This is a genomic window from Metabacillus idriensis, from assembly GCF_009674765.1.
GTDB classification, from domain to species: domain Bacteria; phylum Bacillota; class Bacilli; order Bacillales; family Bacillaceae; genus Bacillus_P; species Bacillus_P idriensis.
The window spans coordinates 748,675-806,345 of the sequence record NZ_WKKF01000001.1 but is presented as its reverse complement, the minus strand read 5'-3'; the positions used below and the strand labels follow the sequence as shown (position 1 = coordinate 806,345).

56 protein-coding genes and 1 pseudogene (2 of these 57 only partly in view) are annotated in these 57,671 nt (G+C 42.0%); 5 read left to right on the top strand and 52 right to left on the bottom strand.

Annotation, left to right across the window (positions count from 1 at the left end; genetic code table 11):
• The 4 genes from GJU41_RS03995 to GJU41_RS03980 form a co-directional block, all read right to left on the bottom strand.
• Nucleotides 1-234, bottom strand: the beginning of a protein-coding gene (locus GJU41_RS03995; protein WP_070877002.1) for a M42 family metallopeptidase. It extends 789 nt beyond the left edge of the window; 234 of the gene's 1,023 nt are visible here — the first part of the coding sequence; the start codon lies at nucleotides 232-234; its stop codon lies off the left edge, out of view.
• 115 nt (nucleotides 235-349) lie between these two features.
• Entirely contained in the window at nucleotides 350-2,113 is a 1,764-nt protein-coding gene (locus GJU41_RS03990; protein WP_070877001.1) for a glycoside hydrolase family 13 protein, read from the bottom strand.
• Nucleotides 2,114-2,174: 61 nt separating this feature from the next.
• Nucleotides 2,175-3,092 (bottom strand): LacI family DNA-binding transcriptional regulator, encoded by a 918-nt coding sequence (locus GJU41_RS03985; protein ID WP_170292714.1) that lies wholly within the window; start codon nucleotides 3,090-3,092, stop codon nucleotides 2,175-2,177.
• A gap of 160 nt (nucleotides 3,093-3,252) precedes the next feature.
• Nucleotides 3,253-4,125: a dimethylarginine dimethylaminohydrolase family protein gene (locus GJU41_RS03980; protein WP_070876925.1), complete on the bottom strand. Its 873-nt coding sequence runs from the start codon at nucleotides 4,123-4,125 to the stop codon at nucleotides 3,253-3,255.
• 171 nt (nucleotides 4,126-4,296) lie between these two features.
• Between GJU41_RS03980 and GJU41_RS03975 the strand changes: the two genes are divergently transcribed.
• Nucleotides 4,297-5,541 (top strand): two-component system sensor histidine kinase NtrB, encoded by a 1,245-nt coding sequence (locus tag GJU41_RS03975; protein ID WP_224771359.1) that lies wholly within the window; start codon nucleotides 4,297-4,299, stop codon nucleotides 5,539-5,541.
• A gap of 162 nt (nucleotides 5,542-5,703) precedes the next feature.
• Here GJU41_RS03975 and GJU41_RS03970 read toward each other — a convergent pair whose 3' ends face one another.
• From GJU41_RS03970 to GJU41_RS03860, 23 genes and pseudogenes are all read right to left on the bottom strand, one after another.
• Nucleotides 5,704-6,123, bottom strand: coding sequence for a hypothetical protein (locus GJU41_RS03970; protein ID WP_070876923.1), 420 nt, complete (start codon nucleotides 6,121-6,123; stop codon nucleotides 5,704-5,706).
• Nucleotides 6,124-6,724: 601 nt separating this feature from the next.
• Entirely contained in the window at nucleotides 6,725-7,519 is a 795-nt protein-coding gene (locus tag GJU41_RS03965) for a serine hydrolase (protein WP_070876780.1), read from the bottom strand.
• Nucleotides 7,516-8,526 carry an ABC transporter ATP-binding protein gene (locus GJU41_RS03960; RefSeq protein ID WP_070876909.1) on the bottom strand — a complete coding sequence of 337 codons (1,011 nt, stop codon included), beginning with the start codon at nucleotides 8,524-8,526 and terminating at the stop codon, nucleotides 7,516-7,518. Before GJU41_RS03960 ends, GJU41_RS03965 begins: the two co-directional genes overlap by 4 nt.
• A complete protein-coding gene (locus GJU41_RS03955; protein ID WP_070876781.1) occupies nucleotides 8,523-9,443 on the bottom strand; it encodes a C40 family peptidase in 921 nt (306 codons plus the stop codon). The genes GJU41_RS03960 and GJU41_RS03955 overlap by 4 nt, the downstream gene beginning before the upstream one ends.
• Nucleotides 9,440-10,543, bottom strand: a complete 1,104-nt coding sequence (locus GJU41_RS03950) for a dipeptide epimerase (protein ID WP_070876782.1) — start codon at nucleotides 10,541-10,543, stop codon at nucleotides 9,440-9,442. Before GJU41_RS03950 ends, GJU41_RS03955 begins: the two co-directional genes overlap by 4 nt.
• A gap of 15 nt (nucleotides 10,544-10,558) precedes the next feature.
• A complete protein-coding gene (locus tag GJU41_RS03945) occupies nucleotides 10,559-11,482 on the bottom strand; it encodes a S66 peptidase family protein (RefSeq protein ID WP_070876783.1) in 924 nt (307 codons plus the stop codon).
• 63 nt (nucleotides 11,483-11,545) lie between these two features.
• The gene (locus tag GJU41_RS03940; RefSeq protein ID WP_070876784.1) at nucleotides 11,546-13,162 is read right to left on the bottom strand and encodes a peptide ABC transporter substrate-binding protein; all 1,617 of its coding nucleotides are present in this window, start codon (nucleotides 13,160-13,162) and stop codon (nucleotides 11,546-11,548) included.
• Between the two features lie 31 nt (nucleotides 13,163-13,193).
• Complete coding sequence (locus GJU41_RS03935) at nucleotides 13,194-14,189, bottom strand: ABC transporter ATP-binding protein (protein WP_070876785.1); 996 nt, start codon at nucleotides 14,187-14,189, stop codon at nucleotides 13,194-13,196.
• 4 nt (nucleotides 14,190-14,193) lie between these two features.
• On the bottom strand, nucleotides 14,194-15,141 hold the full coding sequence (locus tag GJU41_RS03930) for an ABC transporter permease (RefSeq protein ID WP_070876786.1): 948 nt from the start codon (nucleotides 15,139-15,141) through the stop codon (nucleotides 14,194-14,196).
• A complete protein-coding gene (locus GJU41_RS03925; protein WP_070876787.1) occupies nucleotides 15,141-16,073 on the bottom strand; it encodes an ABC transporter permease in 933 nt (310 codons plus the stop codon). The genes GJU41_RS03930 and GJU41_RS03925 overlap by 1 nt, the downstream gene beginning before the upstream one ends.
• A gap of 13 nt (nucleotides 16,074-16,086) precedes the next feature.
• Complete coding sequence (locus GJU41_RS03920) at nucleotides 16,087-16,911, bottom strand: M55 family metallopeptidase (protein WP_070876788.1); 825 nt, start codon at nucleotides 16,909-16,911, stop codon at nucleotides 16,087-16,089.
• A 445-nt stretch (nucleotides 16,912-17,356) separates the two neighbouring features.
• Nucleotides 17,357-17,758: a PaaI family thioesterase gene (locus GJU41_RS03915; protein ID WP_139149111.1), complete on the bottom strand. Its 402-nt coding sequence runs from the start codon at nucleotides 17,756-17,758 to the stop codon at nucleotides 17,357-17,359.
• Nucleotides 17,759-17,774: 16 nt separating this feature from the next.
• Nucleotides 17,775-18,557: an enoyl-CoA hydratase/isomerase family protein gene (locus tag GJU41_RS03910; RefSeq protein ID WP_070876789.1), complete on the bottom strand. Its 783-nt coding sequence runs from the start codon at nucleotides 18,555-18,557 to the stop codon at nucleotides 17,775-17,777.
• A gap of 6 nt (nucleotides 18,558-18,563) precedes the next feature.
• Nucleotides 18,564-18,947 carry a PaaI family thioesterase gene (locus GJU41_RS03905; protein ID WP_154318049.1) on the bottom strand — a complete coding sequence of 128 codons (384 nt, stop codon included), beginning with the start codon at nucleotides 18,945-18,947 and terminating at the stop codon, nucleotides 18,564-18,566.
• Nucleotides 18,948-18,967: 20 nt separating this feature from the next.
• Nucleotides 18,968-20,149 (bottom strand): thiolase family protein, encoded by a 1,182-nt coding sequence (locus GJU41_RS03900; protein WP_154318048.1) that lies wholly within the window; start codon nucleotides 20,147-20,149, stop codon nucleotides 18,968-18,970.
• An 18-nt stretch (nucleotides 20,150-20,167) separates the two neighbouring features.
• Nucleotides 20,168-21,316, bottom strand: a complete 1,149-nt coding sequence (locus GJU41_RS03895) for an acyl-CoA dehydrogenase family protein (RefSeq protein WP_070876792.1) — start codon at nucleotides 21,314-21,316, stop codon at nucleotides 20,168-20,170.
• Between the two features lie 12 nt (nucleotides 21,317-21,328).
• Nucleotides 21,329-22,147, bottom strand: coding sequence for a 3-hydroxyacyl-CoA dehydrogenase family protein (locus GJU41_RS03890; RefSeq protein ID WP_170292713.1), 819 nt, complete (start codon nucleotides 22,145-22,147; stop codon nucleotides 21,329-21,331).
• A 10-nt stretch (nucleotides 22,148-22,157) separates the two neighbouring features.
• Complete coding sequence (locus GJU41_RS03885) at nucleotides 22,158-23,039, bottom strand: 3-hydroxyacyl-CoA dehydrogenase family protein (protein ID WP_070876794.1); 882 nt, start codon at nucleotides 23,037-23,039, stop codon at nucleotides 22,158-22,160.
• The gene (locus GJU41_RS03880) at nucleotides 23,029-24,645 is read right to left on the bottom strand and encodes a long-chain-fatty-acid--CoA ligase (RefSeq protein WP_070876795.1); all 1,617 of its coding nucleotides are present in this window, start codon (nucleotides 24,643-24,645) and stop codon (nucleotides 23,029-23,031) included. The genes GJU41_RS03885 and GJU41_RS03880 overlap by 11 nt, the downstream gene beginning before the upstream one ends.
• Before the next feature lie 12 nt (nucleotides 24,646-24,657).
• Nucleotides 24,658-25,923 carry an MFS transporter gene (locus GJU41_RS03875; protein WP_154318047.1) on the bottom strand — a complete coding sequence of 422 codons (1,266 nt, stop codon included), beginning with the start codon at nucleotides 25,921-25,923 and terminating at the stop codon, nucleotides 24,658-24,660.
• A 24-nt stretch (nucleotides 25,924-25,947) separates the two neighbouring features.
• Nucleotides 25,948-27,096 (bottom strand): acyl-CoA dehydrogenase family protein, encoded by a 1,149-nt coding sequence (locus GJU41_RS03870; protein ID WP_070876797.1) that lies wholly within the window; start codon nucleotides 27,094-27,096, stop codon nucleotides 25,948-25,950.
• Nucleotides 27,097-27,551: 455 nt separating this feature from the next.
• Nucleotides 27,552-28,898, bottom strand: coding sequence for a DUF4179 domain-containing protein (locus GJU41_RS03865; protein WP_070876798.1), 1,347 nt, complete (start codon nucleotides 28,896-28,898; stop codon nucleotides 27,552-27,554).
• Nucleotides 28,814-29,409, bottom strand: a pseudogene (locus tag GJU41_RS03860) (sigma-70 family RNA polymerase sigma factor). Before GJU41_RS03860 ends, GJU41_RS03865 begins: the two are co-directional and overlap by 85 nt.
• Before the next feature lie 131 nt (nucleotides 29,410-29,540).
• Between GJU41_RS03860 and GJU41_RS03855 the strand changes: the two are divergent.
• Both GJU41_RS03855 and GJU41_RS03850 read left to right on the top strand, forming a co-directional pair.
• Nucleotides 29,541-30,662: an Ada metal-binding domain-containing protein gene (locus tag GJU41_RS03855; RefSeq protein WP_154318046.1), complete on the top strand. Its 1,122-nt coding sequence runs from the start codon at nucleotides 29,541-29,543 to the stop codon at nucleotides 30,660-30,662.
• The gene (locus GJU41_RS03850) at nucleotides 30,659-30,994 is read left to right on the top strand and encodes a hypothetical protein (protein WP_154318045.1); all 336 of its coding nucleotides are present in this window, start codon (nucleotides 30,659-30,661) and stop codon (nucleotides 30,992-30,994) included. The genes GJU41_RS03855 and GJU41_RS03850 overlap by 4 nt, the downstream gene beginning before the upstream one ends.
• A 247-nt stretch (nucleotides 30,995-31,241) precedes the next feature.
• Here GJU41_RS03850 and GJU41_RS24870 read toward each other — a convergent pair whose 3' ends face one another.
• From GJU41_RS24870 to GJU41_RS03810, 9 genes are all read right to left on the bottom strand, one after another.
• Entirely contained in the window at nucleotides 31,242-31,727 is a 486-nt protein-coding gene (locus GJU41_RS24870) for a GNAT family N-acetyltransferase (protein WP_224771357.1), read from the bottom strand.
• Between the two features lie 17 nt (nucleotides 31,728-31,744).
• Nucleotides 31,745-32,008 (bottom strand): hypothetical protein, encoded by a 264-nt coding sequence (locus GJU41_RS24865; protein WP_224771356.1) that lies wholly within the window; start codon nucleotides 32,006-32,008, stop codon nucleotides 31,745-31,747.
• 112 nt (nucleotides 32,009-32,120) lie between these two features.
• Nucleotides 32,121-32,399, bottom strand: coding sequence for a hypothetical protein (locus tag GJU41_RS03840; protein WP_154318044.1), 279 nt, complete (start codon nucleotides 32,397-32,399; stop codon nucleotides 32,121-32,123).
• Between the two features lie 375 nt (nucleotides 32,400-32,774).
• Nucleotides 32,775-33,260, bottom strand: a complete 486-nt coding sequence (locus GJU41_RS03835) for a GyrI-like domain-containing protein (RefSeq protein WP_154318043.1) — start codon at nucleotides 33,258-33,260, stop codon at nucleotides 32,775-32,777.
• 212 nt (nucleotides 33,261-33,472) lie between these two features.
• Nucleotides 33,473-34,015, bottom strand: a complete 543-nt coding sequence (locus tag GJU41_RS03830; RefSeq protein WP_154318042.1) for a DUF420 domain-containing protein — start codon at nucleotides 34,013-34,015, stop codon at nucleotides 33,473-33,475.
• 112 nt (nucleotides 34,016-34,127) lie between these two features.
• Nucleotides 34,128-35,813, bottom strand: coding sequence for a sigma-54 interaction domain-containing protein (locus GJU41_RS03825; protein ID WP_154318041.1), 1,686 nt, complete (start codon nucleotides 35,811-35,813; stop codon nucleotides 34,128-34,130).
• A 5-nt stretch (nucleotides 35,814-35,818) separates the two neighbouring features.
• Nucleotides 35,819-36,139, bottom strand: a complete 321-nt coding sequence (locus GJU41_RS03820; RefSeq protein ID WP_070876807.1) for a DUF3870 domain-containing protein — start codon at nucleotides 36,137-36,139, stop codon at nucleotides 35,819-35,821.
• 322 nt (nucleotides 36,140-36,461) lie between these two features.
• The gene (locus GJU41_RS03815; RefSeq protein WP_154318313.1) at nucleotides 36,462-37,676 is read right to left on the bottom strand and encodes an acyl-CoA dehydrogenase family protein; all 1,215 of its coding nucleotides are present in this window, start codon (nucleotides 37,674-37,676) and stop codon (nucleotides 36,462-36,464) included.
• Nucleotides 37,677-37,932: 256 nt separating this feature from the next.
• Nucleotides 37,933-38,919 carry an NADPH:quinone oxidoreductase family protein gene (locus GJU41_RS03810; protein ID WP_154318040.1) on the bottom strand — a complete coding sequence of 329 codons (987 nt, stop codon included), beginning with the start codon at nucleotides 38,917-38,919 and terminating at the stop codon, nucleotides 37,933-37,935.
• Between the two features lie 103 nt (nucleotides 38,920-39,022).
• On the opposite strand from GJU41_RS03810, the gene GJU41_RS03805 reads away from it, so the two are divergent.
• The gene (locus tag GJU41_RS03805) at nucleotides 39,023-40,105 is read left to right on the top strand and encodes a DUF3900 domain-containing protein (protein WP_070876809.1); all 1,083 of its coding nucleotides are present in this window, start codon (nucleotides 39,023-39,025) and stop codon (nucleotides 40,103-40,105) included.
• 347 nt (nucleotides 40,106-40,452) lie between these two features.
• On the opposite strand, the gene GJU41_RS03800 is transcribed toward GJU41_RS03805, so the two are convergent.
• The 15 genes from GJU41_RS03800 to GJU41_RS03730 all read right to left on the bottom strand — a co-directional run bounded on the left by GJU41_RS03800 (nucleotide 40,453) and on the right by GJU41_RS03730 (nucleotide 55,456).
• Nucleotides 40,453-41,286: a 3-hydroxyacyl-CoA dehydrogenase family protein gene (locus GJU41_RS03800; protein WP_070876810.1), complete on the bottom strand. Its 834-nt coding sequence runs from the start codon at nucleotides 41,284-41,286 to the stop codon at nucleotides 40,453-40,455.
• The gene (locus tag GJU41_RS03795) at nucleotides 41,283-42,107 is read right to left on the bottom strand and encodes an enoyl-CoA hydratase-related protein (RefSeq protein WP_070876811.1); all 825 of its coding nucleotides are present in this window, start codon (nucleotides 42,105-42,107) and stop codon (nucleotides 41,283-41,285) included. Before GJU41_RS03795 ends, GJU41_RS03800 begins: the two co-directional genes overlap by 4 nt.
• A complete protein-coding gene (locus GJU41_RS03790; protein ID WP_070876812.1) occupies nucleotides 42,091-42,993 on the bottom strand; it encodes an NAD(P)H-dependent flavin oxidoreductase in 903 nt (300 codons plus the stop codon). The genes GJU41_RS03795 and GJU41_RS03790 overlap by 17 nt, the downstream gene beginning before the upstream one ends.
• A complete protein-coding gene (locus tag GJU41_RS03785) occupies nucleotides 42,986-44,161 on the bottom strand; it encodes a thiolase family protein (protein WP_070876813.1) in 1,176 nt (391 codons plus the stop codon). The genes GJU41_RS03790 and GJU41_RS03785 overlap by 8 nt, the downstream gene beginning before the upstream one ends.
• Nucleotides 44,162-44,484: 323 nt before the next feature.
• Nucleotides 44,485-45,534, bottom strand: a complete 1,050-nt coding sequence (locus GJU41_RS03780; protein WP_070876814.1) for a phosphotransferase family protein — start codon at nucleotides 45,532-45,534, stop codon at nucleotides 44,485-44,487.
• A 21-nt stretch (nucleotides 45,535-45,555) separates the two neighbouring features.
• A complete protein-coding gene (locus GJU41_RS03775; protein ID WP_282958521.1) occupies nucleotides 45,556-46,326 on the bottom strand; it encodes an enoyl-CoA hydratase/isomerase family protein in 771 nt (256 codons plus the stop codon).
• Between the two features lies 1 nt (nucleotide 46,327).
• Nucleotides 46,328-47,059, bottom strand: a complete 732-nt coding sequence (locus GJU41_RS03770; protein WP_070876816.1) for a 2-phosphosulfolactate phosphatase — start codon at nucleotides 47,057-47,059, stop codon at nucleotides 46,328-46,330.
• 4 nt (nucleotides 47,060-47,063) lie between these two features.
• Entirely contained in the window at nucleotides 47,064-47,597 is a 534-nt protein-coding gene (locus tag GJU41_RS03765) for a TRAP transporter small permease (RefSeq protein WP_070876817.1), read from the bottom strand.
• A 17-nt stretch (nucleotides 47,598-47,614) separates the two neighbouring features.
• On the bottom strand, nucleotides 47,615-48,943 hold the full coding sequence (locus tag GJU41_RS03760; protein WP_070876818.1) for a TRAP transporter large permease: 1,329 nt from the start codon (nucleotides 48,941-48,943) through the stop codon (nucleotides 47,615-47,617).
• Nucleotides 48,944-49,046: 103 nt separating this feature from the next.
• On the bottom strand, nucleotides 49,047-50,165 hold the full coding sequence (gene dctP / locus GJU41_RS03755) for a TRAP transporter substrate-binding protein DctP (RefSeq protein WP_154318039.1): 1,119 nt from the start codon (nucleotides 50,163-50,165) through the stop codon (nucleotides 49,047-49,049).
• Nucleotides 50,166-50,268: 103 nt separating this feature from the next.
• Nucleotides 50,269-51,045, bottom strand: a complete 777-nt coding sequence (locus GJU41_RS03750) for an enoyl-CoA hydratase/isomerase family protein (RefSeq protein WP_070876820.1) — start codon at nucleotides 51,043-51,045, stop codon at nucleotides 50,269-50,271.
• Between the two features lie 13 nt (nucleotides 51,046-51,058).
• Complete coding sequence (locus GJU41_RS03745; protein ID WP_070876821.1) at nucleotides 51,059-52,039, bottom strand: NADPH:quinone oxidoreductase family protein; 981 nt, start codon at nucleotides 52,037-52,039, stop codon at nucleotides 51,059-51,061.
• Entirely contained in the window at nucleotides 52,040-53,272 is a 1,233-nt protein-coding gene (locus tag GJU41_RS03740; protein WP_070876822.1) for an acyl-CoA dehydrogenase family protein, read from the bottom strand.
• The gene (locus GJU41_RS03735; RefSeq protein ID WP_070876823.1) at nucleotides 53,220-54,854 is read right to left on the bottom strand and encodes a class I adenylate-forming enzyme family protein; all 1,635 of its coding nucleotides are present in this window, start codon (nucleotides 54,852-54,854) and stop codon (nucleotides 53,220-53,222) included. Before GJU41_RS03735 ends, GJU41_RS03740 begins: the two co-directional genes overlap by 53 nt.
• Nucleotides 54,855-54,868: 14 nt before the next feature.
• Complete coding sequence (locus GJU41_RS03730) at nucleotides 54,869-55,456, bottom strand: TetR/AcrR family transcriptional regulator (protein ID WP_070876824.1); 588 nt, start codon at nucleotides 55,454-55,456, stop codon at nucleotides 54,869-54,871.
• Between the two features lie 406 nt (nucleotides 55,457-55,862).
• On the opposite strand from GJU41_RS03730, the gene GJU41_RS03725 reads away from it, so the two are divergent.
• Nucleotides 55,863-56,693, top strand: coding sequence for an STAS domain-containing protein (locus GJU41_RS03725; protein ID WP_070876825.1), 831 nt, complete (start codon nucleotides 55,863-55,865; stop codon nucleotides 56,691-56,693).
• 306 nt (nucleotides 56,694-56,999) lie between these two features.
• On the opposite strand, the gene GJU41_RS03720 is transcribed toward GJU41_RS03725, so the two are convergent.
• Nucleotides 57,000-57,671 carry the 3' portion of an alpha/beta fold hydrolase gene (locus GJU41_RS03720; protein WP_070876826.1) on the bottom strand. The gene runs 366 nt beyond the window's last position, so 672 of the gene's 1,038 nt are visible here — the last part of the coding sequence; the start codon falls outside the window, past its right edge; the stop codon is at nucleotides 57,000-57,002.

Below are 57,671 nucleotides of genomic sequence, written 5' to 3'. Positions count from 1 at the left end.
GAGCCGCCCGCTCGCTTTGATTTCTTTTACAATTGCCCCCAGAGTATCAACGTGCGCTGTCAGCATGCGGTGATGGGAATTGTCTCTTCCTGGAATTGTTGCAAGCAGTCCGCCTTTGCGGTTGCGCCTCGTCTCTATTTGACAATCTGCTAAATAGTTTTCTACATATGTAATCACTTCATTTGTATTTCCTGATGGACTCGGTATGGATACGAGTTCTTTGATCAGCTGCATCGTTTCATTCAAAAGAATTCTCCCCTTTTGGTTGCTTTTTCTATATTATAGCAGTTTCAGGCATTCTTAAAATAGGAAAACCGATTCTCCGTATTGGGGAATCGGCTGGTTGATCTTATTTATATGAGATGATGCTGAGCCCATGAGCTTCCAGTGCAGCCGTTGATGCAGAAATCTCCCGACCTGTTAACAGACATGCTGACTTCTTCATTCCCTTTGGAAGAGAAACCTCAATTGGATGATCTGCCCCGTTTAAGATGAACAGGATCTTTTCATCGTTATACATTTTTTTATACATGACAAATTCATCTTTAATGCCTGCCTCCACAAATTGGATTTTCCCCTTGTTGCCGAATGCCGAATTATTTTTACGAAGATCAATCATCTGAGAAATAAAGTTCAATAAATCGCTGTCCTGTTTCTCTTCATCCCAGATCATGCACTTGCGGCAGCCAGGATCCATCACACCTGTCATGCCGATTTCATCCCCATAATAAATGCATGGTGCGCCCGGGGATGAGAGCAGAAAAGCGAAAAGCTGCTTCACTTTATCTGTATTTTCCCCGCAGACAGTAGCAATACGAGGGGTGTCATGACTTCCCAGCAAGTTAAAGGCAACCTCCGACACTTGCTCAGGATACATAAGAAGCGCTTCCGACGTTCGGTTTATAAATTCTGATGCTGTTACTTTTCCGTGAGCAAAATAGTCGATTGCAACGCTTGTGTATGGGTAATTCATGACCGCATCAAATTGATCGCCCTGCAGCCACGGCATAGCATCATGCCACACTTCTCCCAAAATATAAACCTCAGGATCGATGGCTTTGATTTCTTTACGGAACTCGCGCCAGAAGTCATGCGATACCTCATTTGCTACATCTAGTCTCCATCCGTCAATGCCAAATTCCTTTACCCAGTAGCGTCCAACCTCAAGCAGATATTCCCGCACTTCAGGATTCCCTGTTCTGAGCTTCGGCATATTTTCCGAGAATCCAAACGTTTCATAATGAACCTTGCCGTCTTTTTTCAGAGGAAACTGATCAATGTGGAACCAATCTTTATACTTGGATGCTTCGCCGTTTACGACCACATCCTGAAACGGCGGAAACTCATAGCCGCAATGATTAAATACCGCATCAAGCATGACTTTAATGCCGTTTTCATGACAAACCTTAATTAATCTCTTAAACGTTTCTTTATCCCCAAACTGCGGATCAATTTCCAAATAGTCAATCGTATCGTACTTATGATTCGAAAACGCTTTAAAAATAGGGGTGAAATAGATTCCTGTAATGCCAAGCTTCACAAGGTAATCAATATGTTGAATGACCCCTTCAAAGTCACCTCCAAAGCTGTTCGCTGCTGTTGGCTCTTTACTGCCCCATAGTAAAGCACCATTCGGATTAAGTGCAGCGTCTCCATTTGCAAAGCGTTCCGGGAAAATCTGATACCAGACAGTGTCCTTTACCCATGAAGGTGCAGTGAAGATGTCTTCTTCATTAATATATGGAAATGTAAAATAGTAGCCGTTATGATCCTGCGGTTTTTTATCAAGAAAACCCTGCTCTGTATAAATCAGCGTTTGGTCGCCTGATATCATCTCAAACCCATACTTCAAACGTCTGTGGGGAGGTTTAACAGCAACCGTCCATATATCGTAAAGTTCAGTCTTTCCAAGCAAAGTCATCTCGATATGCTTTTCTGACTTCCATTTCCAGACTCCTTCACTCTCCTGCTCCCAAGTAAACGGATCCCCCCAGATCAAATTCACCTTTTCGGCATCATTTTTCTTTGTCTGCAGACGGATGTGCAGCGTATCTTTATCATATGCGTATGCAAAATTATTTTTTGGACGGTGGTAAACCGCTTCTTTTAACATCATTTTCAATTCCCCCAATTATCGACTTAAACGTTTAAGCAACGGTAGAAAAAAGCAGAAGCTACTCTGCCGGTAAATACGTGTATTTTTCTAAATGCAGACCTCGATTATCTTTAATGAGATCAGATAAAACCTGGAAAGCAATCGTTGCTTTCGAATTTTTAAATAAAACGGTTTTTGCTTCGGCAGGAAGGATCTCCGGACAATTGGATGTACAGATTACGGCATCACCCTCAATGTTCCGGTATTTCGAAACAGTGCCTGCCAAAAATTCGTTGAGAATAATCGCTGATCGATCGCTGTTCATTGCCAAAAAATCAGCAAGGCTTTTTTCATTCTCCATCAGATGAATATTTTCTTCAGCAAGCCCTGATGCCTTTTTAATTTGCTCAGTAAGTCCAGCGTTGTGAAACTTCTCCATAATTAAAACGGCGGATTCTCGTTCCAGCTGGTTTTTTGCAGCTGAAAAAGCTCCCAGATAATCATACATAACCTTGTAAAAAAGTTCATCATCAATTACACTGTCGACGAGCACGAGCGGAACTCCTGTCGGTACCGTTTTTGAAATGCTGTAGAAAAAATCTTCCCGGACATCAATCAAGAAAACGCCATCCAGTTTTCGTTCTGCGATAATCTCCAGATTGGGTTTTTCCACATCAATACTAGAGAGCACAACGTGATAACCCTGTTTTGTCAGCAGCTGCTCAAGCTCAAAAATAAACTCGGCGTGATGCGCTCGTCGCCAAACCCCTTCATGTGCAGAGCGGTTTAAGAGAATTCCGATTAACCCCGTTTTTTGCTTAACAAGTGATCTTGCAGCAAGGTTAGGCACATAATTCAATTTCTTTGCAATCTGCAGCACACGTTCCTTTGTCTCTGCTGGAATTGATTGATTTTCTGCGTTATTTAAGACGTAGCTCACAGTCGCAACCGAAACATTCGCTTCAGCCGCAATATCTTTCATTGTTGCTTTTTTCATTTCTTTCACCATTTCCACTTAATCGTTTAAGTTGAGTATACAGACAATTGCGCTGAATGTCCAGAGTGTTTATTTCATTGTCTTTTATAGTAAATTTACTAACTCTATCTCAGGCAGAAAAAACCGGCTGCTCAAGTAAGCAGGCCGGCTCTACTATCCTTTAGACCGTTCTCAAAATCGGAAGCGTGCAGCATCTAAATGAACCGCCAGATTTGATGATTTCAGTAATATCTACTTCAATAACATCGTATCCTCTGTCTCTGAGCTGCCCATTTACATTTTGATTAACAGGAAGACTGATGATTTTTTTATCGCCGATCGACAGGACATTTGTGCCCATAGTGAATTGCTCAGCTTCCGTTACTTCGATTAAATTGTAGCGTTTTCTAAGCATTTTCAGTTCTTTTTCTTCCAAGGCTTCTGGGAAGACAAGGGCTTCCGTTTCTGAGAGGACATTAAATACGCAGTCGAGATGCAGGTATTTTTCATTGATTGGAACAGGAATAACTTCAAAGGCGGGAACGAGCGACTGCAGTTTTTCGATCGCGTTCATGCACGTTCTGTCACTTACTCCTACGAAAATAGCCGTTCTGTCAATGATGACGTCTCCGCCTTCAATCCGGTGTTCTTTCAGGCATTGCATGGGATAACCCTGTGCGTCAAGCCAGCTGCGGAGCACTTCTTCCTCACCCTGTCTGATGTCCTGGCCCATTTCGGATACAAAAACGGTTTTGCCCAAAGTGAAGCCGATGTCACGGGTGAACACTTGCTCAGGGTACTTCTCGTAAGGAGTGAGCGTGATTACTTCCGCTCCATTTTCTTCTAATGTTTTGACAAACTCCTGATGCTGGCTGACGGCAAGCCGGACGTTAATATTTTCATCGGCATAATGCCGCTGTGTTTCATTTATAACTTCCGTAATTCGCATATAGTTTGGCTGACAGACTAGCACCTTCTTTAATGAATCATATTCACTGAAACAGGCTAATGTCTGATCTGGTTTTCGAATCGTCGTCAAAATAAATTCCCCCATAAAAGATTGCTTTTATGAGATTATTCCCTAAATGGCGTAAATATTAAACTTTTTTGTGACATTATCTTACGCCTATTTATTTTATTCCTCTGTTAGTAATTGTCAAACATGATAAATTGTTATATAGTTTTAAAGGTTGTACTATATATTTCTCATATGAGGCTGGAAACAATGAAAATGGAAAATGAACTAGAAGTATTACGAAAAGAAAATCAGCTTTTAAAAGAACTCATCACACAATGGCCGTCTGCATTTACATATGTAAATCCGGAACTTGAACTTGCGGTCTGTAAAGAAAAGTCAGACACGCCTCCATCTATTCTGAAAATGACCAGCACACAGCTGACGGCTCACACAAATCAGCGCCTCTACCTATCATCATCAGAAAACGAATCATTTCATCATACAGAAGCTTTTTTATCCGACATCTTTGATTTAGTTGCCCATCATGTTGTGTTTATTGATGAAGCGGGCATTGTTACCTTATGCAATCTTCAAGCAGCAAAAGATCACGGAGTCAACCGGGACGAAATCATCGGAAAGCATTTAAGGGAGCTTGTAAACATTCCAGACGAACAGCTACTGACACTTGAAACCGCCCGTACCGGGATTGAATTCGTTGACCGTGAAGTGCTTGATAAAAATTATGGCATCCTGAATACAAGAATCCTTTGGAATACCGATGGTTCCATCAAACGGGTCATCGGGACCTTCTACTTTTTAAATGCCATAAAAGAAGCCGAAAAACAGGCGATTGCCGGAAGAATAGCGGCTGGAATTGCCCATGAAATCAGAAATCCTTTAACGACAGTAAGAGGATTTCTGCAAGTGCTTCAAGCGTCAGCAGATGCTGAAACGAAAAACTTGTTTCAAACAATTTTAATTCCTGAAATCGACCGGGCAAATAAAATCATTTCCGATTTCCTGAGCATCGCAAAACCTGCAGAAATCCGGTCTGAGCATTTCGAAGTAAAAGAGTTTCTGATGAATCATTTAGGAAGAATTTTAGAAAGCGAATCCCTGCTTTACTCCATTGAGTTTCATATTAAAATCGATCCCTCTGCAGAAGGAACTTACATCCTTGGAAATAAGGATGAACTGCTGCAGGTCTTTTTGAATCTGTTTCAAAATTCGTTTCAGGCGAAAAATACAGATCCGCTGAGAATACACATCATCTGCATGCGCCAGGAAAATCGGCTGCAGATCAGCTTTTCTGATAACGGACGGGGCATCATCCCATCCGCTCTAAATCATATTTTTGATCCTTTCTTCTCCACTAAAGACAGCGGAACAGGACTCGGTCTCTCTGTTTCGAAAAAAATTGTGGAGAACCATAAAGGTACAATGACAGCAAACAGTGATGAAAACGGGACCATTTTTTATCTTGATTTCCCTGTTCGAGAAAATCGGATTTAAAACGCTGCACACTAAAAGCTCAGAGTTTTATGCTCTGAGCTTTCTCTTTATAAAAATTTTATGACTAGTTCATGATTGAACCTTCCGCTGCAATCCACTTATTTTTTAAACATTTAGTCTAAAAGCAACAAAGTTTGCGAAAAGAGCCTTTTAATTAGATCATCATCTCTTAATCAGCATTTTATCTAATTCACGCACTTTGTCATATGACTCTAAAAGGTGTTCAGGCACCATTGTTCTCCCATATTCCCATGCATTGTTTTCTATTACAGCCATAAGTTCCTCTTTTTCTTCGTCTCCCCCATAGATCAGAGTTCTTAAATCATGTTTGTTTTTCTTAAAACTTAAATAATAGCCAATTTCATGATAAATAAGAATTTTAACAAAGTTTTCATCCGATTCTTTAATTCTCACTTTCCCTCTATATCCGTTAATTTGAAGATAATTAAATTTAATTGTATTTGTCGATACGTTATAACTCATATGTGCTGGCAGCTGGTTATCAAATTCGTAATTTATATCTAAACGGTGTTCTTCTAATACATCTTTAATGATTTTTTCGATATTCCATATATATAACATCTTATCTCTCCCTATCTTTCAGGAATTTTCATCTGCCCTCTATTATTTCATAAATTAGAGCTGAAATGAATCATGCTTATTAGAGAAATGCCCTGTGCATAAGAACATTAAACGATTCTTTTAATAGATTCTTTCTCATCAGCTAAATACCTTCTTAAATTATCTGGTTAAAAAAGCTCCCTAGTACTTTCTCAATAAAAAAAGAGGCTGGGACGTAACGCTTATCTCCTGAATTAAAGCCGAACATTGAATAGTGCGAAAACCATTAAAAAAAAGGGCTATTTTCGCATAAATTGTTGTTTTTCATGATAAATAATGTCCGTTCCTTGCAGCGAGAGGAACTTGCTTTCCGCGGGGAGCATGGGAGCCTCCTCGGCGTTGCCTGTGGGGTCTCCCAATTTGCTCTATTTCCCGCAGGAGTCAAGTTCCTTCCGCTGCAATCCACTTAAGGTTTCTAACATTTAGTACTGCAGCAACAATATTTATGAAAAGAGCCAAAGAAAAAATCCGAACTAAAACGAAATTCAAGTTGGAATTTCACATAATAGTTCGGATTTTTCTTTGGCTGAAAACCTTTTGTACCAGCCTCTTTTTTTCTGCGTTAACTGAACTGATTATCTATTAATAGCTCATCATAAATGAACTTGCCAATTTCACTGATTGTTCTTCTGCCCGCTTCCTTATTTTGAAGCTGATCAATCAGAACGGCGGCATAAGCCGTCCGATCACCAAACCGAATGATGGCACAATCATGCTCAATACCTGGCAGCTCACCGGTTTTGTTGCCTGCGTATACCTTTTCCTTATCCATATGAAAGGGAAGCTTGTCTGTGAATTGCTGCTTTTGCAGGATGTCTTCTATTTGTTTTCTGCTTACTTCCGGGAGAAAGCCGTACTCGCCGATTGCTTTCAAACATTTCAGCATGTCATCAGCAGTCGTCCAGTTATTCAGGCCGTTTTTGATTGCTTCCAAATCCATCATATCCCGGTTCAGCTCAGTGCTTGTAAGATTCAGATCCTTCATACAGGCGTTGATCGCCGGTCTGCCAGCTTTATGGATCATATAGTTAGTGGCCGCATTATCGGACACGATGATCATTAATGAAAGCAAATCTGATACAGTTAAGACGGCATCATCTGAGAAAGACTGCAGGACACCTGCTCCGCCTGTTTTTTCAATGTCACACATTTTCACTTTTTCATCAAAAGAAAGAATGCCACGCTCTTTTTGTTGAAAAGCTGTCAGCAGAATTGGCAATTTAATCAGACTCGCTGATGAAAAGATCCCGTTGCTGTTCCGTTCGATGATTCTTCCATCAAGATCGAGTGCGAGTCCAATTCTTCCTGGACACCTTTCCATCACTTCCTGCAGTTTCAGCTCTAAGTTTCCCGTCATTTCGTCGCTGCAATTTGAGAAAAATCCTGATCGCCCATGATGCTCTTGTCATATAAATGACAGGCAACGAAATGATTTTCATCTACTTCCTGCCACACTGGCTTTTTAGAAGCACAGGCTTCCATCGCGTAGGCACAGCGTGTTCTGAATACACAGCCGCTCGGGGGATTCATCGGGCTCGGCAGCTCACCCTGAAGAATAATGCGTTCCCGCTTGTCCTCTATATCTGGATCTGGAATCGGAATTGCAGTCAGCAGAGCCTGTGTGTATGGATGGAGCGGTTTTTTGTACAGCTCGCTGCTTGCGGTCTGCTCAACAAGGTGGCCCAGATACATGACCCCGATGCGGTCGCTGATTTGTTTGACCATGGACAGGTCATGCGCGATAAAGAGGTAGGTTAGTCCTTTTTCCTTTTGCAGACGTTTCATTAGATTGACAACTTGAGCCTGGACCGATACATCGAGTGCTGAAATCGGCTCATCGGCTATAATGAATTCCGGATCAAGGGCAAGGGCTCGTGCAATGCCGATCCGCTGTCTTTGGCCGCCGCTGAATTCGTGCGGGTAACGGTTGGCATGATCACGGTTTAAGCCTACATCTTCAAGGAGCTGATGCACTTTTTCCGTACGGCCCTGTTTATTCTTGTACATGCCGTGAACTTCCATCGGTTCAGAAATGATTTCAAGGACAGTTGACCGCGGATTTAATGAGGCATATGGATCCTGAAAAATCATCTGCATCTGCCGGTAGTAGGCAAATTTGTCTTTTCCTTTTAATTCATGGATGTTTTTGCCGTTGAATAGGACATCTCCTTCTGTCTGATCGTATAAGCCGAGAATCGTCCTGCCGGCAGTCGATTTTCCACATCCTGATTCCCCGACGATGCCGAATGTTTCACCCTTTTTCACCGTGAATGAAATGCCGTCTACTGCTTTTAGTGTTGACCCTTTACCAAGATGAAAATGTTTCTTTAAATTTCGTACTTCAAGCAAATTCTCCACTGTTATCCCTCCGTCTTTAGCCAATAGCGTCTAGCTGCACATAATTCCTTTTCATAAATGGTTCCGGCCATGTCCAGAATCTCAATTGATTTCCCGGTGTTCGGAGAATGAAGCAGCTTGCCGTCTCCATAATAAATGCCCACGTGATGAAGGCTTCCCTTTCCTTCTTCGTATGCAAAAAACAATAAATCGCCAGGCTCCATCGAGTCCAGTTCCACTTTTTCACCTGAAGCAGCCTGATCATGAGCATCCCTTGGAATGATGTATCCATTTGCTTTGCACATTGTGTAGCTAAAACCGGAGCAATCAAAGCCAAAGCTGCTCATTCCGCCCCAAAGATAAGGAAGGCCGATGAATCTTTCGCCATCAGCAACGATATCCCCGCCGCTTCCTTTAGGCACACTATCAAACCCATCAAAGATGGAAACATCCGCTGCCTTCAGTTTCCCTTTTCCATCTGGAGTTTCAACTTCAATCCATTCTGTTCCTTCTATTAATACAGGCAAAACAGTTTGAAAACTCAATGCAAATTGAGGAGTTTCATCTTCAGCATAAAGCATCGCTTTTTTGCTTTGAACGACTGCAATCGGCCCTTCCAAAGATTCTGCATTCTCTTCGATTTGACAAAGCGGCATCCATCCCGGATATCCTCTTTCATCCTTTGAAGAGGACTGAGCTGGAATAATCACATGTGCATAGCCGTCCTGTTCGTCCATGATCCATACTTCTTCCCCAAGCAAAGCCTGTGTCTGAATTCGGTTTTCTCTGCAAAGAGCAAGGCTTGTTTCATAAGTCAGTCCTCCAAGCCATGAGTCAATATCAACAGGATTCACAACGGCGTTTTTATCCAGCTCCCGTGCGGAATCCTTTGCCGTCCAAACGGTTGCAACGGATACCGCAACTCTGCCTTTTCGTATCGTCATTTTGCCAAAACCTCCCCATCGTTTAGAAGAACATCTGAAATTCCCAGTCCATTTCCTTCTGAAAATGTCATTTTTCTGCCGCTATACCGGACTCCACCCTCTACAATTTCTTTCGCAAGCATAAGCGGGGCATCAAAATCAAAACGTGTAATGTTCTTTTTGGCTGCTGCAAAGTGCGCGGCGGCGGTAATGCCGATTCGCGTTTCAATCATGCTTCCGACCATGCATTCCACTCCGCAGATTTCAGCAAGCTGATTGATGATGGAAGCTTGATAGATGCCCCCTGCTTTCATTAATTTGATATTAATCAAATCTGCACTTCTCGTTTTCAGCACATCAAACGCCTGCTTTGGAGTAAACACGCTTTCATCTGCCATAATCGGCGTTTCTACGGAATCTGTCACTAGTTTTAACCCCTCAATGTCATAAGCTTTAACCGGCTGCTCCACTAATTCAATGTTCAAGCCCAGGTCTTCCATTTTGCCGATGACATTGGCAGCTTCTTTCGGCTTCCATCCTTGATTGGCATCGAGCCGGATTTTAATATCCGGACCGACCCGGCTTCTGATTTCCCGGATTCGGTCAATATCCAGTGTGCTGTCGCCAAGCCCCACTTTAACCTTTAATACATTAAACCCTTGCTGGATGTAGGAAACCGCATCTTCTCCCATTTCGCGCACGTCATTCACACTGACGGTAAAATCCGTTTCCATCTCATCTTTATATCCGCCTAAATATTGATAAAGCGGAAGTCTGCTATGTTTGGCAAGACAATCATAAAGGGCCATATCCACCGCAGCTTTTGCACTTGAATTGCGGGTTAAAATCGTTTGTATTCCCTGGAAAATAACTTCGTAGTTCAATAGATTTTTTCCGATTAAAAACGGCTTCAGCACTTGATGAATACTGGCTTCTATACTCGATAGACTATCACCGGTTATTACGAGTGTAGGCGGCGCTTCACCCCAGCCATAGATTCCGCTTTCGCACGTCACCTTTATGATAACGGATTCTGCCGTTACAACTGTCCGGAGAGCCGTTTTAAAAGGCTTTGTCAAAGGGACAGCTGTCCGAAATGTTTCGATCTTTTCAATTTTCATAGAAATTCACCCTTTTTATAGAATTCCGCTTTCAATCCCAACCGTTTTCTCATATGTATTCATTTCTGCATGTGTACCAAGCGGAATAGAGATATTAGGACTGCAGTGTCCGATTTTAAATCCTTTTAGTGCCGGTTTGTTTGCGAGTTTGATGTAATGAGCCAGCACTTCATCAAGCGAAATCGACTTTTTCCGTTTTTGAGGAACACAGTTATGAAAATCAGCAACCAGAATACCTGCTGCATCCGTTAATTTCCCTGCCATATAAAGCTGATTCAGCATACGGTCGACTGCATATGGCTCTTCATCAATGTCTTCAATTAAAAGCAGATTCCCTTTTGTATCAATCTCAAAATCTGTACCGACCGAGCTTGTGATTAATGATAGATTCCCGCCAACAAGCTCACCGCTTGCATTACCTTCAATCATCGCTTCAAGGGGCGAAAGTGATTCGTCATAAGTAAGCATTCTGTTCTCAAATAGCTGTTGAAAATACTGTTTTGTTAATGGAAGAACACCAGCTTCTTCTCCAAAATCAGAGCTGAGCATGGGACCGTGAAACGTAATAAGACCGGTCTTCTGTCTGATGGCTGTATGCAAAAATGTGATATCGCTGTAGCCCCAGAAAATTTTCGGGTTCTTTTCAATAAGATCATAGTCTAATAGCGAGGCCATGCGGGCTGTTCCAAATCCGCCGCACGCGCAAATGATTGCTTTCACTTCTTGATCCTGAAACATGGTATGAACATCTTCTGCTCTTTCTTCATCTGTCCCTGCAAGATATCCGTATTCGCGTTCAATATGTTTTCCGAGTTTGAATTTCAAGCCTGTTTCTTCTAAAAAAGAAAGAGAGCGCTTCAGGTTCTCTTTATTTGGGGGACTTGCCGGGGAAATGATGCCGATTGTGTCGCCTTTTTTTAACGCCTGAGGTTTTATCATTCTAGTAGTCTCCTTTATATAGAAAAGGGATGTTCAAACAGCTGAACACCCCTTTTGCATGGCTTACTTTTTATCTGCCCATTTTAATTCTAAATATCCGACAGGGTGACGGACGATGCCTGATAGATCTTCATTTTGCAAGTAAACCTGATTGTAGAAATGGATCGGAATAATCGGTGCTTCTTCAAATAAAATCTTTTCTGCTTTGTACAGCATCTCAAAGCGTTTTGCTTCGTCAGATTCATTTTTAGAGTCTTTGATCAATTGATCATACTCAGCATTTGTCCAGCCTGTGCGGTTCATGCTGTGTCCTGTTTGGAAGTTCTCAAGGAAGTTCACAGGATCAGCATAGTCTGCTAAGAAAGAACTGCGGGACAATTGGAATTTCAACGCCTTCTGATCGGTAGCGAACACGTTCGCTTCCAGGTTAGCAAGCTTCACATTCACGCCTAAATTTTCTTTGAACATTTGCTGAAGCGCTTCTGCAATTTTCTTGTGCGTATCATCTGTGCTGTAAGTCAATGTTACTTCAGGAAGCTTGTCATAGCCTTCTTCTTTCATGCCCTTTTCAAGCAATGCTTTAGCTTCAGCAGCATCTGTTTTCACAAGGTCGCCGCTTGCCTCGCGGAAGTCTTTGCCTGATGGATCTTTAAAGCCGGGTGAAACGAAGCCATATGCAGCTGTTTCCTGATTTTTTGTTACAAAATCAACGATTTGCTTTTGGTCAACAGCCATTGCGAATGCTTTGCGGATGTTGACATTCTGGAACGGTTCAAGCGTTACGTTCATGCGGTAGAAGTAATCTCCAGCCTGCTCCTCAACATTTGCTTTTCCTTCTTCAAAAAGTGATTCTGCCAAGTCAGCCGGTACATCAGATGTATCCAGTTCGCCTGTTTGGTAAAGCTGGTATTCTGTATTTGTATCTTCTACGATTGCCCAATGAACGCCATCAAGCTTCACGTTTTTTGCATCCCAGTACTGATCGTTTTTCTTCATCATAAATTCTTTGTCATGCTCCCATGACTCTAATGAGAAAGGTCCGTTTCCGACAAACGTGTCAGCTTCTGCAAACCAGTCTGGTGTTTCTGTCGCAACTTTTTCATTTACCGGGAAAAATGCCGGGTTTGCAATCACACTCAAGAAGTATGCTTGAGGGCTGATTAACGTAACCTCAAATGTTTTTTTGTCAACAGCTTTCACTTTGACATCATCTGCAGAGCCAGTTCCGCTGTTGTAAGCTTCTCCGCCCTCAATGAAGTATCCTAAAAATGCTGCCCCTGATCCTGTTTCAGGATCTAAAAGACGTTTCCATGCAAATACGAAATCATCAGCTGTTAAATCATCGCCGTTTGACCATTTTGCATTTTCGCGAATGTGGAACGTGTACGTTTTGCCATCTTTTGATACGTCCCATTTCTCAGCCGTTGCTGCTTCAGGCTCATGATCTTTCCCTAGACGAGTAAGACCTTCCATTAAATTGTTCAGCGCATTCCATGAAACAGCGTCAAATCCGATAACCGGATCAAACGAAGTTGGTTCAGCCCCGTTGTTCAGGTGCAAAATTTTCTCTTTCTCTTTTTCGTCTTTTCCTGTGTCTTTTCCTGCACTCTCATTTGCTGTACATGCTGCAAGCACGAATACAAGCAAGGCAGTCAGGAACATCGCCATCCACTTTTTCATCATTCTCCCCCTCTTAATCTTGATCTATATGTTATTTCATTGATGCTGCAGCTAATGCGCGGCTGTCCTGCAGCCAGCAGTCTACTTGGTGCTCTTTGCTTAATGCTGACGTAAAAGGATACGCTCGGTCACATACTTCCATCGCATATTCGCACCTTGCCGCAAACGGGCACCCTTCAGGAGGCGAAAATAAATCCGGCGGCGAACCCGCAATCGGAATCAGCTCTTCTCCCTCAATATCAAGCCGCGGGATGGAACGAAGCAAACCTTTTGTATATGGATGCTGCGGCTGATAGAAAATTTCTCTTCTAGAGCCTGCTTCCACGATTTTTCCGGCATACATAACCGCAACACGGTCAGCAACTTGAGCGACCACACCCAGGTCATGGGTAATCAGAATAATGGATACCCCTGTTTTCTTCTGAATATCACGGAACAGATCGAGGATCTGAGCCTGAATCGTCACATCAAGTGCGGTCGTCGGTTCATCAGCGATCAGTACTTCCGGCTCACAGACAAGCGCCATCGCAATGACGATCCTCTGCCTCATCCCGCCGCTGAATTGATGCGGATACTGCTTTAAGCGCGCTTCAGGGCTTGGAATGCCAACAAGATTCATCATCTCAAGAGCTTTTTGTTTTGCTTTTTCTTTAGGCATGCTCTCATGCTGGATAATGCCTTCTATAATTTGATCTCCGATGGTGAGCGTCGGATTCAGCGCTGTCATCGGATCCTGGAAGATCATTGAAATGTCTGCACCGCGAAGCTTTCTCAGCTCTTTTTCCTTCATTTTTGTTACATCTCTTCCTTTAAATAGGATGGAGCCTGAATCAATTGTTCCCGGCGGTTCAGGAATAAGGCGCATAATGCTTTGTGAAGTTACACTTTTTCCGCAGCCGGATTCTCCTACAATTGCGAGCGTTTCGCCTTTCCGTAAATCAAAGGTTACTCCCCGTACCGCTTTTACGCGTCCTCCGTATGTTTGAAATGAAACGCGGAGGTCATTTACTTCCAGTACTTTTTCCATGATGTTACCTCCTTAGCTTTGGATCAAGCGCATCCTGCAGTCCGTCTCCGAGAACGTTAAAGGCAAACATTGTCAGTGAGATGCACAGGGCAGGAAAAAAGAGGCGCCACCAGTGTCCTGTTAAGATTGTTGAAAGAGCATCACTTGCCATCACACCCCAGCTTGCAAACGGAGCCTGAATGCCAAGTCCGAGAAAGCTCAGGAACGCTTCTGCAAAAATAGCAGATGGAACCGTAAGTGTAATTTGAACAATAATCGGGCCCATTGTGTTCGGAAGCAGGTTTTTCCGAATGATCCTGCTTGTTTTCGTACCGAATGATTTAGATGCATGAACAAATTCATAGTTTTTGATTTGAAGCACCTGTCCCCTTACAATCCTCGCCATCCCAATCCAGCCGGTGACGGTCAGGGCTACGATAATCGTAAATAAACCAGGTCCCATCACAACCATAAGCAAAATAACGACAAGCAAATACGGAAGGCCGTATAGGACTTCAACAACGCGCATCATGTAATGATCGATTTTGCCTCCTTTATAGCCGGCAATGCCTCCGTAGAGAACGCCGATTGCAAAATCAATCAATGCGGCAATCGCTGCAACGAAAAGCGAAATTCTCGCTCCGTACCATGTTCTAGTAAAAACGTCGCGGCCAAGTTCATCTGTTCCGAACCAGTATTTGGCTGATGGAGGCAGATTTTGATCTGTCAGAATTTGTGTTCGGACAGAATGGGGTGAAATAATTGGTCCAAAAATGGCCATGAATGTAATAAAAATCAGGAAGATCATGCCTGTCATTGCAAGCTTATTTTTACGCAGTCTTCTCCAGGCATCGTGCCAGTAGGAAAGACTGGGTCTGACGACGGCTTCTGCAGCTTGCTTGTCCTTTGATTTCGGAACAAACCACTCATCAGGGATATCCTGGGAAGGATCGTGCTGTTTTCTGAGCTCCATTATCTTCCCTCCCTTTTATTTAATTGAATTCTTGGATCTAAAATTCCATAAGCAACATCGACAAGGAAAAGCATCACGATCAGAATCGTGCTGTAGAAGACGGTCGTGCCCATGATGACTGGGTAGTCACGGGTACCAATGCTTTCGATGAAGTATTTTCCCATGCCCGGAATCGCAAATATTTTCTCAATAACAAATGTTCCTGTTAAGATACTTGCTGCAAGCGTGCCAAGGACTGTTACAACCGGGAGAAGGGCGTTTCTCAGCGCATGCTTGAACACGATTTTGACAGGTGAAAGTCCTTTTGCACGGGCTGTTCTTATGTAATCCTGAGTCAGCACTTCAAGCATGCTTGAGCGTGTCAGACGGGCAATAATGGCCATTGGTCCTGTAGCAAGCGCGAGTGTTGGCAGAATCATGTGCATCGGACTCGACCATGTCGCAGCAGGAAGTATTTTTAGATTAACGGCCAGATTTTGAATTAAGAGGGTCGCCATGATAAAGTTTGGAACGGATATCCCGAGAACGGCGATGGTCATCGCTAAATAATCAATGAAACCGTTGTGCCGGAGCGCTGCAATGATGCCAAGCGCAATCCCTGAAAATACGGCTACAGCGAGCGTGACAATCCCAAGCTCAAAGGAGACCGGAAAGCCGCGGCCAAGCAATTCATTGACTGTCTGCGAAGACTTTTTAATAGAAGGGCCAAAATCAAACGTGACAAGTGACTTCATGTACATGGCATATTGCACAGGAAGCGGTTCGTCCAAATGATAGAAAGCTTCAAGATTTCGCTGTACGGCTTCGCTTGTCCCCCGCTCTTCGTTAAAAGGCGAACCTGGAATGGTATGCATCAAGACGAACGTGAGCGTAATAATCAGCCAAAGCGTAAGGATCATGGAAAGCAGACGTTTAAAAAGATATGTATTCATAAGTTCTCACTTCCTAACAGAATGTCGTTCTCATCGCAAGCTCCGTCATGACAAGCATCGCCCGGTAGGCTTCAAGAATGTCGCTTGCCTGGAAACGGACAATCGTGGTGTTTTCTACGTGCTCTGTTCCGGGCATAAGCGCTGCCCATTCAGCTTGTCCATAGTTTGCAAACTCAATGGCCATAAGCGGACGGTCTGGAGGAGTGAGCGGCTTTACGTTTTCTCTGTTTTTAATGGCAAGGGCTGTTTTCTCTTTAAGCAGCTCCCCTGCCTTGACCGGCGTCAGTGATTTTACGACCGACCTTGCAATCGTCTCCTTTACGACAGCTGTGGTGATGTTCGGAATAAGTGCTTCTGCTTCCATTGCTGCCTGATCGTCTCCAGCCACCATAATGACCGGAACCCCGTGATAGCCTGCAACGTATGCATTAAAGCCGAGCTCCCCTACCGCTACATCATTTATGTAGATCTCTCTCACACCAAAAATCATCGTGTGGGACATGACACCTTTTTTAGATGCGCGTGCATGATACCCAGTGAAAATAGCCCCGTAAAAACTGTCATCCACCCCCTGCACCATACTGTACGGCTTAACATCCCCCGTAATGAGCTGAGTTTCAGGATGCAGCCTTTCAATGAGCAAATTGTTCATTTTAGAGTGACTGTCATTTACAATCACTTCTTTCGCACCAGCCTCAAAAGCCGATTCAATAACATAATTGGCTTCATCCGTCATGATCTGGCGGCCGCGTTCATAATTGTGCCTAGATGAATTCACATGTGTCTCATCAGCGAGTCCAGTGATTCCTTCCATGTCAACTGAGACATATATCTTCACCCATATTCCCCCTGTATATATTGCTAATTTTCTTAAAATTATAAATTAAAAATCATTACTTTACAATAACACTTACATAAAAATGCATGATTACGAATAGATTTACTTCATTTCCCATGGATAAAAAGTCCTAAAAGATACACATTTTAGTAGAATGATTATGAAGGAAAACCTACTCATTTTTTAAATTGATAGAGTAAAAGAATGAGTTTTACACGTGGGCTGGAATACAATAATTTTAACAATAAAGACGAAAAACCCTTTATTCATAAAGGGTTTAAAAGTCAATTCATCCATTATTACTATTCATCATCTTACTACCCTGACAAATATCCCGATCTGCATACTTTGTATTTTACACAAGTTATTTCGGAAGCCGAAAAACAGTCATTTAGACTCCCTGCCATTTTTCCTGTGCATAATCTTCGTCTATCTAAATAATGGCTTAATCTCTGATTACTTTAAAAGTACCTGTTCCCTTCGCCAATATTTTTCCAGCGGAATCTCTTATTTCACCTTCCATAAAAGCGACCTTGTATCCGAGCTGCAGAACATTAGCTTCTGCGAAAATGTCTCCTTCTGAAATGGCCGCCAAATATTGGACGTTTAAATTCATTGTGGCACATCTTGTTTTTGTAATGGATCTGAGCAGCATACCCTGAATAAAATCTAGCATGGTTGCATGAACACCGCCGTGGAGCGTTCCATTTGCATTCAGCACATGCTCTTTGATCGAAAGTTTAATTTTGACGGAATGTTCTTCGAAATGAAGGATTTCGATTCCCATATGGTTATAAAAAGGGCTGCTTTCAAAGCTTTCCCTAATGTCTTGAACAAGGATGGCCACATGCGTTCGTCCTTTCTTATTTGGATGTAAATTCAGGCTTTCTTTTTTCTAAAAAGGCAGACGTTCCTTCATTTTTATCATCTGTTGAAAACAGGACAGCCTGTGCAAGCTTTTCAATGACAAGCCCTGTTTTTTGATCGGCATCAAACCCTGCATGCACAGCAAGCTTCGCAAGTTTGACCGCAAGCGGACCTTTTGAAAGAATTTGTCTCGCTGCTTCTTCTGTTTTCCCCTGTAATTCTCCTGCTTCTGCAATCTCTGAAACGAGCCCGATTCGGTACGCTTCCTTCGCATCAATGATTTTCCCTCTTAAAATCATGTCCATTGCCACACCTTTTCCAACTAGCCTGGCAAGCCTCTGTGTTCCGCCTGCACTTGGAATAATAGATAAATTCAGCTCCGGCAGTCCGAATTTAGCATGTTCTGAAGCAATCCGGATGTCACAAGCCATCGCAAGCTCACAGCCTCCGCCAAGCGCGAAGCCATTTACCATGGCAATGGTTGGTTTATCGTAGGCTTCTATGTAATCATAAACTTGCTGCATGCCTCCGCGATTAAAGACATCCAGTGCTGTTCTGGACTTCAGCTGGCCGATATCAGCTCCGGCAGCAAATGATTTTTCGCCGCTTCCGGTAAAAACGACACATCCGGTCTCATCATCTGATGCCAGGATTTCTAAAGCTTCCATCATTTCAGTTAGCGTTTCTTTGTTTAAAGCATTTCGTAGCTCCGGTCGATTGATCACAAGGTAAGCAAGTCCGTCTGATTTTCTGATTTCAATATTTGCAAAAGCGTTCATTTTTCTTCATCTCCTATTTTTAAGCAGTTTAAAGTCTGCCTGGCTTTTTGCAATCAGGGTTTGATTTTCATCGTAAACCCAGCCTTCAGCAGATGCCATGCTATCTGAACAGTGCGTCACTCTGGCCCTGCATAGTAATGAGCTCTTGACGGCTGCATCAAAAATGGTTGTGTTCAAAACAATCGTCGCAGTGGGAGCACCTCCCGCTTTAGATGCAGCTGTCCCCATGGCAATATCAAGCATCGTGTAAAAAATACCGCTTCCAATCGTATGAGAATCGGCCAGATGTTTATTCTCAATCAGGACAGAAATGATAATCTCCTCTCCTTGATCCTGCTCCCTCCGAAGGGACAAATGGTCAAAAAAGGAAGAATGCATAATATCCAGCATTTGCCCCGCTCCTTTCCGCTTTAGACAAGTTCAATCATCATGGCCATGCCCTGGCCGCCGCCGACACAAAGCGTCGCCACACCAAGCTTGCGATTGCTCCGTTTCATCTCATGAACAAGCGTCGTCACAATTCTTGCACCAGTCGCACCCAGTGGATGTCCGAGTGCAATGGCCCCTCCGTTTACGTTGACTTTTTCCTTATCAATCTCTAATTCTCTGAGAACAGCAAGTGCCTGAGAAGCAAATGCTTCATTTAGTTCAAATACATCGATGTCTGCGATGCTTTTATTGGTTCTTTCTAAGAGCTTCCTCACTGCTGGTACAGGACCAATGCCCATAATTTCAGGGGAAACGCCCGCTGCCGCCCAGTCTACTACTCTCGCAAGCGGTTTAATATTTAACTCCTTTGCCTTTCTTTCTGTCATCAAAACTAATGCAGCGGCCCCGTCATTTCTGCCGCAGGCATTTCCGGCGGTTACCGTCCCTGACTTTCTGAATGCAGGCTTTAATTGTGCTAACTTTTCATAAGTGGTTTCCGGGCGGGGGTGTTCATCTGTATTAAATAAAGTTGATCCTTTTTTATGAGGAACATCAACCGGCACAATTTCTTCCTGAAAAAGCTGATTTCTCGTTGCCTGTTCTGCTCTCCTTTGACTTTCAAGGGCAAAGGCATCCTGATCTTCTCTTGAAACCTGATACTTCTCGGCCACATTTTCAGCTGTGATACCCATGCCGAGATGCTCGCCAAACGTTTCCTTTGGCTGCTGTCCGTTCTCTTTATTCGAATCGACCAGATGTGCTGCATCTCCGCCAAAACGGGATCCGCGAAGATAAATCGGAGCCTGGCTCATATTCTCCGTGCCGCCGGCGACAACAATTTCCGCCTGGCCTGACTGAATTTGCTGCACTGCAGAGGCGATTGCCTGCATGCCGGATGCGCAAAGACGATTAATCGAAAAAGCGGGAGCTGTTTCAGGAATACCTGCTCTCAGTGCTGCAACTCTTGCAACATTTGAAGCAAGGGTCGTTTGTCTGACTTCCCCTAAAATGACTTCATCGACCTGTTCAGCAATAACTCCAGCTCTATTTAGAGCCTCTTTTATCACATAGGAAGCCAAAAAACTGGCCTCAACATCTTTAAGCGCTCCTCCGTACCTGCCGATGGGTGTCCGTACAGCACTTGCTATCACAATGGTTTCCATAGATTCTTAGCTCCTTCCTTATTGATATTGCTTTTTCAGCTGACCTGCGATGATATTTTTCTGAATTTCAGATGTGCCTTCATAAATTCTCGTAATCCGTGCATCGCGGAAAAATCGTTCGATCGGGTAATCTGCAATATAGCCGATTCCCCCATGAACCTGAACTGCTTTATCCGCTACCCGGTTATAAACTTCAGATCCAAACAGCTTCAGCATTGCCGCCTCTTTAATCACCTTCATGCCCTCATCCACCATCCAGGCAACCCGGTAAGTAAACGACCGCAATGCTTCAATTTCCATTGCCATCTCTGCAATCATGTGAGAAACTGCCTGATGTTCAAAAATAGGCACATCAAATTGCACTCTTTCCTGGGAATAGGTCATCGAGAGGTCGAGCAGCTTTTGACAGGATCCAAGATTTCGGGCTGCTAGACCGGCACGTCCATTTGCGAGGATTTTAAGAGCATTAACGTATCCCTGCCCTTCCTCTCCAAGCACATTTTCAGCTGGAACCTCACAATCTTCTAAAATGATTTCAGCAGAATGGGAACCGCGCAGTCCCATTTTCTTTTCAACAGCTCCTACTTGAAATCCAGGAAAATCCTTTTCAATGATAAAAGACGTGATGCCCTTTGCTCCTTTTGAAGGGTCTGTTACGGCCATTACTGTAAAGACATCTGCCTCGGTGGCATTCGTGATGTAATGCTTCGTCCCGTTCAGAATGTATTTATCTCCTTTTTTCACAGCAGTTGTCTTAAGATTTGTTGCATTAGATCCAGCGCTTGGCTCAGTAAGGGCAAACGCACCGATTTTCTCGCCGCTTGCCATGGCAGGGAGGTATTTCTGCTTTTGCTGATCGTTTCCCATCTCGACGATGCCGACTGTTCCAATGCCTGTATGTGCACCTATTAAGGTTGTATAGCCATTATGTGTAGCACCGATTTCTTCATATAAAGCGCATTTCCCGACCATTCCAATGCCAAGTCCGCCGTATTGCTCCGGAATGCTTAATCCGAAAAGCCCAAGTTCCTTTGACATGGAAATGATCCGTTCAGGAATCGAATTGGACTCCTCAATTTCCATTGCAACGGCTTCAACTTCTGTTTGAACAAAATCGCGGACATTCCGTTTTAAAAATTGAATATCCTCATCAAATTGAAAGTTCATCATGGTCACCCCCTAGCTGTATTCATAAAATCCGCGTCCGCTTTTCTTACCGAGCCAGCCGGCTTTAACATACTTCACAAGGATCGGACACGGACGGAATTTTTCGCCGAGTGTTTTATAAAGATATTCCATATTCCGAAGCCTCGTATCAAGCCCCACTAAGTCAGCAAGCTCGAGCGGTCCCATTGGATGATTTAAGCCAAGCTTCATCGCCTTATCGATATCCTGAACCGAGCCGACTCCCTCCATCACCATCGTCATCGCTTCATTTCCGATCAGGCAATTCATGCGGCTGACTGCAAAACCCGGGAACTCATTGATCTTTACGCATTCTTTTCCGAGTGCCTCCCCAAACCCAAAGCAGGCTTCTATCGTTTCTTGTGACGTTTCCAGGCCGCAAATGACTTCTATCAGCTTCATTTTTGGCACAGGATTGAAAAAGTGAAGCGCAATGCACTGCTTGGGCCGGCTTGTTTGCGCACCGATTTCAGTCGGGCTCATCGTTGACGTATTCGTTGCAAGAATCGCTGACGGCTTTGCATAGCGGTCAAGCTCTTTAAACACGCTGATTTTCAGTTCCATTACTTCAAGCACGGCTTCAATAATGAGATCTGCATCTTCTGCAGCCTGTTTTAGTTCCGTTGTGTAAACAATGCTCGCTTCCGCATCTGTCTTGCCGGCCTTTTCAAATTGTCTTGACACATAAGATCTGCAAGTATCCAGCGATTGTTCATGAATATCCTGAACAATAACTGAAAACCCTGCAGCCGCACAGGCATAGGCAATGCCGCGGCCCATTGTTCCTGCACCAATTACACTGACTTTTTGCACAGAATCACCCCTATTTCACTGCAGCCTTTTGGTCATATGTGTAAAAACCTTTGCCTGTTTTTCGGCCCAGCTCTCCATTTTCTACCTTTTCCTGAACGATCCTGGCAGGCTTATCGCGCTCGTTTCCGCTTTCCTCATAGCGCTGCATTCTGACAAAATAGTTCACATCAATGCCGGTCAGATCCATTAAGGCGAACGGTCCAATCGGATGATTCAGCGCTTTTGTACAGACTAGATCGATTTCTTCATGGCTTGCATAGCCGTTTTCAAGCAGGTACACCGCTTCGTCCATCAGCTTTCCTAAAATGCGGTTCGCAATAAACCCTGAGATTTCTTTATTCAATAAGACTGGCAGTTTATTAATCTTTTTCACAAAATCCATCGACGTTTGAGCGGTTTCTACAGAAGTGTGCGGACCTTTCACAACCTCTACAAGCTCCATGACTAATGCAGGATTGAAAAAGTGAATGTTGCAGACCTTTTCGGGACGGACAGTTACATCCGCTATCTTTGAACTGACAATCGTTGAGCTGTTAGTCGCTAAAATAGCATGCGGCGGTGTAATTTCATCAAGCTTCTTAAAGAGCTCTCTTTTTACATCCAGCTTTTCAACAATCGCTTCAATGACCAGATCCGCTTCCTTTAATTCATGAAGAGATGCGGTAAACGTAATCCGGCTGAACGCAGCTTCTACCGCCTCAGCAGTGAACCTGCCTTTCTTGACACGTTTCTCCATCTGAATTCCCAGAAACTGCTTTGCTTTTTCAAGGCTTTCCGCGCTTACATCCTGCAGCGTGACCGGATATCCGGCAAGTGAACAGACCATCGCAATTTGCGAGCCCATCGTCCCCGCTCCGATTACGGCCACATTTTTAATTGATTCAATTCCCATTTTGATTGTCCCCTCTCTCTGTTTCTTCTTTAACAAGCAGTCTTTTTAATAGTTTTCCAACCGTATTCCTCGGCAGGCTGTCCCGCACTTCAAACTGCTTTGGAACTTTATAGGGTGTTAGTTTTGTATAGCAATAGCCCCTCAGCTCTTCTTTATCAATCGTCTTCCCATCCTTTGGAACAACGTACGCTTTCACTCGTTCTCCGTGCTCTTCATCAGGCAGGCCGACTACAGCCGCTTCTTTGACATCCGGATGTTCATAAAGTACACCTTCAATTTCCTGAGGATAAATATTAAAGCCTCCCAAAATAATCATTTCTTTCTTGCGGCCGACGATATAAAAGTAGCCTTCCTCATCCATCGTCGCCAGATCCCCGGTGTACAGCCAGCCATTCTGCAGAGCGGAATGTGTTTCAGCTTCATTGTTCCAGTAGCCTTTCATGATCTGCGGACCCTTGATCAAAAGCTCTCCGACACTTTTAGGCCCGAGTGCAAGGTTGTCCTCATCGACAATCATGCAGTCGGTTTCTGGAACGGGAATGCCGATGCTGCCGATTTTTCTTTTGCCAAACGGCGGATTGCGGTGTGTGGAAGGTGAAGCTTCTGACAGTCCGAATCCTTCCCCTATCCGCGTTCCAGTCAAGCTTTCAAATCGCTGAATGATTTCAACCGGAAGCGGTGCAGATCCAGAAGAACACAGCTTTAGACAACCCAGCTTTGCTTCTTCTATTTCAGGATGATTGACGAAAGCGATATACATCTTCGGCACGCCTGGAAAAAAAGTAGGCCGGTGCTTTTTAATTTTTTCCAGCACCTCATCAATCTCGAACTTCCTGAATAAAAGCAGTCTCCCTCCAATGAAGATTCCCAGGTTCATGCCGCTTGTCATCGCATACACATGATAGAGCGGTGTTGCAATCAGCACGGTTTCTTTTCCCTGAATCATCGAATCCCCGTACATCAGGTAGCTTTGATAGACGTTTGCTGTAAGATTGAAATGAGTCAGCATCGCGCCTTTCATTTTCCCGGTGGTTCCGCCCGTGTACTGGATCACTGCGACATCTTCCTTCGCTTTGATCTGGGCAGGACGTTTTAATGAAATCCCAGAGGCAATCAGATCTTCAAGCTTCAAATAATGGCCGTCTGAGCCCGACAGCTGGGATGCCATCATATGGGTAAAGGAATAAAGGTCGCTGACTTCATTAATGGTTTTCCTGCCAGCGGCATCCGCAACGATCGTCGTCACTTCAGCATCTGCTACAATTTGAAGCAGCTCTCTCGCTGTGTACATCGGGTTAATTTGGACAACAATCAGCCCCAGTGCATGAGCGGCGTAATAGGAAATAACGTAATCGGGATGATTGGCCAGCATCAATCCGATGCGGTCACCCTTTTTGAACCCCATTTCATTCCATTTTCCTGCGAGCCTATCAACTTTGTTTTTCAGCTCCATATACGTTATTTCTAAATCTTCAAAAAGGATTGCGGTTTGCCCGCCATATCGCTCTGCGGTTTTCTCAAGCATTGTATAAACGGACTGTTCCGGTATATGAACGTCCCCGTGCTGATAAAAAGAATGCCAGGGACGCTGAATCGTACGCTCCACACTACCTCCCCCTTACTTTCCGATTGCGGCTTGATTTTCTGCGGCAAGGTCAATTTTTGAATTAGGCCTTACAAAAACAGTGAACAATACGCCGAATACCGTTATCAGCCCGGCCATGAAGATAATGGATAAATCAAAGCCTGCCGCACTGTTTTCACCTGATGAACCGACGATATAACCTGTTATTAAAGGTCCTACAATACCCGCCAAGTTGCCTGATGATGTTAAAATACTCGTCATCAGTCCGCCGCGCTCAGGCAGAAGATGAATGATGATGGTTGGTCCTATCGTTAAAATGCCATACGTAAGTCCTTTAGCAAGACACATCGCGATAATGACCCAGACAGCATTTGTAATAAAGGCTGTGGAAGCAAGCAGCAGCGCACCGATGATCATGGCCAGGCCGACTACATACACCCTCGATATCCGCCAGTCTTTATTCCGTTTAAACATTCTGTCTGACAAAACAGAAACCCCAATATAGACGCCGACTGAAACAACTCCGATGCCTGAAACTGCATAACCCATCTCGATATTTGTCATGTTGACGATTTTCACTAAGTAAACAGGAAGCCACACAGCAAACCAGACAACAAGCAGGTAGGTTGAAAAATAAGCAAGCGTCGTAAACAAAGCAGATGGTTTAGAGAGCATCAGCAGAAATGCTTTTACATCAAGCTTCTCAAGCTGCTTTTTCTTTGGTTTTTCGTCTTCTTCCAGTTCATCAGCCCGAGGAACGTCACGAGTGAATTGGATCGCGACAAACCAGACAATACTTGCGACTCCTAAAAACGCGAAAGCTATCCGCCAGCCGAAAATATGGATTAGCGCGACAAGAATCGGCGCCGCTACCATCGCGCCAAGCGTAGCTCCTGATACAACGACTGAATTGGCTAGCCCGCGAAGCTTTGGCGGAAACCAAGTGTTAGCATGGTTATAAGCAATCGGGCTGAACGGCCCTTCAAATGCTCCAAGTAAAAAACGGTACAGCAGAAGCAATGGGAGACCTGCAATGGCAAGCACGCCTATTTGCAAAACCGCCCATGTCAGCATCAAAAACCCGAGCACTTTTTTTGCTCCAACCCGGTCAGCCCATGCTGCGCCAAAAATACCTGTTACAGGATAAAGCCAGTAATAACTGCTGCCGACAAGACCCCAATCGGCGTACGAAAGATTAAATTCCTTCATGATCGGGACAGCTGCAAGCCCCGTAATCGATTTATCCGCAAAGTTAATGAACATCCCAAAGAATAGTAAAACAAGCACAGTCCAGCGCATCTAATTCCCCCTATCCGCTCTTGCTCAATTTTCTTCCAGCACTCGTCTTGCAATGATAAGACGCTGAATTTCATTTGTTCCCTCATAAATTTTCGTAATGCGGGCATCGCGGTAAAAACGCTCTACCGGATAATCCGAAACATAGCCCATTCCCCCATGAATCTGTACCGCTTTGTCCGCTACCCGATTGAAGACATCAGACGCAAACAGCTTCGCCATCGATGCTTCCTTGATGACCTTTTTCCCTTCATCAATCATGGAGGCAGCCATGTAAGTGAGAGTTCTTGCTGCTTCTGTTTCTGTCGCCATATCCGCAAGCATCCATTGAATCGCCTGATTATCGGCAATCGGTTTTCCAAATTGAATCCGTTCTTTTGCATACGATGCTGAAAGCGCTATCAACTTGTCGCATGAACCAACCGCTCTGGCTGCCAGCCCCACACGGCCTTCGCTCAGAATTTTCAGTGCAGACATATATCCCATGCCGACTTCACCGATTACATTTTCCTCAGGCACGACGCAATCTTCGAAAATCAATTGTGCAGTATGAGATCCGCGCAGCCCCATCTTTTTATCTTTTTTTCCGAGCGAGAAGCCAGGAAAATCCTTTTCAATTAAAAATGCGGTAATTCCGCCTTTCGCTCCTTTTTCCTTGTCCGTTAAGGCAAATACCGTAAAGACATCAGCAACAGGCGCATTCGTAATGAAATGCTTCGTTCCATTTAAAATCCACTGATTTCCCCGTTTCTCTGCACGCGTTGCGAGATTCGTAGCATCTGAACCAGCGCCTGGCTCTGACAGAGCAAACGCTGCGATTTTCTTTCCTGCAGCCATATCCGGCAAATACTTTTGTTTTAATGATTCTGAAGCAAGCTTCACCAGTCCTGTGCTCCCGATTCCTGTATGGGCACTGATCAAACTGACAAAACCGTTATGTGTATGTCCCAGCTGTTCAAGTACCACTGCTTTTCCAACCGCATTCAGCCCAATCCCGCCGTACTCTTCCGGAATGCTGATGCCGAAAAGACCAAGGTCCTTCGCCTGTTCTACTAAATGGTCTGGAATCCGGTCTTCATCCTCAATCTGCTGCGCGTATGGTTCAACCTCGTTATCTACAAAACTTCTCACCATTTTTTTCATTTGTTCGATTTCTTGAGAAACGGTTGCCTGCATCTAAATATCCCCCTTTAAAATTCTTACTCTAGTTGATGCAAGAAGTGTGCCAACTGGGGAAAAGCTTGCGCAGCGGGATTTTTCTAACAACAAGATTCATTTTTGAATCAATCGTGTCGATTTAAGCGGGTTCTTGTGATTCATTTTTGAATCGGAGGATTCAGGATTGAATTAATGAAGGGGCTGTGTTTTCACATAATTATTGTTTTCGATTATAGATGTTGTCCGTTCCTTTCCGCTCCAAGAACTTGCTTTCCGCGGGGAGCGTGTGAGTCTCCTCGGTAAGCCTGCGGGGTCTCCCATTTCGCTCTAATTCCCGCAGGAGTCAAGTTCAATCCACTACAAAGTTACGAGCTGAGCCTACAGAAAAAAGCAGACAGGAAATAACATTTGTTTTTCCTGCCTGCTTCATTTTAGAGACTTATTGGACAATCCCGGATGATTGAGATACTTTTTTATTTCAGCTCAACTTTAACAGGAGGCAATTTCACAGGTTCCCCATTCATGCTGAAGAAACCGAAGGGAATAGATAAAGAAAAGTCATTCAGATCAACATCAGCTGTAACGTTAAAATTGGATTGAAAGTGCAGGCTTTCAGGATCGATCAGCTTGGCGTTATTGCCGTAAATGAAAGTGTCTCCTTTTTGGAGAGAGATGGAATCAGCAAAATTTTGGAGAATGTCCTGCTTGTAATCCGCTCCATTGACATGTTTTATTCGATAGTCTAAAACGACTCTGTTATCCTTTTTAGTCACTTTATCTACTTGCAGCTCATACCCAAACCGTTTACTCTCTGCAGTGAAAGGCGGCGAAACGACTGGAGCCAGGGTTCGCGGCTCATCCCGCTCAATTTCCGGATAAACCATTAAGTATTCGGTTTCATCTGATAATCCCGCCGAAAATAGATAACGCTGCACAGTATGCACTTTTCCGTTTATCACTTCTGAATGAATCACATCTCCATGACTTAGCGGGAGCTCATTTCCCTGGCCGTCTTTTACACGAAATGACACACTGTCATGTTCATCCGACAGCACGGTTTCATATTCAAGCAAAGTGGTAGCTTTTCCTTTCGTAACAGAGTGAATCACAAGCTTTTCATCACCGATCTTTGTTTCTGCATTTACAGCTGCCGTTTCATTCGGAATCCGCTTTACAGGAACGTCAAACTTCCATTCCCCTTTTTGTCCTGCGATCGATTCAAATGTCAGCGGAAGTGTAAAGTCAGCCGGCAGTTCCTTTCCTTGATAATAGAATTCCATCGAGCCTATATACCCATCTTCCGTTTTTACAATCCCTGAATGAGAGCCTGGCCACTGCTTTGATTCGCTGCCGTCGAAGAGATAATGTCCGTACCCCGAAGCTGGATCGTTCGGCCCTTCTATCCATTTTTCAGGAAGAGAATCGCCTTCTGACTTGAATGTAACCCCTACAACATTGCCGTCAAAAAACACACTTGTCAGCGTAATGCTGACCCCGTTGCTTACAGCCTTTTCATTCAGCTCTGTTACTAGTTCAGCTGACGCCAGTTCTTTGCCGATTGAAAAAGAAAAGTTTTCATAGATGGATCCGAGCAGCGGGACACTTGCCAATACGTTTGTTACCGGCGTAAAAATAAATCCGGAAGCGAGCAGAATGGATGCTGCCGCTGTTGAAAAAAGGGCTGCTGATTTCACAGAGTAACGTCTGTCTTTACGCTTTTGCTCTTTGCCAGCTTTTATTCCACGTGAAACGGCGGCAAAAATATCATCTTCAGGCAGTTCCATTTCGGCCATTTGGTTCTCAAACCATTTTTTGTCCATACAGCTCTCCTCCTTCTAGCACTTGTTTCAGTTCCGCTTTAGCCCTGCGCAGATAAGTCTTAATGGTTCCTTCAGGTTTATTCATCGTTTCTGCGATCGAACGGATGGATAAATCGTGATAATAGAATAAAATAATGACGGTTTGATAGTTCTGATTCAGCGCAGAAATGGCAAAGGTGAGGTCAAGCTCGCTTTCTTGATAAACTGCAGCTTTCTTTTCAAGGAATGCGCTCTCCATTAAGACTGTTTTTTTCTTTTTCTTCAAAAGTTCATAAGCCGTGCGAATTAAAATTTTTGTCAGCCACGTTCTGAAATATTCCGGCTGCCTTAAGCTTTCTATGGAGATAAAGGCTTTACAAACAGTATCCTGCAGAACATCTAATGCATCTTCTTTATTCCGGACATATAAAAATGCCGTTTTATATAGCTTGGCGCTTTCCGCTTTAACCAGCTCTTCAAATGCTTCTTCATTGCCCTTTATGGCTTTTTCAACAATATGTAGTTGACTCACGCTTTCCTCTCCTTTCACATGTTAGAGGAATCTGATTTAAGAAAAGTTTCAAAGTGATGAAATCTACGTAATTATATAAAAATATGTAAAATAGTGGTATCATTTTTTTAAAATAGAAAGGGGATGAAATCATGACGGCATTATCCCGCAGCACGATGCTTGAAGCTATGCTTTCGGCTGATAAAACGTTCGACGGCGTCTTTTACACCGGTGTAAAAACAACAAAAATCTATTGTTTGCCCTCCTGCTATGCAAAAAAGCCTCTTCCTCAGAATGTGATTTTTTTCGAAACTCCAGCAGATGCTGAAAATCAGCAATTCCGCTCATGCAAAAAATGTTTTCCTGATTTTCCGCAAAGCAAGTGGATGGATCATAAGGCGTACATAGAGCTGCTCCCTCCAACTGATTTTGCCTTCAGTGAATGTCTTGTGTTTCTAGGAAGATCTGCAGCTGAAGTCCTTCACCGCGTTCAAGGGGATTTTCTGCTGAAATGGATTGAAATCGATGGGAAAAGGATGCTGCTGAAGGTGTCAATGAAGCAGGAAAGACTAGTTATTGAATTCCCTGATCATATCCCTGACAAGTTCAGCCGAGTACAAGCAGGAAAATACATCTGGAATCTATTTGATTTAGACAGGGAGATGCAGCCTTTTTATGAGCTGTCTGACAAGGATGAACTTTTAAGCGCCGTCGTCACTAAGCATTATGGACTCCGGATCCCTGATTTATTTGAGGCATTGACATGGGCGATCATCGGCCAGCAAATCAACCTGAATTTTGCCTATACGCTTAAAAGGAGATTGATCGAACACTTCGGTCAGAGTCAAGATTTTGAAGGACGGCGGCTATGGCTTTTCCCAAAACCTGAAATAATCGCTGAACTTGAAATTTCAGATCTCCAAAAACTTCAATTCACAACAAGAAAAGCAGAATATATCCTTGGTATTGCAAAAGAGATGGCGAACGGCAGGCTATCTAAAGAAAAACTGCTCGAATTAGAAAAATCTGAAGCAAGATCTCTTCTGCTGAGCATTCGCGGTTTAGGCGCATGGACAGCTGACTATGTCATGATGAAATGCTTAAACGATCTTACCGCTTTTCCGATTTCAGACATCGGCTTACAAAATGCAATAAAAGCACAGCTCGGATTAGACAGAAAGCCGTCAATCGTAGAACTGGCCAAACTTGCTGAAGGATGGAAGGGCTGGGAAGCGTATGCAGTCTTTTATTTGTGGAGGTCGCTGTATCAATGATGAAAAAGCTGGTTATTCTTATATGTACTGTCATAGCTGCAGTCCTTATCTATTTTTACGGTTTATACCAAACTTCCAAAATAGCAGAAGGTTTCCCAGTACCAGTAAGTGCAAAGCTCAGTGAGTCATCTGATGAAAAAGCTTATGAAGAATACAGCTGGACACTTGCTTCAGAGGAGAACGGCCTTCCCTCTGCCTATCTCCTTGCAATCAATCTTTGGGGCTGGAAGAAAGTCGATCAGATGGGAGCCCAGACAACATACGAAAAAAACGGGGAGAAAATAGATGTGGTCTCGCAGACTGATTATTTATTTATTGGAAAAAGGGAATAAAAAAAAGCAGCGCAGGCAAACGGGTTCGCTTGCGGAGTGCCAAACTTATTAAATATCAGCATAGAGAGCATAAATCGATTAGCCAGCAAAGGGCGTATATTTGTACTGCTATTTCTAAAACCGATTTTAGCAGTAAATAAAAAAGAGAACTCCGAATACCTTTGGAGTTCCTTTTCGATATTCAATTTATTGTTCCCAAGCGTTGAATATAAACATAGATAAAAAACAATCTCATTCTTGAATCTCTTTAATACTGCGCTCCTTTGTAGGCGTGTCCCATTTTGAATTTTTCTACAGTTACAAAGCCGTATTTTTGATAAACTTTCTCTATCTTTTCATTAATGGGGATCACCCAAAGATTATCTAATCTCATTCTCATAACTTCTGATTGAATATGATTAATTAAATGACCTATAAATCCTTTTCCCCGGTACTCTTCCAAAGTAGCTACACTTTCCATACGAGCTTGTTTATCTTGGATAAATAAACTGGCAGTTGCACACGCAACCCCTTTATAACTAAGCAAATAATATGTAAACTGAGGATGACTAAACTCCTGTTCGAAAGCTTTTTCTCGAACAGCTTTTCCTCCAAACTCCTTTATGCTGCATTCGATATTCAATGCTTCAAAATAATTATATTTTGTAACTATATCAATTGTTATTTCATCGTTTATCGCTAAATTTATAGGCTTTCCTTTCCATAGTTGAACAGGGGTTATTAACTCTTCCAACTCAAAATTATTCATTTTCAGATGGGAAATAAATTCTTCTTGGCACTCCAAATTATAATATAGAATCTTGGGATGATTTTTTTACTTTGATAAAAACCCGTTACTTCATCAATAACTAACTTGAAATCACTTACAGTTCGCCTTACGTGTGCGTGATTAGCATCAAAATAACGAGGCTGATTTTCATTCCAAAATAATGTTCCCCACTGTGTATCAGTCCGATTTGTAAATGCTTCTAAATAAGCAAAATCTAAATCAAAAACAGCATTTAAGATTTTCATATTTATCACCTATTCTCTCATGTGAAACTTCGATATATTTAGTAGTAGCAGAAATATATATCTTTAAGGAGTGATCTTCTAATGCAGCAATCGCAGTCGATTGAATATAACTTTACGATCTTAGAAAACCATACATCGCAACATATAACAAAAAGATTGAAAGACACAAACCTAAACAATTCGCCAAAACAAGAGTTATTTTCATTTTCCCTTTCACCCCAAATAAAGCAAATATTAAGCCCAAGACATTTAAAATCAAAGGTAAAAATATACTTACACTTAATACAGCAACATATATTCCATTACCCCACTTAGTTAAACCAACTATAAGTGGAATTACACCTAATATGAAAAACACCCCTGATAATAACGATGTATTCTGTTTTGACATAACAATCATCCCCTCCAACTTAGGACCAATTATTTCAAAACCAGGCAATTTACTCAATAATTATTTTCATAAAAAAGAAAGCTTATCTTTGCTTAAGATAAGCCTCCTTCGTATCTTTTATATCAATGTATCATTACGGTAGCCCGAGTAAAACGGAAGCCCGCGTGGGATATGATCCCGATTGCTAAACTGTTCGCAGTCTGCTTGTAGAAATATAATTGAGGCTGCTTCAGTCTTTCACTAATATAAAAATTAGTTATACAGCAACTACGCTCACTATGGCTTTCCATATCAATGCATCTTTGGGGGTATAGCCCACTACGTTATAACCCTTTGGTAAAAGCCCCTTTTATACTGCCGTTCTCTCGCAATAAGTTACAAAATGGAATCGTATAATTCCACTTGTACATTTTCAGGATTTTCAGATTTGTTTTCTATTTGATAGAACTCCAAGTTCCAACTTTTATTAGAACGAGTATACCCTTTTTCTCTGATCCATTGATGTAATTCCTCATAACTTTTTCTTATTTGGGCATTCGGTCCTTTGTGTAAAATAGCAGCATATCTATGTGGCGGGATTGTTAAAGTAATCATATCTTCTGGTATATCTTTATATACACTTACTTGAACACCGATCCAGTAGCCATCTTCCTCTGGTGAAGATTCCTCAACTACAAAGGCTCCGACTTGCCGGCCTGAATTTATAACATGATTAATTTCTTCTGTTCTTTCTTTTAATGATCTTGCAGCTTTTGGTATTTCCTCAATGTATTTTTCACCAGCACAAACTACTCTGTACCCTACTATTTTTACTTCCTCTAATTCTTTAACATATTTATTACTTTTTACTCCCTTGTTCATAATTTACCCCCTATTGAATTTTTCCTTACAGAACTTTTTCAACTCTAAATACAATAGTCCTTCAATTTTCACAGAAGGGCAACGTTTATTGGCCATTCATCCCGAAATTAAATCTCCACATTTTTCACACAAAAAAACACACCAATTAGGCTGATAAATGGTGTGTTTTTTCTATGCTGATTTAGTTTTTTGCACCTTTGAACCTGCTTTTTTCAATAGTAAGGTGAAATCATCAAGTAAACAACCACACCCGTAAAGCTTACATATAACCAGATCGGCATGCTCCAGCGGACAATCTTGCGGTGCTTTGTCAGCTGTCCTGTCCAGCCCCATACAAGTGAGAAAAGGGCAAGCGGGACAATGATGGCAGCAAGGAAACTGTGTGTAATGAGAATGAAGAAGTAGATGCTGCGAATGATCCCTTCTCCGCCAAAACGAGTCGTTTCTACTGATAAGTAGTGATACGTCAGATAAGATACACAGAATAGCAATGTCGTAGTAAAAGCGGCTAAAATAAATCCTTTATGCAGCTTCACATTCTTTTTAATAATCGAGACAAGCGCAATGACCAGGAAAACAAACGTAAAACTGTTCAGTACTGCATTGATTCTCGGGAAAATATGAATATCAAATTTAATTTCGCCGCCATAGCCGATCGGCAAAAAGAACAAACCCAGAATAATCGCATTGACGACAAGAGAAAGGGTGACGATAATCGCCGTATAATTCTTGCCTGTGCGAGCTGTTTCTTCCATAACTATTCTCTCCTCATGATTCAATATGTTCTATTGTACCACGAGATTATGTGCTAATATTCGACAATTGTATGAAGGATGCTCTAATAAACGCCTTGCTGCAAAAGGCATTTTAGTGGACAGGCTGTTCAAAACAGAGTCCATACTTCTTCAGCTTTCTTACAATCGTCGGCTGGCTGCTGTCAAGGGCTTCCGCAATTTCATAAGTTGTTTTGTACCTTTTTACCGCAAGCGACAAGATTTTTTCCTCCGCTAGCTCAGCCGCTTCCTTCAGCGTGACAATTTTAGAAATATGGATCGGGCTTTCCTGGCGCTGATACTCAGAAGGCAGATCCCGGATCTTTAATAACTCCTCTTCGCTGATTAAAACGAGTCTTTCAATTAAATTCGCAAGCTCGCGTACATTTCCAGGCCAGCTGTATGTGTAAAAAAAATCTTTAAGAGCCGCATCCATCCTTTTTTTCTTCTCATACCTTTTATTGGCTTTCTCCAAAAAAAGCTCCGTAAGTGGCAGGATATCGCTTTTTCGCTCCCTGAGCGCAGGAATCAGAATCGGAACAACATTCAGCCGGTAAAATAAATCCTCTCTGAACTCCCCGATTTGGACCATTTCCTTCAGATCTTTATTTGTTGCAGCAAGGATTCTGACATCCACTTTTTTCGGCGCCGTTCCGCCTACCCGCTGAATTTCTTTTTCCTGAATCACACGCAGAAGCTTCACCTGAAGGCTTAGCGGAAGCTCACCGATTTCATCCAGAAACACAACACCCTTGTCCGCCAGTTCAAACATACCCGGTTTTCCCTGTTTGTTCGCACCCGTAAAGGCGCCTGCTTCATAGCCAAACAGCTCGGATTCAAGCAGATCGGCAGGGATGGCACCGCAATTGACTTTAATAAACTCGCCCTTTTTTGCACGGGCACTATTGATGTAAATGTAGCGGGCAAGGACATCTTTTCCGACACCGGTTTCTCCGAGGATTAAAATCGTCGCATCTACATTTACCACTCTGTCAGCCGTTTCATAAATGGAGATTAATTCTTCGCTTTTAATAATGACATCTCCGCTCACATCCGTTTTTCCTTTTAACCGCTCAATCTCTTTTTTATAGCTGTCATTCAATTTCGTCGCTTTCCGCAATGCACTCTGTAGATCATTCAGTTCAGAGAGATCACGGATATTTGTCACAATGCTCTCAATTTCGCCTTTATCATTAAAAACAGGGTTACCGGTCAGGAGCGTTTCTTTCCCGGCGCGGTTCAGCTGAACAACGGAAACACTCCGCTTTTTATTCAATACTTTATGAGTCACTGAATTTTCAAGAATTCCCCGGCTGATGAGAGCATTCACATTTTTCCCGATATAGTAATCTTTCGGAATCCCCGTAATCCGTTCAATCGCCGAATTCGTCTTTAATGTGACACCCTCTTTATCTGTAATATAAATGCCGTCATATGAATTTTCGATAATTGCATCCAGTTCCCGATTGACCCGCTTTGATTCCTTAAGCTCATTAATCAGGGAAATCAGCTCCGTGGAAGCGGTTCCAATAAAGAGGATATCATCAGAATCAGCAAGCTTTGTCTTCATAAAAATACAGCTGGAACCGCCGCAGCTCGCATGAATCAGTTTCCCGCCTTTTAGTTCTTCCCACACATCAAACAACTCGCTGATTTTCATATTTTGAACGTCTGTGCAGCTGGTGAAATGAAGGACAAACTCATTGCTGTGCAAGATAACATTGCTGCTGGACGTCACAACACAAGGAAAAGGAATGCTTTCAATAATCTTCGCATTCATGGCAATCACCTCTCGATTTTCAGCTGCTGGTACTGAAAATGAAGATCTGACAACGCAGCAACAATCGCATGAATCGCTTTCCCGCAGTAATTTTCCTTAACATGCTGGATTACCTCTTCAATTCCATACTGAAGACTGTAGCCCCGAAGCAGACGTCCAACGAAATCTCTTCCGTGTTCTGTCGCAAGCGTACAGGATGCTTCCAAAATAACTGCATACCTCTTATCAATTTCAACCGTAATGGTCAGCATATCATACACATTTTTTGCAGCCATCCCTGCCGGCAATCGCGCATGGCCGGCAATAAACATCGTCTGTGAGTGCATCGTACAGCCCTTCCTTTCGACAAGAAACCCAATTTGATACTGACTAACTTCTTTATTTATTGGGGGAATCCTGCTTTATTGTGGGGAATTCCCGTGATTTTTGGGTTATCATGCCCTAAATGATTGGTCCAGCACTCTAGTTTTCATACTTATATTGGAGCTGCGGAATTAATTCTGGGACTTTTAAAAATAATGCCGGGACTTTCTTATTTAATTCCATTTAAATATAATTTAAAGTGCCAACAAGACCATTCACTTGATGCAAAACGGTATTTTGATCTCACACCAAAAAACCCGCAGCTTCCCGCCGCGGGTTCTTCGTTTAGCTTTCTACTTTTTCTTTCGCATCTTCAAACGGCCAGCTCGGAAGCATATTTGAGAGCGCTTTATCTTCACGGTATCCTAAAACGTATTCCGCCTGCATGATCGTGTGGATCTCTCTTGTCCCTTCATAAATGACCGGTGCTTTTGAATTTCTCAAGAAGCGTTCGACCGGATATTCGTTGGAGTATCCGTATGCCCCGTGAATCTGTACGGCATCGTTTGCTGCTTCGTTTGCGAAATCACAGGATTGCCATTTTGCCAGAGACGTTTCTCTCGTATTGCGTTTGCCTTCGTTTTTCAGATAGCCAGCGCGGAATACAAGAAGACGCGACATGTGATAGCCTGCTTCCATTTTTGCAATCATCTGCTGAACGAGCTGATGCTTTCCAATTTCTTTTCCAAACGTTTTCCGTTCATGACAGTAGTTTACGCTTTCTTCGATACAAGCCTGAATGAGACCGCATGCTCCTGCTGCCACTGTGAATCTTCCATTATCAAGAGCGGACATGGCAATTTTAAAGCCATCGCCAACTTGTCCAAGCAGGTTTTCTTTCGGAACTTTAATATGATCAAAGAAAATTTCTCCCGTATTGCCGGCACGGATGCCAAGCTTGCCTTTGATTGCTTTTGAATCGAAGCCAGGCATTGTGCGTTCTACAATAAATGCAGAAATACCGTGATGTTTTTTACTTTTATCTGTATAGGCAAACACAAGGAAATGATCCGCATAATCACACAAGGAAATCCACGTCTTCTGACCGTTCAGTATGTAGTAATCGCCTTCTAAAACAGCCGTTGTCTGAAGCGCAGCCACATCAGATCCAGCATTCGGCTCTGTTAATCCAAACGCCCCGACTTTTTCTCCTTTTGCCTGAGGAACTAAGTATTTCTGTTTTTGTTCTTCATTTCCCCATTGCAGCAGCGTCAGGCTGTTCAAACCCGTATGAACAGAAACGGCTGTACGATACGCCGTATCGCCTCGCTCAAGCTCCTCGCACACAATCGCAAGTGTGTTGTAGTCCATGGCGCTTCCGCCGTATTCTTCCGGAATACAAATTCCCATAAGCCCAAGCTCTGCAAGCTTTTTCAAAATGGAAGGCTCGAAATGTCCCGCTGCATCCCACTCTGCAATATTCGGATTAATCTCTTTATCTACGAAATCACGGACCATTTTTCTTACTGCATTTTGTTCTTCAGACAAGTTAAAGTTCATCATTACTCCATCCCCTTTTTGGTTGTAGATATAAAAAAAGCCAACTGCACACTGAAGGCAGCTGGCTTTTGTCAACGTTAATCAATCTCTTCCATAGACAAATCAGCAGATTTGAAAAAATCCTATTTAAGCTGGCGATAAACTAGATCACGGGACACAAGAGGGCTAACTCTCTAGACGTGAAATACGTTTAGTTAACTGGATTATACACATAAGCACATGAAAACGCAATGATTTAATTGAAAATTCTATCTACTTACATTTTCACAAGTGTTCTGCCCCGGACTTCCCCATTTAATATTTTTTCCACAATAGACGGAATTTCTTCAAGAGACACTTCATTCACAATTCCTTTATCAAGATTCGCCGGCTTCATATCAGACGCGAGTCTCTCCCAAACTGTCAGCCTCTTTTCCATCGGACAGTAGACTGAATCAATTCCTAATAGATTAATGCCTCTTAAAATAAATGGATAGACACTCGCTGCAACCTCTGCTCCGCCAGTCAAACCGCTTACTGCCACGGATCCTCCGTATTTAGTTGCGCTCAGCAAATACTCAAGTGTCTTTCCCCCGACCGGATCAACTGCAGCGGCAAAAAGCTGTTTGCGAAGCGGTTTACCGTCGTCAGAAGTAACTTCTTCCCTCGATAAAATTTCTTTAGCTCCAAGCTGCTTTAAATATCCATGCTCTGATTTTTTTCCGGAACTCGCCGCAACCTCATAGCCTTTTTTAGATAAAATATCGACAGCAATGCTTCCGACTCCGCCTGTTGCACCGGTAACCAGCACCTTTCCGTTTTTTGGAGTCAGTCCGTTTTCTTCCAGCCTCAAAATGGATAATGCAGCTGTAAATCCAGCAGTACCCAGAATCATCGCTTCTTTTATCGTTAACCCTTCAGGCAGCGGAACAACCCATTCTGCAGGGACACGGGCGTACTCACTGAATCCCCCAAAATGAGAGATTCCTAGTTCATAGCTTGTGACGATGACTTCGTCGCCCTTTTTAAAAGATTCGTTGCTGGACTCTACAACCGTTCCTGCGAGGTCAATCCCTGGAACCATCGGGTAATTTCTTACGATCGATTTAGGAAGCGTCGCTAAGCCATCCTTATAGTTGATGCTTGAGTAGGCAACCTTAATCGTGACATCACCCTCCGGCAAGTCTGTCAGCGACAGCGGTTTTATTTCCGATTGGATCTTATCCTCTTGCTTATCAATGACAAAGGCTCTGAATTTTTCCATAGAATCGACTTCCCTTCTTCTTTTAATAAAGCCATTGTAATAGATTGACTGCCATAGTCCAATCTTTTACACTTGAAGAACTGAAAAAGAAGCAGGTGAATCTATGGAATTTAAAATTAACTATCTTTCTTTTTACCTCATCCAAGTGGATGGAAAAGAAGAGAATGCCAATAAACAATATAAACATTTTCAAACATTAACAACAGAAGAGTACGAAGGAAACGCGCTGAAAGATTTCTTGGACGGAGAACTGAAGAAAATTGTCAAACGCAAAGTCGAGAAGCATCCGCGCAGCGAACAGGTTCCGACTAAACTTGGATACTTTGTCGTTGAACCCGGCTATGAGCTTGATTCTAATCCAAACTACAACCTTTTCCACAAAGCGCTGACAGCAGATACAAAGGAATCGTTTAAAGAAGCAAGCGAACGATTTGTCGGGGCTTATTTGGATGCAAGCGCCGTTCGCGGCGGGGCATTTCTAGTTCTTTCCGCCACTCCTGAAAAATACTTTGAGGATACCTTTTTGTTCATCTTAAAATGTGATTTCGAACCAAAGGTTGCCTCGATCTCGGATGAATCCACCCTCATCCGCAACGTGCAAATGGCAATCACAACAAAAAATATGAAATCCATCCAATACCCTTACATGCCTGAAGAAGGAATGACAGAGCCGGGCGAGCTGAAAATTCATCAAGCCTCACATGCACGCTACTTTGAAGACTTCCTTAAATTCGTCGAATACGGGGAATCCATGCCGGAAATCATGAAAACCCAAGTCATGAGCATGGTCCAAGAGCACGTACTTGAAACATATGAAGAAAACAGCCAGGAGCGCCAGCAGTTCGAACATGACATGGAAATCTGGGAAGCCAGTGAAAAGCGTGATATTCAAGAGCGTCTGGATACCCATCAAGTCATTGAAGCTGCAGCGCAAATCGTAGAGCACACACCAGAAGCTGAGCTGAAAATGAAGCTTGGTGAAACTTCCATTAAAGGATTGCTTGCGGACTATGGCGAGAATATTCACCTTGGGAAAATCAATGGCAGGTATGTGCTGTTGGTAGAGGCGGATACAATTCAGTTTGAGAAAGGCGTTTCGCCGATTGAGTTTCACCGGCCGGAGGAGCTTGGGGAGATTATTAAAAAGATTAGCATTAAAAGTGGAGAAGATAATCTAAAAGTATGAGAGAGTAAAAATGACATTATAGAAATTTGGACAAAGTTCGCCTTTGGTATAACAGTCTCTATAAAATCTTCTACTACTAATATAGTAATCACTATTATTTAATAGGAAAGGGAAAAAAAGGGCTAATTAGTGGATGTATTAAAAAATTGCCTATAATCTCTAGAAATGACACCAATTTTATTGTTTGTGAATCAAGTTCCTGCTGCATAGATTCACTTAAGATATTTAACATATAGTCTAATAACAACCAAGTTTACGAAGAAAGCCTACAGAAAAAAGCAGGAAGGAATAACAATTGTTTTTCCTTCCTGCTTCAATTTAGAGACTTATTGGACTATCCCATCTTTTTAGTATTCGTAAAAACCCTTGCCGCTTTTTCTCCCAAGCTCACCGTCTGCTACCATTTTTCTTAATAATTCCGGTACCCTGTATTTAGAATCATTCGTTTTTACATAAAGGGCTTCTTGTATATGTAACATTGTGTCAAGGCCGATCATATCAGCAAGCCATAGTGGTCCTATTGGATGATGGGCTCCTAGTTTCATCGCTTTATCGATATCCGATGGTGAGGCAATATTATCTTCAACGAGCGTAATAGCTTCACATATTAACGGGACGAGCAGACGATTGACGACAAACAGCGGGGTGTCCTTTACAATAATACTTTCTTTGTTCATTTGCTTTACAAGATTCTCTGCCATTTGAATGGTTTCGCCCGATGTCTCTTCAGTTACTGCTATTTCAACAAGTTTCATGAGAGGAACTGGGTTAAAGAAATGCATACCAAATACCCGGTCCTTTCGGTTAGTGACAGCAGCAATGTCCGAAATAGATAAACTAGAGGTGTTCGATGCAAAAATTGTCTTTGACTCGCACCATTCATCAAGTTCTTGAAATACCTTTTTCTTTGCCTCGATGTTCTCCGTTATCGCTTCAATCACAAGGTCCGCATCCCGTAACCTTTCTTTATCGGTGGTAAAGATCAGACGTTTTAACACCTCATTCGGGTCAATTCCATTATCCTTTTGCCCAAGTTTATTTAAGCTTTTCCTTATTATTTTTTCGGCTTTTATCAGCATTTCAGCTTTTAAATCTACTAATATGACGTGATGACCGACAGTCGCAAACACTTGTGCAATACCATTTCCCATTATTCCTGAACCTAATACGGCAATTTTCATCTAAGCATCTCCTCCCCAAAAAAGTCTGGAACTTCACTTATTTTAAGCGGAAATTTAGGAGGACGTTTTTCTAAAAACGATTGTATTCCTTCCTTCGCATCAGCATTGTTACCTGCCCAATATAGAAACTTTGATTCTGCAAGATGAGAAGCGACTGGAGTTTTTTCACTTAGCATATTCCACAAAAGTTGTCGGACAAACCTGTTGGACGTCGATGCTGTTTCGCATGCTATTAATTGAGCAAGTTCATATGCTTTTTCTAGCACATCATCAACTTCGTATTGGACTAATCCTGACTCTAATGCTTCAGACGTTGGAATGTAGCGGGCTGTATACATCCACTCCAAGGCTTTACCGATTCCAACAAGCCGTGGCAGAAACCAGCCCGAACACGCTTCAGGTCCTATACCTCGTTTGGCAAAAACAAATCCGATTTTCGCGTCTTTTTTAACTACACGAATATCCATGGCAAGTGTCATCGTTAAACCAATGCCAACCGCTGGCCCGTTGATAGCAGCGATAATTGGCTTTTTCATATTGTGAACGAGAAGACTTATTTGCCCGCCACTGTCACGAAATTCAGCGATAGATTCATTTGATGAGAATGTCTCCCCTGCGTTTCCTAAGTCCATTCCTGAACAAAATGCTTTTCCTTCGCCAGTTACAATAATTACTCGTACATCATCATCTAAATCAGCGTTTTTGTATGCCTCCATCAATTCGTTTGCCATTTCATGCGTGTATGCATTCATACGCTCTGGACGGTTTAGGAAAATCGTTAATATTCCTTCTTTTTGTTCGGTTTTAATCGTTCCGTACAAAGTTTTCCACTCCCTCTTTGTATTCCTGCTTCAGCTGTTCGATTATTTCCCTAGTAGTTTCTCGTTTCTTGACGGCCGCCACTCCATGTCCCGCAGACCAAATGTCTCGCCATGCTTTTACGTTCACCAAGTGTGATAGATCAACGTCATTACGCTGGTGTAATGTCGTTGGATCTATTCCTTGTTGAAGAAGGCTGGGAATAAGAATATTAGCATAGACACCACTGAACGAATTTGTATAGACAATATCTTGTGGGGATGCATCAATGACCATTTGCTTATAATTATCAGGGGCAGTGCTCTCCTTCGCCGCTATAAAGCGCGTACCCATATATGCGTAATCAGCTCCCATCATTTTTACTGATGCAATATCCTGTCCAGTAGATAGGCTTCCTGATAAAATAATTGTACCTTTATAAAATTGTTTTACAGCATGTAAAAATCCAAAAGGATTCAAGGTACCGCCATGTCCTCCTGCACCTGCACATACAAGAATGAGTCCATCTACTTCTGTTTGCGCCGCCTTTCTGGCATGTTCTACTGTAGCTACATCAGAATAAACGAGTCCACCATAGAGATGCACCACTTTGATGACATCTCCGGGGTGGCCGAGCGAAGTAATAACGATTGGAGGCTGATACGTTTTAATCAGCTCGAGATCATCTGCATAGCGGATGTTTGATTTTTTATGACAGATAAAATTTACAGCCCATAGTTTATTGGGAAGTGCTTTTTTTACCGTGTTCAGCCAATGGGCACACAACTCAATTGGTCGTGCGTTTAGGAGAGGAAACGAGCCAATGACGCCCGCTCTGCCCGCTTCAATGACCATTTCCGGGGTGGATATGAGAAACATAGGGGCTATAATTAAGGGCAATTTAGACATTCTCAATCACCATCGCAATGCCTTGCCCCCCACCAATGCATAAGCTGACGATAGCGAATCGTGTGCCTCGTCGCCTTAATTCGTAAGCAGCGGTTAGTAATACTCTTGCTCCGCTAGCTCCAACTGGGTGCCCTAATGCAATAGCCCCACCATTCACATTGGTTTTATTGCGATCAAGTCCCAACTCTTTTTCTACAGCTAAATATTGTGCGGCGAATGCTTCGTTCACTTCAAAAAGGCCGATGTCTCCGATGGTAAGGTTTGCTCGGTTAAGTGCTTGTTGAATTGCCGAAACAGGACCTATGCCCATGATTGTTGGGTCTACACCAGAAACCGCCCAGGATACGATACGAGCAATTGGCTTTAAGTTGTTTTCTTGTACTGATTGTTTTCCGGCAACTATGAGTGATGCCGATCCGTCATTTATTCCTGATGAATTCCCAGCCGTAACAGTACCGTTCATTTTAAAAGAAGGTTTGAGCTTTGATAATAGTTCCATGCTTGAATCTGGCTTTATATGTTCATCTTCTCTGATGAGTAAGCTGCCTTTTCTTGTTTTCACCTCAACTTCGACAATCTCCTCTTGAAAAAAACGTTTTGCTTTTGCCGCTCTTTGATTTGATTCGACAGCAAATGCATCTTGTTCCTCTCTAGTAATTCCGTATATTTCTGCAAGTTTTTCTGCGGTTAGACCCATACCACAACCAGTATATTGGTCTGTTAATGTTTCTAACAGCATGTCATTAAATGCTAAGGTTCCCATTTTCGTTTTTCCAAACCGATTCGTGAAATTAGCATAAGGCGATTGAGACATATTTTCAGACCCGCCTGCGAGGACAATACTAGCATCACCGACTATAATATGCTGGGCAGCTGAAACGACGGCTTGCAAGCCTGACCCACAAAGCCTGTTCAGCGTTAATGCTGGCACTTCCTGAGGAACACCGCTATATAAGCCTATATGTCTTGAGATGTATGAGGCATTTTTTTCTGTATGAATGACGTTTCCGTAGATTACATGGTCGATTTGCTCCGGGTCAACCTTCGAGCGACGAATCGCTTCTATCGCGCTAGCCTTACCAAGTTCAGTCGCACTCATTTGTGCAAAAGAACCGCCAAAATTTGCAAATGGGGTTCTGGCACCTTCAATTAAATATACTTCAGTCAAGTTCCTTCCCTCCTCTTAATGCTAATTTTTCTTTTAATTCACTTGTTGATGTATATCCGTGACTTCTATGGCATCTTAAAAGTACAACTACAACATTGGTTCATCACTATTTCAGAAGTAAGCTGTTAGACCTAAAAAAATGATATAAGTCGCGGTCGTTTGAGAATGCAATGACTGTCTAAAAGATAGTAATACGACAACATCGCGGTATTCCTCTCACTAGGGATTAATTTTGTATTATCGATGTTTTTTTATGTTAGAAAAAAAGGGCGATCTCAAATGGTCATATTGATAAGTTGATACAGCTGTCATCTCAACCCTCTTTACAAGATTTTGTTTGTACGTGTTAAGTTAGCCATGTCGATTAAGTTTGCTATAGGAGAAAGTAAATTCTCAAACCGATTATCATCTGTCGCTCCTTTTTTCCAGCGAAAATAGAGTTGTTGTAATATGACAGCGAGCTTATAAAAGCCGAATGCCACATAATAGTCGATGTTAGAGATGTCACGGCCGCTCACCCTGGCATACTGTTCGGCCATTTCTCTTCTAGAAAAGAATCCAGGTTGATTTGTCACCACTGAAATACCCATGTCAGGATCACTCGATTCCCCCCAATATGTTATTAGCGCACCGATATCAGTCATCGGATCTCCAATGGTTGCCATTTCCCAGTCCAATACCCCATTTACCACGGTAGGTTCATGCGGGTCCAAGACTAGGTTGTTTAATTTAAAGTCGTTATGAACAATCGTTGTATCCAGTGTTGTCGGCATATTCATTATCAGCCATTTCTCGAGTTCTTCTACTCCACTAATTTCGTTCGTTTTTGAATTACTGTAGCGTTTCATCCAGCTATGAACTTGCCTTTCTAAATAGCCTTCAGGTTTTCCAATATCCATTAAGTTTGCTTTCTTGTAATCTACTTGTTGAAGCATCAATAAACTATCAATGATACTTTTTGAAATTGAAGGTCCTGCCAACTTAGCAGATCCATATGAATCAGGAAGTACCTTGTTAATCACTACACCTTGCTTTTTTTCCATCAGGTAAAAATGTTTCCCCATAATGTCAGTATCTTCACTGTATAGATATGGTTTTGGGGCTAAAGGATAGACGCCATGTAACTTTGATAAAATTGTAAACTCACGCTTAACATCATGTGCTTTCGCTGGAATTTCACCAAATGGAGGTCTCCTTAGTACATATTCCGAATACCCAAACGATAGTAAATAAGTATGATTGGAATAGCCTTCGGAAAACTTTTTTATTTTCATTACTTCATTTGGAATACCTGGAATTGTTTCGCGTACGAGCATTTCCAAGCGATTCCAATTTATATGCTCATGATCAATATATTTGTTAATAGTTTTCATAAATTTCTAATTCTCCTCTCTTTATCTGCCATAATAGAGCGGAACACGTTTCTCTCTAAATGCCTTAGCCCCTTCTAACATGTCTTCTGTTTCACACAGCTCAGCAAAATATTGCGTTTCAAGTTCTTGACCTTCTGCTATCGTACGGTCCAACCCTTGGTTGATTGCTTGTTTCGCTTTTGCTATTGCTAATGGCCCTTTGCTTGCGATTTGTTCAGCAAGGATTTTCGCTTTATTTAATGATTCACCGTTTGGCACAACCCTCTCAACTACTCCCCAATCGTAAGCTTGATTACCCGAAAGGACTATGCCTGTAAAAATCATTTCCTTTGCTCGGCCTGGCCCAATTAATTTCGTTAAACGCTGTGTTCCCCCATATCCTGGTAAAATCGCTAACCCAGTTTCCGGAAAACCAAGTTTAGCTTTTTGCTCAGCAATTCTGATATCACAAGCCAGCGCTAACTCAAGTCCTCCTCCTAAGGCAAGTCCACTTATTGCACAAATGACCGGAAAAGAAGCATTTGATATTTTGTCAAAAATCTTTTTCCCTTTTTCTACTAATCGCGCTCCATCTGCGGCATCAAGATTAAGAAATTGATTAATGTCTGCACCTGCAACAAAAGCCTTTTCACCAGCTCCAGTTACAACTAGCACGCGACAGTCTGGTTTGGCAAGAATTTCATTGACACTTTCGTCCATCTCGCTTAATAGCGCATCAGACAGCACATTTAATGGCGGATTTGCAATGGTTAGAAAGAAGATAAAGCCTTTTGCTTCGAAAGAAACCAACAAACTAATTTCCTCCATTCTGTTTTCGAGTGATTTTTCCATTTAAATAAATGGGTACGACATTTACTTTTTCGACTTGATCGATAATCCATTGGATCGTATGTCCAAATCCAGTCTTTCTTAAAAGCTCTGCTGTCTCGCTTTCTAGCAGATTCACAAATTGCTGCGACTTTGCATGTAAGAAAGCTTCCCGTGCAAGCCTGGCTGCATCGGAGAGGTCAAACTCATCCTTTTTAACGAGATGATCTATGATTTGTCCTGCCCCAATAAAATCTTCCAGTGAGAAACGACCGGCATTACCCGAGCATACTAAGATAATCGACGATCCATCGTCCAACTGAATAATTTGATCTGAGATACGGTGTCCATTTATAAGCGAGGACACAAATAATGTCTTTGCATGTTTGGCATTCTCAATGGCAATTGTTCCATTTGTAGTGCAGATGATTGCTGTTCGTTGCTTTGACTCAACAATTAACGTAGGATCTGGATATTCGAAATTCTCTATCGCTTTTCCGTTCCATTCACCTATCAACAGATACTGATTTTTATGCTGATTCACAATGTCAAGTGCGGCTTCCGCATCTTTTACGGCATAGACGAGTTCACATCCTTTTTCAAGTAAAAATGTAATTGTCGATGTGGCCAAAAAGACATCGATTACCACAGCAGTACAATTACGAATAAGCTCTGAATCTACTAATTCTTTTTGAGTTATGACATTAATTTTCCTCATTTCATCAGCCTTTTGTTTCTGTTTTGAATAAGAAGGAAGCTTCTTTTTCTTGTATGTTTTTAAACAGAATGAAGATGTTTTCAATAATAATTAATGCAAAGGCGATAGGAATAAAAAAGAATAAAGGATAAATTGGATACATTGTTCCTGCAGCCGGGAAGGCCATGTTCCGGTCAAAGCCATCCATAGCATATTCCCACGTGAATTGCGTCATTAATACAAGAATGAAAATTTCTACAACAAGCATTCCAAAAATAAAAGGTTTCTTCGTTTTATTTTGAAAACGGTCAATTAGCAGGTCCATTTTTGGAAGTACATTAGATGAATAAACGTATGCAAGCGACGGAAACACAAGAACTGGCATGAAATAGTTCTGCACAATTTCAAAAGCACCATTAATAGAGTTGCCGCCAACATTACGCAATAATACATCCAAGACGATAAACATCATCATCCCAAACAGACTGATACCGCTAATCCATACTCCAATGAGTTTAATCCAATCAAAAAATTTATAAGCACGCAATATACCGTTCATCTCTATCATCCTTTCCGTCATGAATCCATGGAATTAGGCAGGAATGTAGCTAGCTCAGGAAATACAATCATCAATCCGCACACCACAACAAGTACGGCTAAGGCAAACACCATTCCAATGCGGAAAATTGGTTCTAATTTAATATTGCTGACCCCTGCAACCGCATATACACTCAAACCTACTGGAGGTGTAAGAAGTCCAATGGTACAGATGACACCGACAAAGACACCAAACCAAAGTATATCTATGTTCATAGCTGTAATAATAGGAAGAAGTACGGGTATAGACATTAGAATAACCGCCGCTCCTTCAATAAACATGAACATGATAAAAAGCACCACAGAAATGACAACTAGCACTAATGCTGGTGTATCCATAATCGGCTCAAGCAACTCAATTAATTTTCTCGGCAGCAAAGAAAGTGAGACAAATCTTCCAAAGATTTGTGCTCCAATCATAATTAACATAACCATACCTGTTAATCGTAGTGTTTCAACGACGGATTCCTTAATAAAATTAGAGTTTACTTTCCCTAATACTAACGCAGCAATAAATCCAACAAATGCCCCTACAGCACCAGCTTCTGTTGGAGTGAAAACTCCACTGTAAATCCCAGCGAAAATGATTAACATAACCACAACAGAGATTAAAATAACTGTAACCAGTTTAAGCCGGGAGACCTTATGTGTTTCTCCGATAACTGCAGCGGCGACTTCGTTTTGTGCAGTTAGTTGTTTGCTCTCTAGTTTGTAATACATTAGCATCACAGCGATAAAGACTAGCATACAAAGTATCCCGGGGATAACTGAGCCAATAAATAAAGATCCTACCGGAGTTTCTGTTGCTACTCCGTAAAGAATCAAGATAATACTCGGAGGGATAACTCCTGAAAGGGAGCCCCCTGCTGCAGCAATTGCTCCCGCCAGCGGTGCACTGTAACCGTGTCTACGCAACTCTGGAATGGCCACTTGGCCTAGGGATGCCGCTGTTGCTGTACCAGAACCAGAAACTGCACCCAGCAACCCTCCAATTACCATTGTTAATACTCCCAACACTCCGTTTCTCCCTCTAGAAACCTTGTGTACCAAGTAAAAGATGTCTTTTACGATATCTGCTTTCAGAATAAACTGAGCCATTAAAACGAACAACGGGATCGTTGTGAGAGTATAACTCGCGACTCGATTAAAAGGTTCATTTCCAAGCAGTCCGGGCAAAATGTCGAATCCTTCTAAAAAAATCAGACCGATAATACCACAAGCAAATAACACGGAATGAATGTACAAGCCAGACAAAAGAAAAAGAACGAGCAATATAAGAGTAATCCCTATCACAATAGCTGGTTCCATATAACTCCCCTACCTTCCCGAAAAAAATATCCCTCATTTCCCTTTTTAAGTCCATGAGGGCCATTAGGAGTATAAAATTTTTTTAATTTTTTATCGCTCAATATTATTTCAATTTCTTTACGCCCTCAGGTACGTCTCCACCTTGTTCAATAATAATGTCACGCCATAAGGCTATTAACTTCTCCCCGGGCAGACCTTGTTTTTCAAGAAGCTCTGCATAGTCTTTCCAAGTATCTTCAATTCCCTTGTTAATCAAGTCTTGCACACCTTGATCTAAGGTAGAGAATTCAACAAACTTACCTCCATCAGCTTCGTTTAGCTTGACCATTTCTTCTGAGCGCTTTATCCACTCATCAGCTCCATTTGTAAATAGCTCTTCGTTAGCTTGAGTCATCGCCTCTTGAACATTCTTTGGAAGAGTATCCCATTTTTCCTTACTCATGCCAATAAAGGCATTAAAATGTCCGAAATTCACTCCAGTAATCGTGTATTTAAATAAATCCTGGAAACCGTAACCTGACCAGTCCGCAATACTATAATAACTACCGTCAAATGAGCCTCTGCTTAATGCATCATACATTTCTACTGCTGGCATTGTCACACTGTTGATTCCAATATGTTCAGAGTACTTTTCATGTATACGTGAAGGAGTCCTAAGAGAAGTATCCTTAACATTTTTCACCGACATAAATTCTTTACCTGTGGTAGAAATTGAATATTCCTGCGTAGTAGCAATTGGGAACATTTTAAATTCGCTAAATTGCAACTCAGAAAATGTCTTTCCATCCTTAAGTTCTACATCACTATTTAACAAAGCTTTCCATGCGTTTGAACCGATATGGGCATCTGACTTTGTAAGTGGAAGCATTGTGATCTCAGCCATAGCATATTGATCCGGTTGATAGATTGGAAGAACTAGTGCAACATCAACTGTACCGTTCAATACAGCATCACCTTCATCTGGTGTTGAAACAAGTTCTCCTCCTGAGAATGTTTCAAATTCCACTTGTCCATCTGTTAACTCTTTCACACGGTCTATCCATGGAACCAAATTGGCTGACCACCAAGCGTGTTGAGAACTTAATCCCGTTGCTGCACGAAGTTTAATTACTTTATTATTTTCATTTCCACCTGTTTCAGAAGCTTTCAATGAACAAGCTGTCATAACTAAGAAAGCGCTTACTATAAAGGTAAGAAATATTGCTTTTTTCCTTTTTTTCATACGTGTTCCCCCTCTTGTTTATTTTTCATCTAAATACAACACTATGTGTTGTATTGATAAAAAGAGATCTTATAGGAATAACATGTTAGAAGTCATACTATTATTAATACCCTTTAAAACTGGCCTTTCTTTTCTCAACAAAGGCGGATATTCCTTCTATGTGATCGTTTGTTTGAAGCAATATCGATTGAATCGTATTCTCTTGCATGAGCGCTGTTTCATTGGAAATAGATGAAGCGGTATTAACGAGATACTTTACATACTTGTTCGCCAACAAAGGTCCCTCCACTATGAATTCAGCAAATTTTTCCGCCTCCTTCAAGACTTCTTCTTCTGCCAGGCGATTAATAATTTGGTTGGACAAGGCTTCCTCGGCAGTGAGAATTTTACTAGAGGAAATCCATTCCTTTAACAAAGGTGGTGAAATTCTCTCAGATAAAAGCTTAACTAATCCCAGATCAGGAATTAATCCAATATTCGAAAAACTAAATGCGAATTTTGACTCCTTTTCAGCGACAATGAAATCGCATGCTAGTGCGAGACTAAATCCTGCTCCTGCAGCATAGCCATGGACTGCGGCAATCACATATTTTTCAAGTTCTAAAATCTGTCGAGTGAGCCCTGACACAAATTCTACCCACTCAGCGGCTTCCACCGGATTTTTTAATTCCTTCATTGACTGAATGTCTCCACCTGCACAAAAAGAGCTGCCGTTGCCAGATAGAATAATTACATTCACGTTATTATTATTTTCGAGTACACGAAGAGCTTTTTGTAATTCTTCTACTAAATTCCTTGATAGAGCATTTAACTTATTGGAGCGGTTAAGAATAATATGTCCGATTCCGTTTTCTATTATTATATTAATTAATTCATTCATTTGCCCCCTCCTTTCACGTCCGAACGATTAATTTCCCCCATGTTTTACGACTTCCCAATTGTTGCAGGGCATCTGGAACCTCTTCAAAAGAATAACTATCATATATAAGGGGCTTGATTTTTCCTTCCCTGTATAACTCCATCAGTTTTTCATGGGCAACTTTAACTTTATCTGGAAAAAGCTTACGAAAATAGCCAAAGTGTACACCTATAAGTGAGTAATTTTTGATTAAAGCGTGGTTCATTGGTGCTTCAGGTATTGTTCCACCTGCAAAGCCGATTATAAGCAACCTTCCATCAAATGCGACGCATTTACGAGATTGATGAAACACGTTTCCTCCAACTGGGTCAAAGATTACATCTGCTCCATATCCAGCCGTTTCTTTCTTCACCCTTTGAATAAAGTCTTCTTCTCGATAATTAATGACAACATCGGCGCCTATTTTCTTACACATTTCAAGCTTTTCAATTGACCCAGCGGTTGCAATGACCTTCGCACCAAGTGCTTTCCCGATTTGAATTGCGGCTGAACCTACTCCACCTGATCCTGCATGTACAAGAATAGTTTCGAACGGTTTGAGGTTAGCTTTTGTATATAACGCATAATAAGCAGTGTGGTATGTGATATACATCGCGGCTGCTTCTTCATACGAGAGTTCATCAGCAACAGGAAATACATTTTCTTCCTTTACAACAATTACTTCACTGTAGCCGCCATTAGGTAAAACCGGCGTCGCTAGAACGCGCTGACCAACGGATAATGAAACACCCTCTCCAACTTTTTCAATTACTCCTGCCACTTCTGCACCAGGGGTAAAAGGAAGCACTGGTTTTTCCTGATATTTTCCTTGGCATTGTAAAATATCAAAGAAATTAAGGGCGAAAGCCTTTACTTTAACGACAACTTCTCCTTTTGCTGTTGTCTCTCTTTCTATTTCTCTTATTTCAAGAGCCTCATTCGGATCTCCTATAGATGTAACAAACCAAGATCTCATTTAGTGCAACACCTCCTTTTGTTGTTCTTGTACTTGTTCTTTTATTTCTAATCTAGCAATATCTCTTAAATGAACTTTGTCTGGTCCATCAACAATTCTTAGCGTTCTTGCATTTGCGTAGTGAGCAGCAAGTGGAAAATCATTTGAGACACCCGCTCCGCCAAATACTTCGATTGCTCGATCAATTACCCGAATGGATATGCGAGGCACGGCAACTTTTATCATTGCAATTTCTTTTCTTGCAGCCTTAGTACCTTCTTGATCGATTTTATTTGCTGCATGTAATGTAAGAAGTCTTGCTTGTTCGATATCGATTCTGCTTTCTGCAATTTGTTCTCTAATCGTTTCTTTATCTATCAGTTTTGAACGAAACGCTTCTCGACTACTTGCACGTTTGATCATTAAATCAAGAGCCCTTTCTGCTGCACCTATAGCACGCATACAATGATGAATTCGTCCAGGTCCTAAGCGGCCTTGTGCAATTTCAAAACCTCTTCCTTCCCCCAGCAAAATATTAGTAACTGGCACACGCACATTGTTATAGTGGATTTCGGCGTGTCCGTTTGGTGCATGGTCATACCCAAAAACAGGCAAATTCCTTTTCACTTCAACTCCTGGTAAATTGAATGGGACTAGAATCATAGACTGTTGCTTGTGGCGCTCGGCATTTGGATTGGTTTTCCCCATTACAATTGCTATTTTGCAACGAGGGTCTAACGCGCCTGTGGACCACCATTTTCTTGCATTAATGACGTACTCATCTCCTTCGCGCACAATGCTGCTCTGAATATTAGTCGCGTCCGATGATGCTACAGCTGGTTCAGTCATCGAGAAGATTGAACGAATTTCCCCTTTTAATAACGGCTCAAGCCACTTCTTCTTCTGTTCTTCGCTTCCGTACTTAATGAGGACTTCCATATTCCCTGTATCTGGTGCATTGCAGTTGAAGATTTCCGGTGCAAGAAGGGATCGTCCCATGATTTCACATAGATGTGCATATTCATAGTTAGATAATCCCTTTCCATATTCTTCATCTGGAATAAATAAATTCCATAGCCCTTGTGCCTTGGCTATTTCTTTTAATTCTTCTATAATTGGAGGAATTATCCAACGACTTTCTTGACTGTTCAGCTCTTCTTCAAATATCAATTCGTTTGGATAAATATGTTCCTCCATAAACTCAATAAGTTGTTTTCGAAGATGTTTCGCTTGACTCGATAGCTCTTTTAACATCATTTTCCCTTCTTTCTTTCAAAGTATTTTTCAAAATTTTTCCAGATGCGTTTCTAGGCAATTCATCTAGGAATTCGAACAGATCCGGAACTTTGTATTTTGCAAGATAGGCACTGCAATGTTTTTGAATAAACGGTATATCAGCTTCTTGCAGTTGATCACTAACAATGAATGCCTTAATCTTTTCCATATAAATTGGATCTGGAACTCCAATGACCGCTGCTTCTCTGATCCAATCTAGCTTCTTTAAGACATCCTCGACTTCTATGGAAAAAATCTTCTCCCCTCCGCGATTGATCATGTCTTTTTTTCGATCAAGAATATAGAAGTACCCTTCATTATCCATCATTCCAATGTCACCAGATTGCCAGTATCCATCATGAAAGTTCTTTAGATTCGCTTCCTCATTATCCCAGTATTCCTCGATAACCATTGGACCCTTTATGTACAGCTCTCCAATTTCGCCGACTTCGCATTCTTCCCCATCTGACTTCATAATGCGTATATCCGCCACTGGTACGGCCAATCCAACAGAAGTGACTTTTTCTGGCGGACTAATTATTGGCATAAGTGTAGCTGGAGACGAAGTTTCAGTAGAGCCGTAGGCATTATGCAGCTCAGCGTTTGGAAAAGCACTCTGGAGTAGTTGATATGTTTGCAAATAAATAGGTGAACCGCCAAAAGCAACTTTAGTAACGAAATTAAATGTGTGGTTTTTGAATTCATTTTCAGTGGACATCATGATGAAAATCGTAGGTACGTTGAAAAGGAAGTTTATTCGATGTTGGAGGATAAGCTCAATATATTTCTTATTCTGGTAACGCTCCATGCTATAGGATGTACCACCGACATATACCATATGTAAAAGCTGGCCAATCAATCCTGTCACATGAAACATCGGCACTGCAATTAAGGTTTTCATTGAAGAGTTAGTGTTAAATACCGATTGGTAATTCATTAAGCTGTGAATCACTCCGATATATGACAACACCGCCCCCTTCGGTCTTCCGGTTGTCCCGGATGTATACAAAATAAAGGCCGGGTCAAGCTCATCGATTTCGATTGGATCAGGGGCTTGATTTCTAGTATCCAACAGGTGAGTAAACGAATCTTCACCATCTATAAGAAAGATGTTTTTCTCCTCAGGAAGGGCATTTTCATTTATTTCTTTTATTAAGTTAAGTTGGTATTCATAATTCCCTTCACTTACAATGACTTTGACATCCGAATGGCTTAAAATATAAGCCTTTTCTTCAGGTGATAATTTAACATTGACTGGGACCATAATTGCTCCAAGTTTCACACATGCAAATACAAGCAGGGGGAAGTGATAGCGATTGCCAATAATAGTTGCGACGCGGTCTCCTTTTTGAATTCCGCATTTTTGTTGCAAGTTGGCAGCAATTGTACTAGAGAGTACATCGAGATCTTCATAGGTGAGCGCGCGTTCCTCTGTTACAATCGCCTCCTTTTTTTTATTGGTGGAAAGTTGCTTGGTGAGAATTTCATTGATACTCTTTGGCCGATTGGCAAATACTTTAACGGAAGGCCTTCCGAATAATTCCATTTCTTGAACTAACATAGAGATCCCCCTACTTATTTTAAAATTTTTAAAATATAGTTAGTGTAAATTGCAACTACTTCTTCTTTCAATAGCCGGCCATTTGGTTTATACCATTGCTGAACCCAGTTCATTGCCCCAAGAATAATCATTCGCGCAATCGAGGGTTCATCTGCACGGAAGTCACCACTTGCGATGCCTCTTTGGATAATTTGGTCAAATAAAGTTTCGTATTTCTTGCGGAGCTTTAAAACGAGTACAAGCTGCTCTTCATTAAAAAAACGCTTTGGTTCAATGATTAGGTTGAAAACCTCTTTCTCTTCAATTGCAAACTCCATATGAGTCTCAATCATTTTTCTGAGCGTGTCTATCGCGGTTCCATTTACATGGTTCAGGATTTCTTCTAAATCCTCTATCGCTTGGGAAAGGACAAAGTTATGACACTGATACATTAAATCACTTTTATTTTTAAAGTAATAATAAAGGGATCCTTTAGTCATTAACAGTTCAGCTGCAATTTCCTCCATCGTTGCTCCGCTATAGCCCCTTCTATTAATAATTTCAATCGCAGAAAAAAGAATTTGTTCTTTTTTTCGCAGTATTTTCTTTTCGGAAAGTTTCATATGATCACCGCTTAGTATGAATTGTAATCGCTTGCAAATTATGTATATTTAAACTAGGGTCAGTTTTTAAACCTTAATTAATTATCTGAATATTTAGTGTTAAATACACTTTAACAACAACTTTATCACTTTGCAAGTGTTTTTTTGAATGAGGTTTTATTTTTGAACGTCGTTTAATTTTAGGGAAGGTGGAGTAACTGCACTTGTTTTCAGACAAGAATTCTTTTATATTATTTTTCTCTGACAGGGAGTTTAGATAGGTTTTCTTAATCTTACTTTTAAAAGTCACCTAGTAGTTAGTTTTACGTAATATTTATTTCATACTACCTCCCCCGCCATCTGTCTATTCCCCCAAAAATCTTATATACTTAACCTATCTGAGTTTCAAAAGGGGAATGGATTCCGAATGAAGGAAGAGCTGCATTATATCGGAAATAAAATACAGGAAAACGCTAGGCAAATCACGCTGAATATACCAAATGTTCAAGACACACAACACACACAGCAGCTAGATAAATCTGGTTTCCCGTTAACAGAACGTATGGCCTATCGGGATGAACTGATCGGATATTTAGGTCAGGCTTTATGCGGAGAATCTGTAAATGAGCAAGTGGAAAATTGGAGCATCAAAATTTCTAAGCGGGCTATTCAGTTTAATGTACCGTTGTGCCAATGCCTGCGTGCAATTGCCGCTTACCGTACAGCTTTATGGAATACGCTCACTGAAGAGCTCCATAAAAACAATTTTTCAGCCATTACCATGTTAGATGTTTCAAAAATCATTGATCCCCTGATTGATAAAGCATGCGGTGTCACAGGCAATGTATATGAGAATCACAGCAATGAATTAATGGAAATTGCTTACTCAGCGCTAGAAGAATTATCTGTTCCTGTTGTCCCGATAGCAGACGGCATTGCCGTAATCCCGCTTGTTGGCGCAGTCGATACGCGCCGCGCTTCCTTAATTATGGAGATTGCCCTTCAAGAAGGAGCCCGTCTGAATGTAGAGCATATGATTCTCGATGTATCCGGAGTTCCAATCATCGATACAATGGTCGCTGATCAAATTTTCAAAATTGTTAACGCTCTGAAGCTGAGCGGCATTGATACAGTTCTGACAGGCATTCGCCCTGAGATCGCCCAGACGATAATGAGCCTTGGACTAGATTTTAATGCAGTAACTACGAAGTTTAATATGAAACAGGCTTTGCATGATTTTGGTTTTAGAAAACAGTAAAAGCTGCCGCCACTCGAGTTGGCTGCAGCTTTTTTGTCTATAAAATTTTACTGAGAAATCTCTTCTTGCATGCTTCATAGTATCAAATGTTCCTTAGGGTGTACTCTAACGTCTGTCCTTTTTTCTAAATGCACGAAAATAAATATAAAAAGACGACTGCATTCTCTCCTAAAGAGTTACTATTCTATTGATAAATTTGCAAAAAAACGGAAATAGACAATACCTGCAAAACCTAAATACTCAATCACAGGTGAAAGTTCATATTGCATGGGTTCATTTAAAAAATACATGCTCATCCTCCATTCATTAACTTGGATTTGATCGCTTCGGCAGCCAGTCTGCGAGAAGTTCCGGCAGCTGTCCATCTTTTACAGTTAGAGGAACATGACCGTTCTGAATCAGGCGGAATTCTTTATCTTTGCTTGAGATAAGCTTCATGATCGGTTCGCTTTGTTCTTTTGGAACCAATCGGTCAAATGCGGACGCAATGACAAGGACATTGGCTTTTATGTTTTTCAGGTCTGCTTTTTGACCATTTATTTTCATTTTGCCTTTTACAAACTTATTTTTTTTAACAAAATCGTGAATCAAATCCTTTAAAAAAGCACCTGGCATGGGAATGTAGCTTTTCGTCCATTTATTGAAACGTCTCCACTTCAAGACGTATTCCGGATCATCGGCCTTTGCAAGAAGAGTCAGATGGGGGGTGTAATAGATTGGGGACGTGAGCAGCCGTATTCCTGCTTCAACATGGCTTGCAGGAAGCACTCCATATTGATCGATGATTTCATTAAAATCGAGATCTCTCTCTCTCAGAGCTTTTGTCCATTCATCAAATAACGGAACATGCCGAAAGTCGATTGGAGTTGAAAATAAGATTAAGTTGCGGATTGATTCTCCTGCGAGAGAAGCATAGATTGCTGCAAGGGTTCCTCCAAGGCAGTAGCCAATTACAGATAAGTCCGCTGCACCAGAATG

Bases quoted from the DNA above. Each gene is read 5' to 3' on its own strand.
- GJU41_RS03760 (WP_070876818.1), bottom strand. From the start codon at position 48,943: ATGGAACCAGCTATTGTGATAGGGATTACTCTTATATTGCTCGTTCTT.
- GJU41_RS03805 (WP_070876809.1), top strand. From the start codon at position 39,023: ATGGAATTTAAAATTAACTATCTTTCTTTTTACCTCATCCAAGTGGAT.
- GJU41_RS03850 (WP_154318045.1), top strand. From the start codon at position 30,659: ATGATGAAAAAGCTGGTTATTCTTATATGTACTGTCATAGCTGCAGTC.
- GJU41_RS03835 (WP_154318043.1), bottom strand. From the start codon at position 33,260: ATGAACAAGGGAGTAAAAAGTAATAAATATGTTAAAGAATTAGAGGAA.
- GJU41_RS03955 (WP_070876781.1), bottom strand. From the start codon at position 9,443: ATGACGATACGAAAAGGCAGAGTTGCGGTATCCGTTGCAACCGTTTGG.
- GJU41_RS03875 (WP_154318047.1), bottom strand. From the start codon at position 25,923: ATGCGCTGGACTGTGCTTGTTTTACTATTCTTTGGGATGTTCATTAAC.
- GJU41_RS03965 (WP_070876780.1), bottom strand. From the start codon at position 7,519: ATGACGGGAAACTTAGAGCTGAAACTGCAGGAAGTGATGGAAAGGTGT.
- GJU41_RS03885 (WP_070876794.1), bottom strand. From the start codon at position 23,039: ATGGGAATTGAATCAATTAAAAATGTGGCCGTAATCGGAGCGGGGACG.
- dctP (WP_154318039.1), bottom strand. From the start codon at position 50,165: ATGAAAAAAAGGAAAAAAGCAATATTTCTTACCTTTATAGTAAGCGCT.
- GJU41_RS24865 (WP_224771356.1), bottom strand. From the start codon at position 32,008: ATGAAAATCTTAAATGCTGTTTTTGATTTAGATTTTGCTTATTTAGAA.
- GJU41_RS03945 (WP_070876783.1), bottom strand. From the start codon at position 11,482: ATGATAAAACCTCAGGCGTTAAAAAAAGGCGACACAATCGGCATCATT.
- GJU41_RS03770 (WP_070876816.1), bottom strand. From the start codon at position 47,059: ATGAGGAAAATTAATGTCATAACTCAAAAAGAATTAGTAGATTCAGAG.
- GJU41_RS03925 (WP_070876787.1), bottom strand. From the start codon at position 16,073: ATGAATACATATCTTTTTAAACGTCTGCTTTCCATGATCCTTACGCTT.
- GJU41_RS03935 (WP_070876785.1), bottom strand. From the start codon at position 14,189: ATGGAAAAAGTACTGGAAGTAAATGACCTCCGCGTTTCATTTCAAACA.
- GJU41_RS03865 (WP_070876798.1), bottom strand. From the start codon at position 28,898: ATGGACAAAAAATGGTTTGAGAACCAAATGGCCGAAATGGAACTGCCT.
- GJU41_RS03750 (WP_070876820.1), bottom strand. From the start codon at position 51,045: ATGAATGAATTAATTAATATAATAATAGAAAACGGAATCGGACATATT.
- GJU41_RS03790 (WP_070876812.1), bottom strand. From the start codon at position 42,993: ATGTCTAAATTGCCCTTAATTATAGCCCCTATGTTTCTCATATCCACC.
- GJU41_RS03830 (WP_154318042.1), bottom strand. From the start codon at position 34,015: ATGGAAGAAACAGCTCGCACAGGCAAGAATTATACGGCGATTATCGTC.
- GJU41_RS03900 (WP_154318048.1), bottom strand. From the start codon at position 20,149: ATGGAAACCATTGTGATAGCAAGTGCTGTACGGACACCCATCGGCAGG.
- GJU41_RS03980 (WP_070876925.1), bottom strand. From the start codon at position 4,125: ATGGGGGAATTTATTTTGACGACGATTCGAAAACCAGATCAGACATTA.
- GJU41_RS03985 (WP_170292714.1), bottom strand. From the start codon at position 3,092: ATGAAAAAAGCAACAATGAAAGATATTGCGGCTGAAGCGAATGTTTCG.
- GJU41_RS03820 (WP_070876807.1), bottom strand. From the start codon at position 36,139: ATGCACTCACAGACGATGTTTATTGCCGGCCATGCGCGATTGCCGGCA.
- GJU41_RS03730 (WP_070876824.1), bottom strand. From the start codon at position 55,456: ATGAAACTTTCCGAAAAGAAAATACTGCGAAAAAAAGAACAAATTCTT.
- GJU41_RS03905 (WP_154318049.1), bottom strand. From the start codon at position 18,947: ATGCTGGATATTATGCATTCTTCCTTTTTTGACCATTTGTCCCTTCGG.
- GJU41_RS03745 (WP_070876821.1), bottom strand. From the start codon at position 52,039: ATGAGATCTTGGTTTGTTACATCTATAGGAGATCCGAATGAGGCTCTT.
- GJU41_RS03780 (WP_070876814.1), bottom strand. From the start codon at position 45,534: ATGAAAACTATTAACAAATATATTGATCATGAGCATATAAATTGGAAT.
- GJU41_RS03930 (WP_070876786.1), bottom strand. From the start codon at position 15,141: ATGGAGCTCAGAAAACAGCACGATCCTTCCCAGGATATCCCTGATGAG.
- GJU41_RS03870 (WP_070876797.1), bottom strand. From the start codon at position 27,096: ATGCAGGCAACCGTTTCTCAAGAAATCGAACAAATGAAAAAAATGGTG.
- GJU41_RS03975 (WP_224771359.1), top strand. From the start codon at position 4,297: ATGAAAATGGAAAATGAACTAGAAGTATTACGAAAAGAAAATCAGCTT.
- GJU41_RS03970 (WP_070876923.1), bottom strand. From the start codon at position 6,123: ATGTTATATATATGGAATATCGAAAAAATCATTAAAGATGTATTAGAA.
- GJU41_RS03895 (WP_070876792.1), bottom strand. From the start codon at position 21,316: ATGAACTTTCAATTTGATGAGGATATTCAATTTTTAAAACGGAATGTC.
- GJU41_RS03840 (WP_154318044.1), bottom strand. From the start codon at position 32,399: ATGTCAAAACAGAATACATCGTTATTATCAGGGGTGTTTTTCATATTA.
- GJU41_RS03910 (WP_070876789.1), bottom strand. From the start codon at position 18,557: ATGAACGCTTTTGCAAATATTGAAATCAGAAAATCAGACGGACTTGCT.
- GJU41_RS03810 (WP_154318040.1), bottom strand. From the start codon at position 38,919: ATGGAAAAATTCAGAGCCTTTGTCATTGATAAGCAAGAGGATAAGATC.
- GJU41_RS03735 (WP_070876823.1), bottom strand. From the start codon at position 54,854: ATGTTAGTTCAAGAAATGGAATTATTCGGAAGGCCTTCCGTTAAAGTA.
- GJU41_RS03950 (WP_070876782.1), bottom strand. From the start codon at position 10,543: ATGAAAATTGAAAAGATCGAAACATTTCGGACAGCTGTCCCTTTGACA.
- GJU41_RS03855 (WP_154318046.1), top strand. From the start codon at position 29,541: ATGACGGCATTATCCCGCAGCACGATGCTTGAAGCTATGCTTTCGGCT.
- GJU41_RS03940 (WP_070876784.1), bottom strand. From the start codon at position 13,162: ATGAAAAAGTGGATGGCGATGTTCCTGACTGCCTTGCTTGTATTCGTG.
- GJU41_RS03725 (WP_070876825.1), top strand. From the start codon at position 55,863: ATGAAGGAAGAGCTGCATTATATCGGAAATAAAATACAGGAAAACGCT.
- GJU41_RS03825 (WP_154318041.1), bottom strand. From the start codon at position 35,813: ATGAATGCGAAGATTATTGAAAGCATTCCTTTTCCTTGTGTTGTGACG.
- GJU41_RS03800 (WP_070876810.1), bottom strand. From the start codon at position 41,286: ATGAAAATTGCCGTATTAGGTTCAGGAATAATGGGAAATGGTATTGCA.
- GJU41_RS03990 (WP_070877001.1), bottom strand. From the start codon at position 2,113: ATGTTAAAAGAAGCGGTTTACCACCGTCCAAAAAATAATTTTGCATAC.
- GJU41_RS03815 (WP_154318313.1), bottom strand. From the start codon at position 37,676: ATGAACTTTAACTTGTCTGAAGAACAAAATGCAGTAAGAAAAATGGTC.
- GJU41_RS03765 (WP_070876817.1), bottom strand. From the start codon at position 47,597: ATGAACGGTATATTGCGTGCTTATAAATTTTTTGATTGGATTAAACTC.
- GJU41_RS03740 (WP_070876822.1), bottom strand. From the start codon at position 53,272: ATGTTAAAAGAGCTATCGAGTCAAGCGAAACATCTTCGAAAACAACTT.